Annotated in this window: 53 protein-coding genes, 4 tRNA genes, 1 pseudogene and 1 riboswitch; of the genes and pseudogenes, 32 read left to right on the top strand and 26 right to left on the bottom strand. The window is 61.2% G+C overall.

What is annotated here, in order from left to right; genetic code table 11:
* Window positions 1-121: 121 nt before the first annotated feature.
* Window positions 122-562, bottom strand: a complete 441-nt coding sequence (locus tag MRY17_RS17175) for a hotdog fold domain-containing protein (protein WP_243352562.1) — start codon at window positions 560-562, stop codon at window positions 122-124.
* Between the two features lie 135 nt (window positions 563-697).
* Here MRY17_RS17175 and MRY17_RS17170 point away from each other — a divergent pair, with 135 nt between their 5' ends.
* From MRY17_RS17170 to MRY17_RS17155, 4 genes are all read left to right on the top strand, one after another.
* Window positions 698-1,342 (top strand): TetR/AcrR family transcriptional regulator, encoded by a 645-nt coding sequence (locus tag MRY17_RS17170; protein WP_243352561.1) that lies wholly within the window; start codon window positions 698-700, stop codon window positions 1,340-1,342.
* Between the two features lie 52 nt (window positions 1,343-1,394).
* Window positions 1,395-2,606 carry a YeeE/YedE family protein gene (locus MRY17_RS17165; protein ID WP_243352560.1) on the top strand — a complete coding sequence of 404 codons (1,212 nt, stop codon included), beginning with the start codon at window positions 1,395-1,397 and terminating at the stop codon, window positions 2,604-2,606.
* 131 nt (window positions 2,607-2,737) lie between these two features.
* Complete coding sequence (locus MRY17_RS17160) at window positions 2,738-3,280, top strand: cysteine hydrolase family protein (RefSeq protein WP_191952058.1); 543 nt, start codon at window positions 2,738-2,740, stop codon at window positions 3,278-3,280.
* A 4-nt stretch (window positions 3,281-3,284) separates the two neighbouring features.
* Window positions 3,285-4,280, top strand: coding sequence for a GlxA family transcriptional regulator (locus MRY17_RS17155; RefSeq protein ID WP_243352559.1), 996 nt, complete (start codon window positions 3,285-3,287; stop codon window positions 4,278-4,280).
* Here the strand turns inward: MRY17_RS17155 and MRY17_RS17150 are convergent.
* The 5 genes from MRY17_RS17150 to MRY17_RS17130 all read right to left on the bottom strand — a co-directional run bounded on the left by MRY17_RS17150 (window position 4,252) and on the right by MRY17_RS17130 (window position 8,066).
* The gene (locus MRY17_RS17150) at window positions 4,252-4,422 is read right to left on the bottom strand and encodes a DUF2986 domain-containing protein (protein ID WP_124424384.1); all 171 of its coding nucleotides are present in this window, start codon (window positions 4,420-4,422) and stop codon (window positions 4,252-4,254) included. The genes MRY17_RS17155 and MRY17_RS17150 overlap by 29 nt on opposite strands.
* Window positions 4,423-4,509: 87 nt before the next feature.
* Window positions 4,510-5,538, bottom strand: a complete 1,029-nt coding sequence (locus tag MRY17_RS17145) for an alpha/beta hydrolase family protein (RefSeq protein ID WP_181284526.1) — start codon at window positions 5,536-5,538, stop codon at window positions 4,510-4,512.
* Window positions 5,539-5,655: 117 nt separating this feature from the next.
* Window positions 5,656-6,267, bottom strand: a complete 612-nt coding sequence (locus MRY17_RS17140) for a transferase (protein WP_243352558.1) — start codon at window positions 6,265-6,267, stop codon at window positions 5,656-5,658.
* Window positions 6,268-6,428: 161 nt separating this feature from the next.
* Window positions 6,429-6,725: a DUF6124 family protein gene (locus tag MRY17_RS17135; RefSeq protein WP_181284550.1), complete on the bottom strand. Its 297-nt coding sequence runs from the start codon at window positions 6,723-6,725 to the stop codon at window positions 6,429-6,431.
* Between the two features lie 375 nt (window positions 6,726-7,100).
* Window positions 7,101-8,066 carry a GlxA family transcriptional regulator gene (locus MRY17_RS17130; protein WP_181284524.1) on the bottom strand — a complete coding sequence of 322 codons (966 nt, stop codon included), beginning with the start codon at window positions 8,064-8,066 and terminating at the stop codon, window positions 7,101-7,103.
* Between the two features lie 125 nt (window positions 8,067-8,191).
* Here MRY17_RS17130 and MRY17_RS17125 point away from each other — a divergent pair, with 125 nt between their 5' ends.
* Window positions 8,192-9,073 (top strand): MBL fold metallo-hydrolase, encoded by an 882-nt coding sequence (locus tag MRY17_RS17125; protein ID WP_243352557.1) that lies wholly within the window; start codon window positions 8,192-8,194, stop codon window positions 9,071-9,073.
* Between the two features lie 319 nt (window positions 9,074-9,392).
* On the opposite strand, the gene gudD is transcribed toward MRY17_RS17125, so the two are convergent.
* A complete protein-coding gene (gene gudD, locus MRY17_RS17120; protein ID WP_243352556.1) occupies window positions 9,393-10,718 on the bottom strand; it encodes a glucarate dehydratase in 1,326 nt (441 codons plus the stop codon).
* A gap of 18 nt (window positions 10,719-10,736) precedes the next feature.
* Entirely contained in the window at window positions 10,737-12,098 is a 1,362-nt protein-coding gene (locus MRY17_RS17115; protein ID WP_243352555.1) for an MFS transporter, read from the bottom strand.
* 327 nt (window positions 12,099-12,425) lie between these two features.
* Here MRY17_RS17115 and MRY17_RS17110 point away from each other — a divergent pair, with 327 nt between their 5' ends.
* The 7 genes from MRY17_RS17110 (at window position 12,426) to MRY17_RS17080 (ending at window position 21,486) form a co-directional block, all read left to right on the top strand.
* Entirely contained in the window at window positions 12,426-13,136 is a 711-nt protein-coding gene (locus MRY17_RS17110) for a FadR/GntR family transcriptional regulator (protein WP_191955738.1), read from the top strand.
* A 13-nt stretch (window positions 13,137-13,149) separates the two neighbouring features.
* Window positions 13,150-13,845: a tRNA (adenine(22)-N(1))-methyltransferase gene (locus MRY17_RS17105; protein WP_243352554.1), complete on the top strand. Its 696-nt coding sequence runs from the start codon at window positions 13,150-13,152 to the stop codon at window positions 13,843-13,845.
* A gap of 261 nt (window positions 13,846-14,106) precedes the next feature.
* Complete coding sequence (locus tag MRY17_RS17100) at window positions 14,107-16,164, top strand: methyl-accepting chemotaxis protein (protein ID WP_243352553.1); 2,058 nt, start codon at window positions 14,107-14,109, stop codon at window positions 16,162-16,164.
* A gap of 67 nt (window positions 16,165-16,231) precedes the next feature.
* The gene (locus MRY17_RS17095) at window positions 16,232-16,858 is read left to right on the top strand and encodes a glutathione S-transferase family protein (protein WP_181285143.1); all 627 of its coding nucleotides are present in this window, start codon (window positions 16,232-16,234) and stop codon (window positions 16,856-16,858) included.
* Window positions 16,859-17,113: 255 nt separating this feature from the next.
* A complete protein-coding gene (locus tag MRY17_RS17090) occupies window positions 17,114-18,838 on the top strand; it encodes an OPT family oligopeptide transporter (protein ID WP_181285144.1) in 1,725 nt (574 codons plus the stop codon).
* Between the two features lie 133 nt (window positions 18,839-18,971).
* Window positions 18,972-20,378, top strand: coding sequence for a GABA permease (gene gabP, locus MRY17_RS17085; protein ID WP_181285145.1), 1,407 nt, complete (start codon window positions 18,972-18,974; stop codon window positions 20,376-20,378).
* A 22-nt stretch (window positions 20,379-20,400) separates the two neighbouring features.
* Window positions 20,401-21,486, top strand: coding sequence for a GlxA family transcriptional regulator (locus MRY17_RS17080; protein ID WP_243352552.1), 1,086 nt, complete (start codon window positions 20,401-20,403; stop codon window positions 21,484-21,486).
* A gap of 41 nt (window positions 21,487-21,527) precedes the next feature.
* On the opposite strand, the gene MRY17_RS17075 is transcribed toward MRY17_RS17080, so the two are convergent.
* Entirely contained in the window at window positions 21,528-23,294 is a 1,767-nt protein-coding gene (locus tag MRY17_RS17075) for a S8/S53 family peptidase (protein ID WP_181285147.1), read from the bottom strand.
* 131 nt (window positions 23,295-23,425) lie between these two features.
* On the opposite strand from MRY17_RS17075, the gene MRY17_RS17070 reads away from it, so the two are divergent.
* The 4 genes from MRY17_RS17070 (at window position 23,426) to MRY17_RS17055 (ending at window position 26,900) form a co-directional block, all read left to right on the top strand.
* Window positions 23,426-24,880, top strand: coding sequence for an MFS transporter (locus MRY17_RS17070; RefSeq protein WP_124424369.1), 1,455 nt, complete (start codon window positions 23,426-23,428; stop codon window positions 24,878-24,880).
* 102 nt (window positions 24,881-24,982) lie between these two features.
* Complete coding sequence (locus tag MRY17_RS17065; protein WP_243352551.1) at window positions 24,983-25,714, top strand: BPL-N domain-containing protein; 732 nt, start codon at window positions 24,983-24,985, stop codon at window positions 25,712-25,714.
* Between the two features lie 83 nt (window positions 25,715-25,797).
* Window positions 25,798-26,526 carry a hypothetical protein gene (locus MRY17_RS17060; RefSeq protein ID WP_243352550.1) on the top strand — a complete coding sequence of 243 codons (729 nt, stop codon included), beginning with the start codon at window positions 25,798-25,800 and terminating at the stop codon, window positions 26,524-26,526.
* A 140-nt stretch (window positions 26,527-26,666) separates the two neighbouring features.
* Window positions 26,667-26,900: a hypothetical protein gene (locus MRY17_RS17055; protein WP_243352549.1), complete on the top strand. Its 234-nt coding sequence runs from the start codon at window positions 26,667-26,669 to the stop codon at window positions 26,898-26,900.
* A 60-nt stretch (window positions 26,901-26,960) separates the two neighbouring features.
* On the opposite strand, the gene MRY17_RS17050 is transcribed toward MRY17_RS17055, so the two are convergent.
* The 6 genes and pseudogenes from MRY17_RS17050 to MRY17_RS26690 form a co-directional block, all read right to left on the bottom strand.
* Entirely contained in the window at window positions 26,961-27,683 is a 723-nt protein-coding gene (locus tag MRY17_RS17050) for a DUF1977 domain-containing protein (protein WP_243352548.1), read from the bottom strand.
* A gap of 207 nt (window positions 27,684-27,890) precedes the next feature.
* Complete coding sequence (locus tag MRY17_RS17045; RefSeq protein WP_057721497.1) at window positions 27,891-28,550, bottom strand: hypothetical protein; 660 nt, start codon at window positions 28,548-28,550, stop codon at window positions 27,891-27,893.
* A 135-nt stretch (window positions 28,551-28,685) separates the two neighbouring features.
* Window positions 28,686-29,654 carry a tetratricopeptide repeat protein gene (locus MRY17_RS17040; RefSeq protein WP_243352547.1) on the bottom strand — a complete coding sequence of 323 codons (969 nt, stop codon included), beginning with the start codon at window positions 29,652-29,654 and terminating at the stop codon, window positions 28,686-28,688.
* 158 nt (window positions 29,655-29,812) lie between these two features.
* Window positions 29,813-30,508, bottom strand: a complete 696-nt coding sequence (locus MRY17_RS17035) for a DUF1963 domain-containing protein (protein WP_243352546.1) — start codon at window positions 30,506-30,508, stop codon at window positions 29,813-29,815.
* Window positions 30,509-30,538: 30 nt separating this feature from the next.
* Window positions 30,539-31,243, bottom strand: coding sequence for a methyl-accepting chemotaxis protein (locus tag MRY17_RS26695; RefSeq protein WP_431768391.1), 705 nt, complete (start codon window positions 31,241-31,243; stop codon window positions 30,539-30,541).
* 228 nt (window positions 31,244-31,471) lie between these two features.
* Window positions 31,472-31,582, bottom strand: a pseudogene (locus tag MRY17_RS26690) (hypothetical protein); the annotation flags it as partial.
* 1,194 nt (window positions 31,583-32,776) lie between these two features.
* On the opposite strand from MRY17_RS26690, the gene MRY17_RS17025 reads away from it, so the two are divergent.
* The 3 genes from MRY17_RS17025 to MRY17_RS17015 all read left to right on the top strand — a co-directional run bounded on the left by MRY17_RS17025 (window position 32,777) and on the right by MRY17_RS17015 (window position 34,516).
* Window positions 32,777-33,244: a metallophosphoesterase family protein gene (locus tag MRY17_RS17025; RefSeq protein WP_124359143.1), complete on the top strand. Its 468-nt coding sequence runs from the start codon at window positions 32,777-32,779 to the stop codon at window positions 33,242-33,244.
* A 279-nt stretch (window positions 33,245-33,523) separates the two neighbouring features.
* The gene (locus tag MRY17_RS17020; protein WP_169374451.1) at window positions 33,524-33,763 is read left to right on the top strand and encodes a hypothetical protein; all 240 of its coding nucleotides are present in this window, start codon (window positions 33,524-33,526) and stop codon (window positions 33,761-33,763) included.
* Between the two features lie 186 nt (window positions 33,764-33,949).
* Complete coding sequence (locus tag MRY17_RS17015; protein ID WP_243352544.1) at window positions 33,950-34,516, top strand: DUF6630 family protein; 567 nt, start codon at window positions 33,950-33,952, stop codon at window positions 34,514-34,516.
* 295 nt (window positions 34,517-34,811) lie between these two features.
* On the opposite strand, the gene MRY17_RS17010 is transcribed toward MRY17_RS17015, so the two are convergent.
* The 3 genes from MRY17_RS17010 to MRY17_RS17000 all read right to left on the bottom strand — a co-directional run bounded on the left by MRY17_RS17010 (window position 34,812) and on the right by MRY17_RS17000 (window position 36,684).
* Window positions 34,812-35,417: a hypothetical protein gene (locus MRY17_RS17010; protein WP_191952040.1), complete on the bottom strand. Its 606-nt coding sequence runs from the start codon at window positions 35,415-35,417 to the stop codon at window positions 34,812-34,814.
* A gap of 329 nt (window positions 35,418-35,746) precedes the next feature.
* Window positions 35,747-35,977: a DUF6124 family protein gene (locus tag MRY17_RS17005; protein WP_243352543.1), complete on the bottom strand. Its 231-nt coding sequence runs from the start codon at window positions 35,975-35,977 to the stop codon at window positions 35,747-35,749.
* A gap of 350 nt (window positions 35,978-36,327) precedes the next feature.
* A complete protein-coding gene (locus tag MRY17_RS17000) occupies window positions 36,328-36,684 on the bottom strand; it encodes a hypothetical protein (RefSeq protein ID WP_181284930.1) in 357 nt (118 codons plus the stop codon).
* A 123-nt stretch (window positions 36,685-36,807) separates the two neighbouring features.
* Between MRY17_RS17000 and MRY17_RS16995 the strand changes: the two genes are divergently transcribed.
* Window positions 36,808-37,371, top strand: coding sequence for a nucleotidyltransferase family protein (locus MRY17_RS16995; RefSeq protein ID WP_243352542.1), 564 nt, complete (start codon window positions 36,808-36,810; stop codon window positions 37,369-37,371).
* Between the two features lie 90 nt (window positions 37,372-37,461).
* Here MRY17_RS16995 and chrA read toward each other — a convergent pair whose 3' ends face one another.
* Window positions 37,462-38,664: a chromate efflux transporter gene (gene chrA, locus MRY17_RS16990; RefSeq protein ID WP_191952038.1), complete on the bottom strand. Its 1,203-nt coding sequence runs from the start codon at window positions 38,662-38,664 to the stop codon at window positions 37,462-37,464.
* A 192-nt stretch (window positions 38,665-38,856) separates the two neighbouring features.
* Between chrA and tspO the strand changes: the two genes are divergently transcribed.
* The 3 genes from tspO to MRY17_RS16975 are packed head-to-tail and all read left to right on the top strand — an operon-like array spanning window position 38,857 to window position 40,505.
* Entirely contained in the window at window positions 38,857-39,297 is a 441-nt protein-coding gene (gene tspO, locus MRY17_RS16985) for a tryptophan-rich sensory protein TspO (RefSeq protein ID WP_124363626.1), read from the top strand.
* Window positions 39,297-40,250 carry an alpha/beta hydrolase gene (locus tag MRY17_RS16980; RefSeq protein WP_243352541.1) on the top strand — a complete coding sequence of 318 codons (954 nt, stop codon included), beginning with the start codon at window positions 39,297-39,299 and terminating at the stop codon, window positions 40,248-40,250. Before tspO ends, MRY17_RS16980 begins: the two co-directional genes overlap by 1 nt.
* A gap of 30 nt (window positions 40,251-40,280) precedes the next feature.
* Complete coding sequence (locus MRY17_RS16975; RefSeq protein WP_124433408.1) at window positions 40,281-40,505, top strand: hypothetical protein; 225 nt, start codon at window positions 40,281-40,283, stop codon at window positions 40,503-40,505.
* 360 nt (window positions 40,506-40,865) lie between these two features.
* Here MRY17_RS16975 and MRY17_RS16970 read toward each other — a convergent pair whose 3' ends face one another.
* The 4 genes from MRY17_RS16970 to MRY17_RS16955 form a co-directional block, all read right to left on the bottom strand.
* Window positions 40,866-41,630 (bottom strand): ABC transporter ATP-binding protein, encoded by a 765-nt coding sequence (locus tag MRY17_RS16970; RefSeq protein ID WP_181284926.1) that lies wholly within the window; start codon window positions 41,628-41,630, stop codon window positions 40,866-40,868.
* Window positions 41,627-42,631, bottom strand: a complete 1,005-nt coding sequence (locus tag MRY17_RS16965; protein WP_243352540.1) for a FecCD family ABC transporter permease — start codon at window positions 42,629-42,631, stop codon at window positions 41,627-41,629. The genes MRY17_RS16970 and MRY17_RS16965 overlap by 4 nt, the downstream gene beginning before the upstream one ends.
* Window positions 42,628-43,638: an ABC transporter substrate-binding protein gene (locus MRY17_RS16960; RefSeq protein ID WP_243352539.1), complete on the bottom strand. Its 1,011-nt coding sequence runs from the start codon at window positions 43,636-43,638 to the stop codon at window positions 42,628-42,630. The genes MRY17_RS16965 and MRY17_RS16960 overlap by 4 nt, the downstream gene beginning before the upstream one ends.
* Before the next feature lie 115 nt (window positions 43,639-43,753).
* A riboswitch (cobalamin riboswitch) is annotated at window positions 43,754-43,947 on the bottom strand.
* A gap of 121 nt (window positions 43,948-44,068) precedes the next feature.
* A complete protein-coding gene (locus tag MRY17_RS16955; protein ID WP_243352538.1) occupies window positions 44,069-44,998 on the bottom strand; it encodes a DNA/RNA non-specific endonuclease in 930 nt (309 codons plus the stop codon).
* A gap of 135 nt (window positions 44,999-45,133) precedes the next feature.
* Between MRY17_RS16955 and MRY17_RS16950 the strand changes: the two genes are divergently transcribed.
* Window positions 45,134-46,195 carry a M4 family metallopeptidase gene (locus MRY17_RS16950; protein WP_181284923.1) on the top strand — a complete coding sequence of 354 codons (1,062 nt, stop codon included), beginning with the start codon at window positions 45,134-45,136 and terminating at the stop codon, window positions 46,193-46,195.
* Window positions 46,196-46,223: 28 nt separating this feature from the next.
* Window positions 46,224-46,523 (top strand): protealysin inhibitor emfourin, encoded by a 300-nt coding sequence (locus MRY17_RS16945; protein ID WP_124433403.1) that lies wholly within the window; start codon window positions 46,224-46,226, stop codon window positions 46,521-46,523.
* A 514-nt stretch (window positions 46,524-47,037) separates the two neighbouring features.
* On the opposite strand, the gene MRY17_RS16940 is transcribed toward MRY17_RS16945, so the two are convergent.
* Window positions 47,038-48,429, bottom strand: coding sequence for an aldehyde dehydrogenase family protein (locus MRY17_RS16940; RefSeq protein WP_181284486.1), 1,392 nt, complete (start codon window positions 48,427-48,429; stop codon window positions 47,038-47,040).
* Between the two features lie 104 nt (window positions 48,430-48,533).
* On the opposite strand from MRY17_RS16940, the gene ptrR reads away from it, so the two are divergent.
* Window positions 48,534-49,406 (top strand): putrescine utilization regulator PtrR, encoded by an 873-nt coding sequence (ptrR, locus tag MRY17_RS16935; protein WP_243353951.1) that lies wholly within the window; start codon window positions 48,534-48,536, stop codon window positions 49,404-49,406.
* 169 nt (window positions 49,407-49,575) lie between these two features.
* Here the strand turns inward: ptrR and MRY17_RS16930 are convergent, their stop codons facing one another.
* On the bottom strand, window positions 49,576-49,785 hold the full coding sequence (locus MRY17_RS16930; RefSeq protein WP_191952029.1) for a hypothetical protein: 210 nt from the start codon (window positions 49,783-49,785) through the stop codon (window positions 49,576-49,578).
* Window positions 49,786-49,885: 100 nt separating this feature from the next.
* The gene (locus MRY17_RS16925; protein ID WP_191952028.1) at window positions 49,886-51,082 is read right to left on the bottom strand and encodes an amino acid aminotransferase; all 1,197 of its coding nucleotides are present in this window, start codon (window positions 51,080-51,082) and stop codon (window positions 49,886-49,888) included.
* 342 nt (window positions 51,083-51,424) lie between these two features.
* Between MRY17_RS16925 and uvrB the strand changes: the two genes are divergently transcribed.
* The 6 genes from uvrB (at window position 51,425) to MRY17_RS16895 (ending at window position 55,784) form a co-directional block, all read left to right on the top strand.
* Window positions 51,425-53,440, top strand: coding sequence for an excinuclease ABC subunit UvrB (gene uvrB / locus MRY17_RS16920; protein ID WP_191952027.1), 2,016 nt, complete (start codon window positions 51,425-51,427; stop codon window positions 53,438-53,440).
* 206 nt (window positions 53,441-53,646) lie between these two features.
* Window positions 53,647-55,128, top strand: coding sequence for a glutamate--tRNA ligase (gene gltX, locus MRY17_RS16915; protein ID WP_181284485.1), 1,482 nt, complete (start codon window positions 53,647-53,649; stop codon window positions 55,126-55,128).
* 147 nt (window positions 55,129-55,275) lie between these two features.
* A tRNA-Ala gene (locus MRY17_RS16910) sits at window positions 55,276-55,351 on the top strand.
* Between the two features lie 78 nt (window positions 55,352-55,429).
* Window positions 55,430-55,505, top strand: a tRNA-Glu gene (locus MRY17_RS16905).
* Between the two features lie 49 nt (window positions 55,506-55,554).
* A tRNA-Ala gene (locus MRY17_RS16900) sits at window positions 55,555-55,630 on the top strand.
* 78 nt (window positions 55,631-55,708) lie between these two features.
* Window positions 55,709-55,784, top strand: a tRNA-Glu gene (locus MRY17_RS16895).
* Window positions 55,785-55,931: the final 147 nt, after the last annotated feature.

The following is a 55,931-nucleotide window of genomic DNA, read 5'->3' as shown; positions in this document are numbered from 1 at the left end:
TTATGACCAGATACCCGCTGGGTTTCTCTATGACGCAGCGTTGCGGGGGGGGCGGTGCCGCCACCTTGCTGCAAACCGGGACGGCGGTCTGCCGATGGGCCTGCGGCGGTGGGGCACTGAGTTAAGCCAGTTTCACATTCATGGTGATGTGGGCGGTGAAGACCTTGATGCCGCCTTCATCGAACACCTCCACGGGTACAATCTTGTCCCCGGTGGTTTGCCAGTCGATGGCACTGCCATCGGCGATCGCGCGAATGTCTGTTTTTGCCTTGGCCAGATATTCCACGGTCATGCCTTTGGGAATCCAGCGTGCGCCAGGGGGAATGGACGCGTCGGTCATCATCCCGCCGGCCAGTTCTGCTGCGTTGCACAGCGCAATCGCGTGCACCGAAGCCAGATGGTTGGTGATTTCCTTGCGAAACGGCACGTTGACCACCGCGTGGTTGGGGCGCAACTCAGCGATCTCGGGCGTGATCGTGCTGAAGTACGGTGCCATTTGGCAGGCCAGGTTGCTGAACGCGGCAGGGCCTACGCTGTTGAACATGCTGAGTGCTTGGCTCATTGGGTGTCCTCATGGTTGGGATGCAGAATAATATTCTGTAACGGAACAATATTCCGTTAGTTTGCTGAGTGTCAAGCCAGCCTTTCTCTGCCGCCCGCAGAACCTATAGACTCTTTTCATTTGGCGTCCCTGTGCATGCATTCCATCGACCTTATCGAGCGCACCTTCCCGGGCAGGCGCAGCGACCTCAAGCGCACCATCCTGCGTGAGGCGCTGGCGTGCTTTAACGAGGCGGGCATCGAAGCGACCAATATCGAAACCATCCGCGCCCGGTGCGAGACCAGCGTGGGTGCCATCTACCACCACTTCGGCAATAAAGAGGGGTTGGTCGCGGCGCTGTTCTTCGCCGCGCTCGAGGACCAGGCCAGTCTGCGTGACCGCTATCTGCAAGCGGCGGATACCGCCCAGGCGGGGGTGACCGGGCTGGTGTACAGCTACGTCGAGTGGGTGACTGAACAGCCGGACTGGGCGCGGTTTGTGTTCCAGAGTGGCTTCGCCGTGTCCAATGGCCCATTCAAAGACGAGCTGGTTTCACGCAATAAACACCGCAACCAACAGTTGAAAGACTGGATGAGCGGTGCAGGGCGCAAGGAACATTTCAGCCATTTGCCCGCCGAACTGATTCCCTCGTTGATCATCGGCGCGGCAGAAAGCTACGCGCGCGCGTGGCTGTCGGCGAAGGTCAGGAAGAGTCCCTGGGAGTATCGTGAACTGCTGGCTGAGGCTGCGTGGAACTCGATCAACCCGGGCGACAGTCAGGCGGGCAATGTCAGCGCCTGACCGCAATCGCACCGGGTTTATACTGATTAACTTCAAACACGTTGAGATCCCCATGAGCACTTCTCTTTCCCTGACGCCGGCACGCAAGCCGGCCGCGCCCCTGCTGGCCTTTATCATCCTGATGGCAGGCGCCCTGTTCCTGCAGAATGCGGTGGGCATGCGCCAGGTATTGTTGCTGATCGTCGGCGCCGCCTTGGGCCTGACGCTGTACCACGCCGCCTTCGGGTTTACCTCGGCCTGGCGTGTGTTTATCAAGGATCGGCGCGGTGCCGGGTTGCGTGCGCAGATGGTGATGCTGGCGGTGGCGGTGGTGCTGTTCTTCCCGGCGCTGGGCGCGGGAACCTTGTTCGGCCAGCCGGTGGTCGGGCTGGTGGCGCCGGCCGGGGTGTCGGTGGTCTTCGGCGCGTTTATCTTCGGCATCGGCATGCAGTTGGGCGGCGGTTGCGCCTCGGGCACCTTATTCACCGTCGGCGGCGGTAATGCGCGCATGCTGGTGACCCTGTTGTTCTTTATCTGCGGTTCGTTGATTGCCACCCATCACGTCGACTGGTGGTTTGCCTTGCCATCGTTGCCGCCGATTTCAATCGTCAAAAGTTTTGGCGTACTGCCGGCGTTGCTTCTGAGTCTGGCGGTATTCGCATTCATTGCGTGGATGACTGTGCGTCTGGAGAAGGGCCGTCATGGCCAGCTTGAAGCAGGCGCGACCAGCGAACATCAGGGGCTGCGCCGCTTCCTGCGTGGGCCTTGGCCGTTGGTGTGGGGGGCAATTGGCCTGGCGCTGCTCAACTATGCCACGCTGGCCCTGGCCGGGCGGCCGTGGGGCATTACTTCAGCGTTCGCCCTGTGGGGCGCCAAGGTGGCAAGTGGGCTGGGTGTAGACGTAGGCAGTTGGGCGTTCTGGCAGATGCCGACCAACGCCAAGGCCCTGGCCGCACCCGTTTGGGAGGACATCACCAGCGTCATGGACATCGGCATCGTGCTTGGCGCGCTGTTGGCCGCGGGCCTTGCCGGGCGTTTTGCACCGAGCTTGAAAATTCCGGCGCGCTCGTTGATTGCGGCGGTCATCGGTGGCCTGTTGCTCGGCTATGGCTCTCGCCTGGCGTATGGCTGCAACATCGGCGCCTATTTCAGCGGCATCGCTTCGGGTAGCCTGCATGGCTGGCTGTGGCTGGTGGCTGCGTTTATCGGCAACAGCGTGGGCGTGCGGCTGCGACCGTTCTTCTTCGCGGACGAACGGCGTCAGGTGGCCTTGAGCGGCTGCTGAGCGAGCGATTGCAGGTTTCCTGGTATGTCCGAATCCGTCCTGAATCGGTCCGTCTCGCACCTGTTGCTGTCTTGCGGGGGGCTTTAGCATAGTTTGCAGATGCCCCCTATATCGGCCTTGAAGGACCCACCATGAGCCGCAGAGCCCTGATCGTAATCGACGCCCAACATTCATTCCTGCACGCACCTTACTGGTCCGAAAACGACCTGCCCAATTACCTGGAAAACCAGCAGGCCCTTATCGATGGCTGCGTTCAACAAGGTATCCCGGTGGTGCAGGTGTTTCATGTGGAAGACCAGGGCCACTTTTCGCTGGCATCGGGTAACGTCAGGGTATTGAGCGAGCTTGCGATCGATCCGCAGTTGGTCATCCATAAGCACTACCACAGCGCCTTCGCCGGTACGCCGCTGGCTGCGCGCCTCATCGAGATGGGCGTTACCAGTTTGATCATCAGCGGCATCCGTACCGAACAGTGCTGCGAGACCACCACGCGCCAGGCCTCGGACAGCGGTTTTGACGTCGACTTCGTCAGTGAGGCCACGCTGACCTTCCCGATGACCCACGCCCGCAGCGGCCGGGTGTACACGCCTGCCGAGATTCGCGAGCGTACCGAGTTGGTGCTGGAAGGTCGGTTTGCGCGCATCGTCACCGTCGCCCAAGCCTTGGCGGGGTGACTCAATGAGCGTGCCGGTGCTGTTCGTGCTATTGCCCAATGTGCTGATGCTGGATCTGGCCGGGCCTGCCGAAGTGCTGCGTCTGGCCGCGCAGGTGGATGATCCGGCGGCGGTGGATTTCGCGCTGCAGTACGTCAGTCCGGTGCGGTCCCTGCACACCTCTATCGGCCTGTCGTTAACCGGCCTGGCGCCTTTGCCGGCCTGCTTGGCGCCCGGCACCCTGGTGGTGCTGGTGGGTTCCAGCATGAAGGTAGACAAAGCGGGGCAACGCGCCTTCGAATCCGCCAGTGCCAGCCTGGTGCAGTGGCTGCAAACGGTGTTCGCGCCCTCCGGCGAGCGTTTGATATGCGTGTGCGCCGGCGCGCTGACGGCCGCTCGCGCGGGGCTGCTTGACGGGCGCCGGTGCACCACGCACCACGCGCTGTGTGCCACGCTCCAGGCCCTTGCGCCCAAGGCGCGAGTGCTGGAAAACCGCCTGTACGTCACCGATGGCCCGGTCAGTTGCAGCGCCGGCATCACAGCCGGTATCGATATGATGCTGCACCTGGTCGCCGAGCGCGCCGGGCCCAGGCTGGCATGCGCCGTCGCGCGGGATATGGTGGTGTACCTGCGCCGCAGCGGCACTGACCCGCAGTTATCGCCGTGGATCACCGGACGCAATCACCTGCACCCGGCCGTCCATCGCGTACAGGACGCCATTGCCGCCGCGCCTTGTGAAGCCTGGACCGTCACCCGCATGGCGAACCTGGCCTGCACCGGCAGCCGCCACCTGGCGCGCCTGTTCCACGAACATGTCGGCATCAGCCCGCTGGATTACCTGCACCGTCTGCGCCTGACCGTGGCCCGCGAGCTGCTGGCGGCGTCGAGCCTGGACATCGAAACCGTTGCCGAGCGCGCAGGCTTTGGCTCGGCGCGCCATCTGCGGCGTATCTGGGGCAAATATGAAGCGGGCACGCCGTCGGCGATGCGCCTTATTGAGCAGGCGTCTCGGCAGGCGTGATTGGGGCTTGAGCAGCCTCGGCGTCCAGCTTCAAACGGTCCGCCTTGCTGATGTATTTTTCTTTGCTTTTCGGCGCCAGTTTGGCGTTGGCCTTTTTGGCTTTCGCCTTGAAAAGCTGCTGGAGTTTTTTCTGGCGGTTCATGTGCGTTGGCCTGGCAGGTAAAGGCGCAAATGATACCAGCTAAAAAAAACCTGGATTGAAAGGTTTACCTGCCGAGGATGCCACCGATCAATGCGCGAGGAACGCGCTGATCAGCGTGATCACCTGTTGCTGAATCTGCGCCCGGGGCCGCCCGGCCTCGCTGTCTCGGCAAATCATGCTGTCACCGGGCATCTCCTCGTCGAGTATCGCCGCCGCGCCGGGTTTGCACTGCGCCATAAAGCTGAAGTGGCTCGCGTCGCTGATCTCCACGTATTGCGTGGATGCTTTCGGCAGCCGACTGGCCAAGTCGGCAGACTCCAGCCCCACAGCCATGTCCTCCGAGGGCACGCCTCCAGCAATCACCAGCGCCGGCACGGGCAGCGCGGCCAGGCTGGCATCGGTCATGCCTCGCGACAGGCCCAGGTCCAATGACACCACAGCGGCGACGCGCTTATCCCTCAAGTCAGCGGCCAGTTGGGCTTTGCCATCGACAGCGCCGGTGGGATTCATCTGCGCGTAGCCGATGCAACCACCCAACTTGGGATGGGCCAGGCAGTCCCGGGCGAACAGATCAGCATCGAAACGCGCACCGGCGTTTTCCAGCACCGTCCAGCCACCGAGAGAATGGCCCACCGCCGCAATCCGGTTTTGCGCCACCGCACCAAATTGCTTCGGCCGCGCAAGCACCGCATCGATGGCGCGGCTCAGGTCTCTGGGTCGCTGCCATAACTGCGCCGCCGCATCTGCACTGCGGTCCTTACTGGTAGTGCCCGGATGATTCACCGCCGCCACGATATAACCCCGCTGAGCCAGCGCACTCGCCAACCACAGCTGATTGCCCCAATTGCCGCCGTAGCCGTGGGAGAGCACCACCAGCGGGTGTTCACCACCGGCCGGCGGCGCATCGGGCACTGCCAGAGCGCCGAAGAATACCGCGTCGTCCCGGATCAACTGGGGAGTGGCCCTGGTTGCTGTGGGGTACCAGACCACCATTTCCAGCGCGCGCTGGTTGCGTGCGTCGGGCAGGTTGGTGGTGTTGAAACCGATGGGATTGTCGTTGGCGAATGCGGGAGTGATCATGCCAATCAGGAGCAAGGCGGCGAGGGTGGTTTTCACTGTTTTTATCGTCCTTGAAGTGAGAGGCGCAGCATGATCTGAAACCGGCAATTTGGGTAGTGCGCAAGTGGCGCAATCCCTGTTCCGCACCCGCACTGCAGATCGTGCTGACGCTGCTTAGTCGTAGGCGAGCTGATCAATCAACCCCAACCGCGCAACACGGCTGTTGGGCTGCAGGAACGCGCCGGGAGCGATGACGGCGTTTGCGCCAATTTTGCAGCCGTCGCCTACCAGGGCGCCGAATTTGTTCACGCCCGTCTCAATGACAGCATCGGCATAGCGGATCCTGATATCCGCGCCATCCAGTTCGTTACGATAGTTGGCGATGATTGCACCGGCCTCGATATTGACGCCTTCGCCGATCACCGAATCGCCGACAAAGTTGAAATGCGCCAGCTTGCTCGACCCAAGCATGAAGCTGCTTTTCAGTTCGCAGCTTGGGCCCACGATGCACTGTTTGCCCAGATAAACGCCGCCACGCAGGTAGGCGCCTGCGGCGACGAATGAGCCTTCACCGATGATGATCGGCCCCTTCAGCACAGCGCCTTCTTCGACCGTGGCGCTTTCATGAATGGCACAGTTTCCGTGGCGGCGGTAGCCTGCGCCGAGGCGTGAAAGCAACGCCAGGACGTGATTTTCGCAGTCCTGGGTCACCTGCCAGGCGGCGGCAGTGCCCAGGCCAAGGGAGGGCCATTGAGTGATGAATGTGCTGATCTGGGGAAGCTTCATCGAAAATTTCTCCGGTGCGTAAGAGGGCGTTTGGCGCCGTGCGGCGGTGCCCAGGCCCATCTTATAGTGGTCTGCCCCGGAGTTGGCTAATCGCAAGCAAGTCGCGGAATCGTCGTGACCTGGGTCGCAACGACTCCGCGATCTATCGAACTACTGGAGAGTCAGCTTCCCGCTCCAGCGCTCTCGCGCTCCATCAGCTTATCCACCAACAAAACCCCCAACTCACTCAGTTGGTGAATCGCCAGCGCCACGTCGCGCTGTTTGCCGGTCGGTTCATCCGACAGGTCGAGCAGCAAGGCGGTAACCGAGGTGAAGGTTTCATAGCTGTTGGCGATGAGCGTTTCGCTGCTGGCATTCTCAGCGACGCAGAACAGCGTGGACGATGGTGGTGCAGGCGCCTCGGCGCCAGCGTTGAGGTAGTGATCGATCGCACGATGCGCCGCTTGATTGAGTTTCAGGTCGGGATCGTTTGGAGGGTTTGGCGTGACTTTGAACCTGTGTGTTGTACCTGTTTTAAGGCCAACACCTTTTCGCTACTAAACGAAAGGGTGGCGGCTGTACGCAGGTTAGTAGACCGGGGAAACACACAAAGCCGGCGCGCCCGAGGGCGCCCTGCGCACAGCCACCATCAAGCACAGACAAGAACATCTGATCGATGAGGCTCATGCACTTTATGTTGTCACTCGGGCTACTAAACCCGATCACTGAGTTGTCAGCGACCGAGCCACCTTAGAGACGCCCATCCAAGCGCACAAGCCGGCGGATTCTGACGCAACTGTAGGCAACGGAGCAAGGCGCTGAAGCCCGCTGTAGGACATGTCGACAGGGTGTTGTCACTGTTCCACTCCCAGGCAAAACATCTTCCGATACTCCGAAGGCGACGTGCCCAGTTGCCTGCCAAAATGCTGTCTCAATGACAGTGCCGTGCCAAATCCCACTTCCCCTGCGATGCATTCAACCGCCAGATCGGTCGTCTCCAGCAGCGCCTGCGCCCTGGCCACGCGTTCGGCGCTCAACCATTTGGACACCGTGGTGCCGGTGGCCTCCTTGAACCGACGAGTAAAGGTGCGCCTGCTCATCCTGGCCCGGTCCGCCAGCACGTCCAGCGACAGGTCCTCGGCCAGGTGCGCGCGCGCCCATGCCAGCACCTGCGACAGGTGCGTCTCGCTGGATAGTTGCGGCACCGGGTGCTCCACGTATTGCGCCTGGCCGCCCTGGCGGTGGGGCGGGGTGACCAGCATCTTCGCAGTACGGTTCGCCACATCGGCGCCGAGGCGCTGGCGTACCAAGTGCAGGCAACAGTCGATGGCCGCTACGGTACCGGCGGAAGTGATGATGTTGCCGTCACATACATACAGAACCTCCGGCCGGAACCGAGCGTCGGGAAAGCGCCGCGCAAACTCGTCGCGGACGGCCCAGTGGGTGGTGGCTTCCTTGTTGTCCAGCAGGCCCGCATCGCCCAGCACGAATGCGCCCAGACACAAGCCCACCATCAGCTTGCCCTGTGCATCGGCCAGCTGCAGCGCGTTGATGAGCGTGGGGGACGCCGTCACCGACTGATCGCCCCAGGCGGGGATGATGATCACATCGGCCGTGTGCATCAGTTCCAGGCCGAGGCTCACGGACAGCCCGAGGCCTTGGTCACTGCTGACTATGCCGGGCTGCTCGGCACAGTAATCGACCTGGTAATGAGGCTCGTCGGGCCTGGAGTGGGCCGTTCCCAGCACCATTCCCGGCACGGAGAGATGAAACAGGCTGACGCCGTCGAAGGCGAGAACGGCTACACGTATGGGGGGCATCGGGGCAATCTCGGGAGCGCAGAGCGGTTGGCCCGATTATATCGCTATCTGTCATTCAGGCCACTGTTGGCCTTCAGCGGATTTGGCAAGAATGAACGCCTCGATACATCAACAGGATAAGACTCATGAAATTTACAACGCTACCCCTGGCCCTCGGCATTGCTTGCGGCGCCGCTGCCGTCCCCGCATTTGCAGGCTCGAGCACACCAGAAGCCGCCCACAAGGTGGACCTTCAACAAGTGCGTAACGCGACGGTGAAAATCACCTATGGCGGTACCACCTTTCTGATCGACCCGATGCTGGCTAAAAAGGGCACCTACCCAGGCTTTGAAAACACCTACCGCAGCGAGCTGCGCAACCCGCTGGTGGACTTGACCGAGTCCCCGGCCGAGGTTATTTCCGGCGTCGACGCTGTAATCGTTACACACACCCACCTTGACCACTGGGACGACGCCGCACAGCAAGCGCTGCCCAAGGACATCCCGTTGTTTGCCCAGCATGAAGAAGACGCGCAACTGATTCGTTCCCAAGGCTTCAAGAATGTGCGTGTGCTGACCGACGAGGCGCAGTTCGGCGGCGTCAAGATCACCAAGACCGGCGGCCAGCATGGCACCGACGAGATGTATGCCGTGCCGGCACTGGCCAAGCCGTTGGGCGAAGCCATGGGCGTGGTGTTTCAAGCGCCGGGCTATAAGACGCTGTACCTGGCCGGTGACACGGTGTGGCGCAAAGAGGTCGACCAGGCCATCGAGACGTTTCAGCCTGAGGTGATCGTGCTCAATGCCGGAAAGGCCATGATGGCAGGGTATAAAGGCTCGATCATCATGGGCGAGGAAGATGTGCTGCGCGCTGCCCAGACCGCAAAAAACGCGAAGATCGTGGCGGTGCATATGGACGCCATCAACCACATGTCCCTGACCCGCGAGGCGTTGCGCAGCTACGTCAAGCAGCACGGTATCGAGGGACGGGTGGATATTCCTGAAGACGGTGCATCATTGGCATTCTGACGCCAAGCGCAGGTCAAAATGTGGGAGGGGGCTTGCTCCCGATAGCGGCAGAACAACCAACATTTCAATAGCTGATACACCAGGCTTTTTGTAGGAGCGAGCTTGCTCGCGAAAAACTCACAGGCACCGCGTTCATTCAGAAAGCACGCGTTATCGTTGACGTTTTTCGCGAGCAAGAGCTAGGCGCCCCCCTCGCTCCTACAGACGGCGGTGTACGCTTAACTGACTGGCATTGCATCGGGAGCAAGCCCCCTCCCACATCGTGCGCGGGTGTGGATTAGATTCTTTCTTGCCGGGCCTGCCATTGGCAGGAGCGGTCTCACCGTACCAGGCAAGGCTGCTTGTTGTTGAAGCGCCAACCCGGCATCAGGAACTGCATCGCCACGCTGTCATCCCGCGCGCCCAGGCCCATATCCTTGTACAACTCGTGGGCCTTGGCCACGGCGTCCATGTCGATATCCACCCCCAGGCCAGGCTTGGCCGGCACCTTTACGTAGCCGCCTTCGATCTTCAGTGGCTCCCGGGTCAGGCGCTGTCCGTCCTGCCAGATCCAGTGGGTGTCGATAGCGGTGATCTCGCCCGGCGCGGCCGCCGCCACCTGGGTGAACATGGCCAGGGAAATATCGAAATGGTTGTTGGAGTGCGAGCCCCAGGTCAGGCCCCATTCATGGCACATTTGCGCCACGCGCACCGAGCCTTGCATCGTCCAGAAATGCGGGTCGGCGAGGGGGATGTCCACCGATTGCAACTGAATGGCGTGGCCCATTTCGCGCCAGTCGGTGGCGATCATGTTGGTGGCGGTTTTGAGGCCCGTGGCGCGGCGGAATTCGGCCATGACTTCGCGGCCCGAATAGCCGTTTTCCGCGCCGCAGGGGTCTTCGGCGTAGGCCAGGACGTGATGCTGGTCGCGGCACAGGCGGATGGCTTCCTTGAGCGACCAGGCGCCGTTCGGGTCAAGGGTGATGCGCGCATCCGGAAAGCGCTCGGCCAGGGCGGTGACCGCTTCGATCTCGGCATCGCCACTCAATACGCCGCCCTTGAGCTTGAAGTCGTTGAAACCGTATCGGGCCTTGGCGGCTTCGGCCAGGCGTACCACGGCGTCGGCAGTCAGGGCTTTTTCATGGCGCAGGCGCAACCAGTCGTCATCGGCGTCGGCCTCGTTGCGGTAGGCCAGGTCCGTGGCGGTGCGGTCACCGACGTAGAACAGGTAACCGAGCATTTTCACTGCGTCGCGTTGCTGGCCCTCGCCGAGCAGGGCGGCCACCGGCACCTCGAGGAACTGACCGAGCAAGTCGAGCAGCGCCGCCTCTATCGCCGTAACCGCGTGAATGGTGATACGCAGGTCAAAGGTTTGCAGCCCACGCCCGGCTGCGTCCCGAGAGGCAAAGGTGCTGCGCATCTGGTTGAGGATGCGCTGGTACTGACCGATCGGCTGGCCGATCACCAGGCTGCGCGCGTCCTCCAGGGTTTCACGGATGCGTTCGCCACCGGGCACTTCACCCACGCCGGTGTTGCCGCTGCTGTCCTTGATAATCACGATATTGCGCGTGAAGTAAGGACCGTGGGCGCCGCTGAGGTTCAGCAGCATGCTGTCGTGACCGGCGACCGGGATGACGTGCAAGTGGGTGATGACGGGAGTATTCATGGCAAGGTCCTTATACGCTCAAAGAGGTTTGCTGATGGCGTTGGCGGTGGGCGCAATGCTGGGAGACATTAGCCCGGCGGCAGGTGAGGTCCTGGCGAAAAACACCAGGATAGCCGCGAGCACCGAGGTGCCGGCCAGGCCGTAAAGCCCGCCCTGGATCGAGCCGGTGGTTTGTTCCAGAAAGCCGAAGGTGGTCGGTGCGACAAAGCCGCCCAGGTTGCCGATGGAGTTGATCAAGGCGATCACTGCGGCCGCGATGCGCACGTCGAGGTAGCCCTGGGGAATCGGCCAGAACAACGAAGACGCGGATTTGAACCCGATGGCCGCAAAGCAGATCGCCACGAAGGCGAAGATCGGCCCGCCGGTGGTGGACATGAACATCCCGGCCGCTGCGATCAACAAGGCTGCCGCGACCCACGCCTGCTGGAACTTGAACTTGCCTGACAGCGTTGCGAAGGCGTACATGGCGATGATCGAGATCAGCCAGGGAATCGAATTGAAGAAGCCGACTTGTACGTCGCTCAGGTCGCCCATCTTCTTGATGATGCTCGGCAGCCAGAACGTCGCTGCATAAATCGTCAGTTGGATGCAGAAATACAACACGCAGAACAGCAGGATCTGTCGGTCCTTGAGCAGCTTGCCGAGGGTTGGTTTGACCGTGGTCAGGGCTTCGCGGTCACGCTGTTCCTGATCGATGGCCGCAACCAGCGCGTCCTGTTCTTCGCGGCTCAGCCACTTGGCGTCATGGGGCTTGGAGTCCAGCCAGAACCACACAAAGAAGCCCAGCGCCACAGAGGCCAGGCCTTCGATGGCGAACATCCATTGCCAGCCGTGCAGTCCGAAGCCTTCGATCTGCAACAGCGCACCCGACAGCGGGCCGGAGATCAAGGACGCCACCGCCGAACCGCTGAGGAAGATCGCGATGGCTTTGCCGCGTTCAACCCCGGGCAACCAGCGCGTGAAGTAGTAGATCACCCCGGGAAAGAAGCCTGCTTCAGCCACACCCAGCAGGAACCGCAGAATGTAAAAGTGGGTTTCGTTCTGGATGAACGCCATCAACGTGGCGACGATGCCCCAGGTGAACATGATGCGCGTCAGCCAGATGCGCGCGCCGACTTTTTGCAGCAGCATGTTGGACGGCACTTCAAAGATCGCGTAGCCGATGAAGAACAGCCCGGCGCCGAAGCCATAGGCTGCCGCGCCGATGCCCAGGTCGTGCTCCATGTGCGTGCGCACGAAGCCGATATTGACCCGGTCGATGTAGTTGAGGATGAACATGATCACGAACAGTGGGAGCACATGGCCCTTCACTTTGCTCACGGCGCGGGTAAGCACCGAATCGGTTTGTGATGCAGCGGATGCATGGCTGGAATGGTTCACGATGGAAAACGCCCCCTGATTTGTTTTTATGCGGGTTTGGGTTTTGTTGCCAGACATCATACAAGTACATTTTTATAAACCGCAATGTGGCGTCGAGATTATTTTGTTCTTATAAAAGCGCTACCGAATCAGTTATTTTGGCTAATTACCGCATTTACAGGAGTTTTTTCGTTAGCGGGGCGCGCGCTGTACCGCAGAAAATCCTAGGGGCGACAACGCGTTATCAGATTAGTTGTCATACAAGTTGGTGGTTTCATGAATCAACTCGGCGCCGTCCGTGAACGGGGTGTTAAGCTCCCCTCAGCCCAACCCCGTGGACCCTCAGCGATGCCCAATGAAAACGCGCCCCCTGTGCGCAGACGCTCCACCAACCTGGCCCAAGGCGTGGTCGACGCGCTGACCCGGCGCATTCTGCTCGGGCAGCTCAAGCCGGGCGAAAAACTGCCGTCCGAATCCACCATCGTGATCGAGCATGGGGTGAGCCGTACGGTGGTGCGCGAAGCCATTTCCAAGCTGCAGGCGTCGGGTCTGGTGGAGACGCGCCACGGCATCGGCACGTTCGTCCTGGCGCAACACGCCCGGCAGGGCCTGCGCCTGCACGTCGACACCGTCGCCAGCGTGCGCAATATGCTGGAGCTGCGCCTGGGCCTGGAAGTACAGGCGGTGGCATTGGCCGCGTTGCGCCGTACCGACGTGCAACTGGCCCACATGCGCCAGGCGCTGGACGACTATCAGGCCTCCCTGGCCAGCAACGACAGCTGTGTGGAGGAGGACAAGCGCTTTCACCAACTGATCGCCGAAGCCACCGGCAATACGTTTTTCAGTGAAATCATGCAGCATCTGGGCACCGCGATGATCCCGCGCACCCAGGTCAAGGCTGACGAGCGTGGCGGGGCGGATTTTGCCAAGCTGGGTCAACTGGCGAGCCTGGAGCATGAGGCGATCTTCAATGCGCTCCAGCGTCAGGACCCGGACGCCGCGCGCGCGGCGATGGTGCTGCATTTGACCAACAGCCGTGATCGTTTTTCCGGCGAATGAAAAGGAACCCGCGTTGAATCCACACACATTGTCCCTGCGCCTGGAGCGCGTGGCCGCGCAGGTGCCGGCCGGCGCGCGCCTGGCCGACATCGGCTCGGACCACGGTTACTTGCCGGTGGCGCTGATGCGCCGTGGCGCCATTGCCGGCGCGGTGGCGGGGGAGGCTGCGAGCACGCCCTTTCAGGCGGCCCGGCGCACCGTGCGCAACAGCGGCCTTGAAGCCTATATCAGCGTGCGCCTGGCCGATGGGCTGGCGGCCATCGCGCCGGACGACGCCATCACCGCCATCAGCCTGTGCGGCATGGGCGGCGAGACGATTCGTGACATTCTCGACCAAGGCAAGGCACAGTTGAGCGGCCGGGAACGCTTGGTCCTGCAACCCAATGGCGGCGAGTATCCATTGCGCCACTGGTTGATGCACAACGACTATCGCATCGTGCACGAAGAGCTGCTGCACGAGAACCGCTTCTATTACGAAATCATCGTCGCCGAACGGACCGGGCCTGTGTCCTACACCGAAGAACAGCTGTATTTCGGACCGCTGCATTTGCTGGAGCGCAGTCCGGCGTTCGTGGCGAAGTGGCAGCGCTTGCTGCATCAGAAACAAAAGACCCTGGCCAGTTTCGAGAACGCCAGGCAGTCGGTGCCGGAAGAAAAAATCCACCGGACCGCCCGGCATATACAGTGGATGACTCAACTGCTGACCTGAAGAGCGTTCGGGGTTGCCAACGCTAGACCCTTCCCACGTTAGGGCGTGTCCCCGACGGTTACAGGCGCGTGCCCGGTAATGAGTGCTTTCGCCCCATTTTCGCGCACCGCTCGATGGTTTCTTAGCGCCGTGACACGTGCAGTCACGCCTTCACCTCACGGCCCAGATCTTGCTTGAGCCAGATTAATCAATGACATGGCATTTTGCCGTTAGTCATTCCCGGCTGTGAAGTATGGGGTTGTTCAGGGGAGTTTGTAGGGCATGCAAAGACTTTTATCACCCGGTATCCGTCTGCTGGGGCGGTTCGGTTTCGCGCGTAAGTTTCAGCTGCTGTTCCTACTGTTCATGCTGCCGCTCGCCGGCAGCCTGTGGATGATCGGCCAGGATTACCACGACAAACTCGCGGTGATTACCAGCGAACAGTCCGGCGTGCGCCAACTGTTGGCGCTGGACTCCCTCGATGCGCAACTGAGCGCCCAGCGCAACCTGGCCGCGCGCTGGAAAGCCCTGGATATTCTGCATGCCCCGACCCCTGCCGCCCAGGCTGCGATGGCCAGGGTGGATGCGGGCAGTCCGCTGATTCAACAAGGTCTGCAAACCCTGGGTGACACCCTCAAGACCCATCACGCCAGCGCCGCTACCCAGGCACGCTTCGACACGTTGCAGGCGGCGGTCAAGGGCATGGACACCCAGGCCCTGCGCACCGTCGGCTGGTGGCCGGATGGCTATGACCGTTTCACCGCCGCCCTGACCGCCATGCAATCGCTGCGCGAACAGATCACTCTGGACACCGGCCTGATCCTCGATCCCTGGCTGGAAACCTACCTGCTGATGCAGATTTCCAGCCAGCACACACCGGACCTGATCGAGCGTATCGGCCGCACGGCCAGCGTCGGCCAATCCTCGATTGCCTCGGGCCAGTTCACCCTGCAAAGCCGCTTGCAGATGCGTGACCTGCGCGGCCGCATCGGCGATGCGCGGGATCAGTTGGTCAAGGCCGCCACGGCGCTGAAGGCCAAGCAATACTCCGGCCTTGAACCCTGGACCGAGCAATACGACACCAGCCTGCAACGCCTGGACAGCGAACTCAAAACCCTGGACGACGGCGTGTTCGGCGGCACCATCAAGCTCGACAGCGCCGCGTTCGATCAAAGTGTCGACGCCATGCTCGCGGCGTTGGGCGCGTTGCGCAGCCAGTCGCTGCATTCGCTCGATGCACGCTTGAGTTACTACCGCGAGCGATCCTTGCAGCACTTCATCCCGGTGGCGGCGACGTTCAGCCTGCTGGCGCTGGCGGCGCTGTACCTGTTCATCTGCCTGCAAGCTTCGATCCGTCGCAGCGCGAGCGGCATTACCACCCTCGCCGAATCCCTGCGTGACGGTAACCTGCGCGTCGAAGTGGCGGTGCAGGGGCGTGATGAACTGGCCGCCATCAGCACGGCGCTCAACGTTGCCGTGGTGCAACTGCGTACCAGCCTGCTCGGGGTCAATCATGAAACCCAGCAACTGGGCGCCACCGTGCTCATCCTCAGCGCGCAATCGGGCAGCACCCTTACCGACGTCGAAGACCAGCGGCACCAGATCAGCCAGATCGCCGCCGCCGCCACCCAGTTGGCCGCTACCTCCCTGGGCGTCGCCAGAAGCTGCGAGCAGGCTGCTGACAGCGCCCAGCACACCCGGCGTATCGCCGAAGACAGCAGCCGCGACAGCCAGCGCACCACGGCCAGTATCCAGCAGCTCAACCAGCGCCTGACTGACACTGCCAATGCCCTGGAACAGGTCAGCCAGCAGGGCCAGCAGATTCAATCGGTGGTCGACACCATTCGCGGCATTGCCGAACAGACCAACCTGCTGGCCCTCAACGCCGCCATCGAAGCCGCCCGCGCCGGCGAGCAAGGCCGAGGCTTTGCGGTGGTCGCCGATGAAGTGCGCAGCCTGTCGCAACGCACCCAGGCCTCCACCGCACAGATCGCCGGCACGGTGGACAGCCTGCGCGCCACGGTCAGCCAGGCCGTCAGCCTGATGGGCGCCGCCTGCGAGCAGGCGCTCACCGATGCCGAATCCGTCACCGGCCTGGGTGCGCGCCTGGGGGAAATTGCCGGTGCCGTGCAGCACGTCACCGACACCCTGGCGCACATCGCCGCCGCCGTGGAGGAACAGGCAGCGACGGCGGACGAGGTGAGCGGCAATATCCAGCAGGTCGACCAGGCGGCCGGGCGCCTGCTCGACGGCGCCCGGGCGGTCAATCAGGCGGCTGACAGCCTCAGCCAGGGCAGCCGGGCGTTGAGCGATAACACGGCGCGGTTTCGATTGGGATGACGCGAATTTAGGGCACTCCATCGTCGTCGTGCAGTCTTCTCCTTAACCCCAACGGAGCTGCCCCCCTATGATTACCGTCCACCACCTCAACAACTCGCGCTCCCAGCGCATCCTCTGGCTGCTGGAAGAACTGGGCCTGCCTTACCAGATCAAGCGCTACCAGCGCGACCCGAAAACCAACCTCGCGCCACCCGAGCTCAAGGCGATTCATCCGTTGGGTAAATCGCCGGTGATCGAGGACGGGTCCCGCGTACTGATTGAGTCGGCTGCCATTATCGACTACCTGATTCGCCGCCACGGCAACGGCCGACTGCAACCCGATCCGGCCAGCGCCACCTATGATCAATACGTGCAATGGCTGCATTTTGCCGAGGGCTCGGCCATGCTGCCGCTGATGCTCAACCTCTACGTCGGTCGCCTGGGTGAAGCCGGCGCGCCGCTGCACCCGCGCATTGAATCGGAGCTGGCCAACTACCTTGGCTACCTCAATGACGTACTCGGGCAAACGCCGTACCTGGTGGGTGACGAGCTGACCGGTGCTGATATTCAGATGAGCTTTATCGGTGAGATAGCCAAGGCCCAGGGCAAGTTGCAGGCCTATACGAACCTCGCGGCGTGGGTGGACAAGCTCCAGCAGCGGCCGGCTTATCGCAAGGCGGTGGAGCAGGGCGGCGAGTACGCGTTCGCTAAATAGCCGTGCGGGAATGAACTGTTGAAGACTGGATGCAGATTCATTGTGGGAGGGGGCTTGCCCCCGAAGACGTCGGCCCAGCAAACAGTGATGTTGGTTGACCCACCGCTATCGGGGGCAAGCCCCCTCCCACATTTGACCTTCGCTGCTTCGAGCATTTCGTTCGCTTAACTGGCTGGCATCAGGGCTTCGATGAACCTTCGAGCCTTCCAGCGCTCACTTATGAGGTGGCACTGTTTTCCGTCGAAAGGAATCTGCATGCACCCCACCTCGGCAACCACCCCCGTACAACGTGAACTCAGCCTGCGAGCGGTCATCACCGGCATCCTGCTCGGTATCCTGCTCACACCGTCCAATGTGTACGCCGGCCTCAAGATCGGCTGGTCGTTCAACATGTCGATCATCGCGTTGTTGATCGGCTACGCGATCTGGCAGGGCCTGGCCAAACGCTCTGCAGCGCCCTTGCCGTGGACGCTGCATGAAAGCAATATCAACCAGACCGTCGCCTCGGCCGCCGCGTCGATCATTTCCGGCGGGCTGGTCGCGCCCATCCCGGCCTATACCTTGCTCACGGGCAACCAGCTGGAGGCGATCCCGATGATCGCCTGGGTGTTTTCCGTGAGCTTCCTGGGGATCTGGATCGCGTGGTACCTGCGGCCCTCATTGCTCAATGACAAGGCGCTGAAGTTTCCCGAAGGCATGGCGACCCTGGAAACCCTGCTGCACATCTACAACCACGGTCGCGAAGCGGCGACGCGCTTGAAAGTGCTGCTCGGCGCCGCGTTGCTGTCGGGTTGGGTCAAGTGGGTGGATACCTTCCTGTGGGCGTTCCCACGCTGGTCGCCGACGGCCCAGCTCGAACGCCTGACATTCACCACGGACCCCTCGCTGTTGCTGCTCGGTTTTGGCGGCATCATCGGCATCCGCGTGGGCCTGACACTGCTGCTTGGCGCTTTGCTGGCCTGGGGCGGGCTGGGGCCCTGGCTGTTGGCGCACGGGCTGGTAAATGTTGCCCCGGGCAGCAGCGGCCCGCAATTCGCCGCGCTGGTGGAATGGCTGTTGTGGCCGGGCGTAAGCCTGATGGTGTGTTCCACCCTGGCATCGTTGGCAATTCGCTTGTGGGCGTTGCACCGAACCACCCGGGCGGACGGAGGCACGCCCTGGACCCTGCCAAAGCCCGGCCCGGCGGCCGGGTTTGCCCTGGCGATCATCCTGGTCGTGAGCCTGCAGGCGTCGCTGTTCGGCATCAACCTGTGGATGGCACTGCTCACCATCCCCCTGGCCATCTGCCTGGCCGCCGTGGCCGCACGCGTGGTGGGCGCCACCGGCATTCCGCCGATTGGCGCGATCGGGCAATTGTCCCAACTGAGTTTCGGCATCGTCGCGCCGGGCCAGGTACCGATCAACCTGATGAGCGCCAACACCGCCGGCGGCTCGGCCGGGCAGTGCACGGACTTGATGAATGACTTCAAGGTCGGCAAGGCAATTGGCGCCACGCCCCACAAGCAAGTCATCGCGCAGATCCTGGGGATTTTTGTCGGCAGTATTGTCGGCGTATTCGCCTACCTGGCGCTGATTCCCGACCCACAGACCATGCTCCTCACCGAACAATGGCCGGCCCCGGCCGTCGCCACCTGGAAAGCCGTAGCGCAAACCCTGACCCACGGGCTGGACTCATTGTCACCGAGCATCCGCTGGGCCATCGGCATCGCGGGCTTGATCGGCGTGGTGCTGGGTGTGCTCGACAGCACCTTGCCTGCCCATCGCAGCCGCTACCTGCCAAGCGCCGCCGCCCTGGGGCTGGCGTTTGTATTACCGGCATCCATTTCGCTGATGATGGCCTTGGGCGCGGTGCTGACCTGGTGGGTCAGCTGTCGTTGGCCCAGTGTGACGGAGCGCTTCGCAATTACTGCAGCGGCCGGCTTGATTGCGGGGGAAAGCATCACCGGAGTAGGGGCGTCATTCTGGCAGATGGTCAATTAATCGGCGGCTAAACCCACACGGCCTGTAGGTGCAAATGTCGAGATCAGACATAGTCATGCCGCGCTCAGGCTACTTGGGCTTTGTCCTGCGCCCGTAAGGTGGGGGCATTGATCGCCCGAGAACAACAAAAACAATGAATAGCCTCAATTCCAACGATTCCAACGGTCAGCTGGCGCAGGGTTTCAAGCCGCGTCACGTCACCATGTTGTCCATCGCAGGCATTATCGGCGCGGGGTTGTTTGTCGGTTCCGGCCACGCCATCGCGGCGGCGGGGCCGGCGGTGTTGCTGGCGTATCTGTTCTCCGGCCTGCTGGTGGTGCTGGTGATGCGCATGCTCGGGGAAATGGCGGTAGCGCGCCCGGACACCGGTTCCTTTTCGACCTACGCCGACCAGGCCATCGGCCGCTGGGCGGGCTTTACCATCGGCTGGTTGTACTGGTGGTTCTGGGTGTTGGTGATTCCGATCGAGGCGCTGGCGGCAGGTCACGTGCTCCATCAGTGGTTTCCCCAGGTCGATGCGTGGCTGTTCGCTTTGTTGTCGATCATCCTGCTGGTGATCACCAACCTGTTCAGCGTAGCGAAGTACGGTGAATTCGAGTTCTGGTTCGCAATGGCCAAGGTCATCGCCATTATCGGCTTTATCGGCCTGGGTTTCGGCGTGCTGATGGGCTGGATGCCAGATCACGAAGCCAGTGGCTTGAGCCGGTTGATGGAAGAGCACGGCGGTTTTGCGCCCAACGGTCTGTCGGCGGTGGTCGGGGCGTTCATCACCATCATGTTCAGCTTTATCGGTACGGAGGCCGTGACCATCGCTGCGGCCGAATCGAGCAACCCGGCACAGAACATCGCCAGGGCCACGCGTTCGGTAATCTGGCGCATCGGCGTGTTCTACCTGTTGTCGATCTTTGTCGTCATTTCCGTGGTGCCCTGGAACGACCCGTTGCTGGCGTCCGTGGGCTCCTATCAACGCGCGCTGGAGCTGATGAACATCCCCAACGCCAAATTCATGGTCGACGTGGTGGTGTTGATCGCCGTCGCCAGTTGCATGAACTCCTCGATCTACATCTCTTCGCGCATGCTGTTCTCCCTGGGTAAACGCGGCGACGCGCCCCCTGCGCTTAAACGCACCTCTGCGGCGGGCGTGCCCAGGGCGGCGGTGATTGCCAGCACCATCATCGGCGCAGGGGTGACGCTACTGAGCTACTTCATGCCCGCCGGCCTGTTCCAGTTTCTGCTCGCCAGTTCCGGCGCCATCGCGTTGCTGGTGTACCTGGTCATCGCCATCTCGCAACTGCGCATGCGCCGGTTGCTGCTCAGGCAGAACGTCGAGCTGGCCTTTCGTATGTGGCTGTTCCCCTGGCTGACTTACCTAGTGATTGTGTTCATCTGCGCAGCGTTGGCCGTGATGATGGTGACGCCGGAACACCGCACCGAAGTGTCCTCGACGATTGGCCTGGCCCTGGTGATCTCCTTGATTGGCGTGGTCACGGCGCGTCAGCATGGGCCCTCGGCCAAGGCCGTTGTGGTTGAGCCCTCGTGATCACGCGCAGGGAGTACGGGTGATGGAAGCTGACGCGCCGGCCTGCAAGACCCTCGGCTTTCTGCTGCTGGACCAATTCACCCTGATATCGCTTTCCTGCGCGGTCGAACCCTTGCGCATGGCCAATCAATTGGCCGGCGAAGAACTCTATCGCTGGCGAACCCTCAGCCTTAACGGTGAGCCGGTGTGGGCGAGCGATGGCGTGTCGGTCACACCGGATGCGGTGGCGCATGAACAGCGTGACCTGGATGCCGTGATCGTGTGTGGCGGCGTGGGCATCCAGCAGGCCGCCACGCCTGCGCACATCACCTGGTTGCGCAACCAGGCGCGTCTGTACTGCAACCGCCTTGGCGCGGTGTGCACCGGCAGTTGGGCGCTGGCCAGGGGGGGCCTGCTCGATGGCTTCCAGTGCAGCGTGCATTGGGAACTGATGGCCTCCCTGCAGGAAGCCTTTCCCCGGGTCACGGTCAGCGCCAGCGTGTTCTGCCTCGATGGCAACCGCTTCACCAGTTCCGGCGGCACCGCGCCGTTGGACATGATGCTGCACCTGATCGGCCGCGATCACGGGCATGAACTGGCGGCGGCGATTTCCCAGATGTTCGTGTACGAGCGCATCCGCAATGAGCGCGACACCCAGCGCGTACCCCTCAAGCACCTGCTGGGTACGCAACAGCCCAAGCTGCAGGAAGTGGTGGCCCTGATGGAAGCCAACCTGGAAGAACCCATCGACCTCGATGAACTGGCCGCCTACGTACAGGTATCGCGGCGCCAGCTGGAGCGCATGTTCCAGCGCTATCTGTACTGCACGCCGTCGCGCTACTACCTCAAGCTGCGCCTGACCCGGGCGCGCCAGTTGCTCATGCAGACGCCGATATCGATGGTCGAACTCGCGGCGATCTGCGGCTTCGTGTCCACGCCGCACTTTTCCAAGTGCTATCGGGATTTCTTCGGCGTGGCGCCCAGTGACGAACGCTCGGACATGCGCCTGCGCCTGCCGATTACGCCGCGCCCGGTGACCAAACAGGGGGCTCCGGCCAAACCCAAGAACATGCTGGAGCAGGCACGGGAAGAATCGACGTTTGCCAGTGTGAAGATTCAGCGGCGTTGAGGTGCCTGGGGCATGCTGCGCGGTAGCCTTGGCTGCGAGCCTTACCGCACCCGCGAACGACTCTGCACTGCCAGGTCCAGCGCCTTTTGCATATCCAACCGCGCCGAACGCCCGACATCATTGTCATTGAGCTGGTAATTGCGCTCCGACGGCAGGATCGGTGCCGTGAGGTCCTGGGCGTCGCTGCGTTCGAAGTCATGGTTATCGCCGATCGCCAGGGCGCTGCGGCGCAACAGCATGCGCAGCTGTTCGGGCTGCAGCTGCGGGTTGATCGACAGCATCGCCGCCAGCAGGCCCGCGACCATCGGCGTGGCGTAGGAGGTGCCGCAATGCACGGCGCCTTCCTGGTCGGCGCCCGGCGTTGAAGCGTGCGCGCAGGCGGCGGCGGTGATGTCGACGCGCATGTCCACGTTCGAGGAGCTGCGCGTGACGGCGTAGGCTGGGTCATCGACGGCGACGTCGTCGCGCTCGTTGCGCTGGTGCCCACCCACCACCAGCAACTGCTCGGTGATGAACGAGGAGGGCAGGCGGTACTCGTCGCTGCCCGAGAAGGCCGAACCGTTACCGGCGGAGTTCACCACAATCACATCGGGGTGCTCCTTGCGCAGCCACAGGAAGAATTCTTCGAGCAGTTCTTCGTAGCCGCTCATGGCTATGCCTGAGCGCACCAGCGAGTCGACATCCTGGCCGTTGACGTCCTTGGTGCCGACGCGATGAATGCCCCAGCTCCAGTTGAGTACGCGCACGCCGTCCTCCACGAGGTTGACTGACGCGGCGATGTTTGCGGTAATTCCGGCATCGGAGTTGCGCTCGACGATCACATCAAAGCCTCCGCCGGCCTTGTCCAGGCCACGCAGAAAGCCGGTGTTGCCGCCGTTGTTCCAGCCTGCCGCGAGGATGCCGGCCACGGTGGTGCCATGGCTGTCCGCTGAACCTGTATCGCCAGCGTAGACGCACGTGCGCCGGGGCGCGCAGGCGCCCAGGTAGTCGGCGAAATCCGCCGTGTCGAAATCCACGCCGCGCTCGATCACCCCAATGCGCACTGGTTGCGCCACGATGGGCGTGTGCTGCCCCGGGATGCGCCGCTGGTAATAGGCCACCGCATCGAGAAAGCGGTTGGCGGCCCATTCATCGGAGTCCGGTGACGGCTTCTTCGGCGCTTCACGGCGAGGGGCGGCGTGCTCGGCTTCTTCGGCGGCGGACTCCTCGATGACCACCGCGTCCACGCCTGTCTCGCTGCCCAGGCGCAGCACCAGGGCGTCGCGCTGTATCAGGTCGGTGGCCGGCAGGCGCAGTTGAAAGACATTCAGCGGCGCAATACTGCCCACCACCTTCGCCCCGTACTTGCGCGCCAGGCGCTCGGCTTCCTGGCGGCCATCCTGGTCTTCTTCGATCAGCACGCTGACCAGATCCACATAAGTGGTCAGGCCGTCCATGTTCTTCGCCACTTCGCCGGGCCCGGCGGCCACCACCTGGCTATTGCGCAGGCTCAACCAGGCGGCGTTGCTGGTGCGCGGGCCGTCTTCGAGCCACAGCGGGCCGCTTTGGTAGCGGCGGCTATCGAGGCGCAGGCGCAGTTGATCGCCGTCGCGCTGCACGACGTCCTGCGCCAGCACCTTGCCGCCCAGTTTCACGTGCGCGGTGGCGTCGCCCATGCCGCGCACGCGCAGGCACCAGTCCTGCTGCTGGTTTTCCAGCAGGTCACCGCAGCGTTTCAGTTGCTCCAGGCGCAGCGGTTCCTGGGAGGCGAGCGCCGTACCGGCGGCCAGGGTCAACAGCATCGCGAAAGCAGCAGGGTTCAGGGGCATCAGTGGGTTCCTTGCCGGGGTCTGATAGTGCGACTGCGCCAACCGCCCCTTCGTTCAGCGCAACGGCGTTGAACTCCCTCTCAACAGATTCACTCATAACTGACGAGGCACTGCACATGACGGATGTGACAATGACCCAACCACACTCAAATACCCCTGGCGCGCTGTTCGAAACCGACCTGCCCGCACGCCTGGACCGATTGCCCTGGGGCCGCTTCCACACCTTGCTGGTGTTCGCCCTGGGTATCACCTGGCTGCTCGACGGCCTGGAAGTGACCCTGGCCGGTTCGGTGTCCGGCGCGCTGAAAAGCAGCACGGGCCTGAACTTCAGCAACGTCGACATCGGCCTCGCCGGTGGCGTCTACATCGCCGGCGCGGTGCTGGGTGCGCTGTTGTTCGGTTGGCTCACCGACCGCCTGGGCCGGCGCAAACTGTTCTTCATCACCCTGTGGCTCTATGTGGGCGCCACCGCCGCCACGGCGTTTTCCTTCAACCTGGAAAGCTTTCTGCTGTTCCGCTTCCTCACCGGCATGGGCATCGGCGGCGAATACACGGCGATCAACTCGACCATCCAGGAATTCACCCCGGCGCGTTATCGCGGCTGGGTCGACCTCACCATCAACGGCACCTTCTGGCTGGGCGCCGCCCTCGGTGCCGGCGGCGCCATTGTGCTGCTCGACCCGCAGATCGTCGGCGGCGACCTTGGCTGGCGCCTGTGCTTCGGCATCGGTGCCGCGTTGGGCCTGCTTATCCTGGTGATGCGCCTGTGGTTGCCGGAAAGCCCGCGCTGGTTGCTGATCCACGGCCGGCACGCCGAAGCACAGCGCATCGTCGACGGCATCGAAGCGCGCCTGCGCGCACAGGGCCATGCGCTGGCACCCGTCACCAGCCCGCCGCTGCGCCTGCACGCCCGCGACCACACGCCATTGGCCGAAATCTTCCACACCCTGTTCGTCAGCTTTCGCCGCCGCGCCCTGGTCGGCATGACCCTGCTCACCGCCCAGGCATTCTTCTACAACGCGATCTTTTTCACCTACGCGTTGGTGCTCACCGACTTCTATCAGGTACCCGCCGAGCGTGTCGGCTGGTACGTGCTGCCTCTGGCCCTCGGCAACTTCTGCGGGCCGCTGCTGCTCGGCCGCCTGTTCGACGTGATCGGCCGACGCGTGATGATCAGCTTTACCTACGCCACCTCCGGCGTATTGCTCGCGCTCAGCGGCTACGCTTTCCAGCAAGGCTGGTTCGATGTGACCCAGCAAGCCATCGCGTGGATGGTGATTTTCTTCTTCGCCTCGGCAGCGGCGAGCTCGGCGTACCTGACCGTGGCCGAGACGTTTCCCCTGGAGATACGCGCGCTGGCGATTGCGGTGTTCTACGCGTTCGGCACGGGGCTGGGCGGGATCATCGGGCCGACGTTGTTTGGCGAATTGATCCAGACGCAGCAGCGTAGCAGCCTGTTGATCGGTTACCTGATCGGCGCGGCGCTGATGCTCATCGCCGCGGTGGTGCAGGCGATCTGGGGCGTGGCGGCTGAGCGCAAGGCCCTGGAACAGGTGGCGCGGCCGTTGTCGCAGGCGGCTGGGTAAGGGGCCTTTCAACGGCGGTTGTTTACAACTGTTAACGGTTTTCGCGGGCTATTCGATTTAGGCTGTGGTACGCGAATCCCATCTGCTACAGAGCGCATTCCCATGAACCTGCACGCTATCACCGCCATGCTTCTGGTCTTCGCCGCCGCCCAGGCGCACGCCGCCACGCCGATTACCCATGTGGCGATCTATCGAGGCCCGGCAGGTTGTGCCGACTGTTCGCAAAACGTCAAGGCGGCGCTGCTGCGCCTGGACCCGCATTACCAGATCGATTTTGTCGGCGCCGATGAACCGGTCGACATCACCCCGCAAACCCTCGCACGCTACGACCTCTACGTTCAACCGGGGGGCGGCCAGGACATCCCGGCCGCGCTGGACAGCCTGGGCGATGCGCGCGCCGATGCCATCCGCGATTACGTCGCCAGGGGCGGGCGCTACCTGGGGTTGTGCATGGGCGCTTACCTGGCCGATGACAACAACCTCGGCTTGATTACCCAGGACCTCGACAGCGAAGCAGGCCGGCCAGGCTTTGAAGTGAGCGGCATCGAAGACGCCGCCGTGCGCGTCACCTGGGACGGCAAGCCGGATACGGTGTTTTACCAGGATGGCCCGTACTTCCCCAAAGCCACTTCGACCTCCGCGTATACCACCCTGGCGACCTACCAGAACGGCGACGTGGCGGCCGCGCGTTACACCTATAAAAAGGGCGTGGTGGTGCTCAGCGGTCCTCACCCGGAGGCAGGGCAGGCGTGGTTCGAGGATGCCGACATCCCCCTGGACAAAATGCCGCGTGGGAACCTGTTCGGCACGCTGATACGCAGTGTGCAAGAGTAAGGCTTGCGCGCCCGAGCGCGCCTAAAGATCGGGCCTTTCGCGTCGATAACCTCCATGAGCCCGCCAATCATGGACCGATAGAAATGGCATTTTCCGTCAGCGCTGCCCATATAGCTCCCGCCAACACGCGCCTTGCGCCTTCCGAGCAGACACTCACGCCCCAGACGCCGTCCGAGGCCGCCGGCCAGGCCTTGGCAAACGCCGGCCCGGCGGCCGTCTACCATCCGAGCGAAGCCGCCCAAACCCTGCGCGAACCCGTGCAGGTCATCGACACCTGGGTCGGCCGCTCCGAATCGCCTGAGTTTCCTCGCTTTGCCGAACGTTTCAATGGTGCACAAGCCGTGCTGAAAAGCGCCTTCACCACATTCGAATCATCGTTGGCCAGCACCGCCCCCGACCTGGCCGGAACCGATTACGGTTTTACCGTCGAAACCGACGGCCGCCTGAAAGTGCTCGACAAGGCCGGTCAGCTAAGCGAAGCGAATATTCAGCGCCTCACCGATCTGCTCAACGGCTCTGCCGACCTGAAATCCGCCGCCGTGACTTACCGCAACGCCACCATCGACATGATGGACGCCAGCTCGCCCTGGTCCGGCAGTGTCATGGGCTACTACAGCCTGACCAACGAAAACTTCGCCAACTCCATCGACCTGGCGCCGTTGCTCAGAACCTATGACCCGTCGGATCTGACGGACATCAAGGACCGGTTTTTGGTGACTCAGTTGGCGTACAAGGGGGAGCGGGCGACGGAGGAGACGGAGCGGGCGATGTTTGAGCGGCGTGGGGGGCAGGGGGTGAATGTGCAAGTCTGACGCGATGTGATTGCCCGTCGTGACACTTCGCTTGTGCATTGAAGGGGCCGAAAGCAGCCCCTTTCTTCGCCAGCCGGTTTACCATGCTCGCCCCGGCAGTGGTTATACGCGCTACCGACCTCATTCTTAAAGGTACCGCCATGTCCATCGACCAGATCTCCCTGCCCAAAGGCGTAGGCCCGCACGCCGTCAAACTCCTCGACGCCATCACCGGCGCGTCCACCCACGAAGAACTCAACCGCGCCGGCGGCAAGGCCGAAGGGTTCGTGCTGGGCCTGGAGTCCACCAGGGCCATCAAAAGCCAGATCGCCGAGTCGTTGTACGTGGCTTACGATGATGCGGCGAGCAATCGTGCCGGCGAGTTGAAGGGCTGAAAGTATGACGGCCCTGATGCCGTTTTTTTCCGCCATCAGGGCCCCAACTCAAGGCAACGCTCAAGTTGTTTGCCGATCCTTGCAGTCCACGGCCAGCTCGGTAAGGGCGATCATGCGCTCGTAGCGCACAATCATGAATTGCGCATAGCAGCACATGACGAAGAAAAAGGTATTGGTCGCCGCTAACGCCAATAACAACTCCGTACGCTCGGCAATGCCGACCCTGACCAATATATCGTTCAGGCTGGAAAGGGCGACGATGAGCGCCAACAAGCCCGGGAGAATGCCGACCTTCTCCAGCGCGCCCGTCACCATATGCGTGCGCTTTTCCAGGCTGTCGCGCTCGCTTTTCAGTTCCAGCGCACCCAGCTTCAGCGTCTCGCGCGAGAGGGTTGCCAGTTCCGGTAAATAACGGGCCTCTACCTGCATCATGGTTTTGACGTTCAAGTCCAGCAGATTGGCGAAGGGCGCGGTGAACACTTTTTTCAGCGAGTCGCGGTAGAGCAACACCCCCAGCAGCGGATAGAAAAACATTGCCAGGTAAGATAGCGCGATCAGTCCCGCGCTTACGTTGTACAGCCAGTACGCGTGGGTCCATTTGCCAATAATGGTCAGCGGTATGGCCAGAATTGACGGCCCGACCAGGGCGAACCAGAAGTAAGCCCTGTCCAGTCGCGCATCCTTGCCTGCTCGACTTTGTTCGCGTTTGCTGCGCAGCGCTTGTTTGTAGGTTCGCTCGATCTCGGCATTGATCTGCAGGTATTTTTCGATTTCGGCGGACATTGGTTTTCCTTCGTGTCTGCTTGGCGATAAGCGGTCGTGCTTCCGAATACCGGGGGCCGACTGTCATTATTCTGAGTGGTGGTGTGACCCCAATTTTACTCTTCGTCTTTGGCCGCTATCGTCCCAAACTGTCGTTCGTGAACTGCCGGGTTCAGTAAAAAGATAGTCTATTTGTAATTTCTGGAAGTTGGCAGTTTGATGTTCGCCTTATTTATAGGGTCTCGTGATGTTTAGAACCTCAGGTAAAAGTTGTATGTATATCAGGTTAAAAGCCTCATTGTATTCTAGGTCTAGGAGTGGGTGATTCACTCTCAAGGCTTTTTTTACCAGGTCTAGCATTGCGAGATAAACTTTAGGGATGTGCTCTGGAATGTTAAATGATTCATGTCTTTTATGAATAAAGGTGCGTAGCTCCCTATCATTTTCCATGGCGCACTCATCAACTAAAAATTTTGCAGATTCAGAAGTGTTCCTTTCTAGTTGACTTATGTTATGTTTGATAATATTAGCTAAGGCCCTGATAATTTGTAAGTCCTTAAGGTATATTACATCGTGATTGTTTTTTATGGGGTCGAACTTAAATTTTACGTATCTCTTCAGCTCAATGGTTATATCCTCGATAGCTTTGGATAGCGCCATAATAGAATTTTCATGTAGGGATTCGTAAAATTGATATGTTGCACTGCCGACCTCTTTCATTCGCTGCTTCAGTTCATATCTGTCCAGCTCGTTATTAGACCAATTCGTACTTGAAACCTCAGAGATTTTCTCCAGTGTGGCCAGATATGATAGGGCAATGCCGCCAAGTCTAGTGTTTATGCTGGTAAAGAAGGCGAGCGCTTCGATCTGGCTGTTAATATTGGTCATATTTAATGCTTGCTCATGGTTTGTAAGTTTGTTGTTGGCGTTAAGTGGGTTTGGAGTTGAATTCACTATTTCACGATTCTTACAAATCGGGAGGCGGAGTATCACTGTTCAAATGTCGTCCAGCCCCAGGTTTCACTAGCCTTTCAGTGTTCGCAGTTTTTCTTCGAAGTAGCGGATTTGCGCAACATCTTCGGGGTCGACCTGCCTGAGTATTTGCAGCGCTTTTGTATAGGCCTCGCGCGCCTTGGCGGTGTCACCTTCAGCCTCGTAGACTCTTGCCAGGTTGAAATAGCGCAAAATCACCTTGGGGTGGTTCTCCCCGAACGTTGCGCGGTCACTGTTCAGCGCTTTGGTCAGGAAGGCTAGCGCTTTGTCGTACTGACCCAGGCCGCGATAGGCGTCGCCGAGGTTGTTCCAGCGGATGGCGACCGTCGGATGCTGGGGACCGTGCAGGGCCATGTCGATGTCCAGTGCCTGTTGAAAAAGCGGCAGCGCGGCCTGGTGGTTGCCCTGGAGGTTATAGGCATTGCCCAGGTTGTTCAGTGACACGGCGACCGAAGCGTCGTGGTCTCCCACTATCCGCTTTCTCAGCGCGAGATTTTTGCGCAGGTTTTCGAAGGCCTCTTCATATCGGCCCAATTTGCTCTGCGCGGTACCGATGTTGTTATAGGTATCGGCAATCAGCAGGTCATCTGCGCCCAGAACGGCGAGGCGCATTTTCAAGGCTTTTTCATAGTAGACCAGGGCAATGTCCAGATTGCGTTGTCGTTCGTGCAAATAACCGAGGTTGTTCCAGTAGGTCGCCTGTTGTGCGATGGATACCTGGCCATTCTGTTTAGCCGCCTCCAGTGCCTGGGTAACCAGGCGGATCGCGGTGCGGTCATCACCCAGCGCGGAGACTGCCAGTGCCTTGATATTCAACAGCTCGGGGTTGGCCGGATCGGTTTGAAGCACGCGGTCCGCTTCCTCAATCGTCGCCTGGTATTGATGCGCCTCGAAAAGGCTTACCGCTTTGTCGCTCGCAGCCCCTGTGGCGGCTTCGGCGCAACACATCATGACGAGCAGTGACCACGGTAATAGAGCTTTCAGTCCATGAAGGTGCATGAGGGGCCTTTCAACGATCCGTTATTTGCAGTGATGCTAAGGCGCCCATGGTTTACAGACAAATTTAAATGTCTGGTTTTGGAACGGCGCAGCTGCATTGGGGAAATTGGGTCTGCTTCATGCGTGCGCGGGGACATGCGCTTGCGCCTCTTCAAGCCTCAGTAAAAATCATAATAAAACGCCCATTCCCCAGTCTCGACGTGCTTCCAGAACATCAGGCTCCCATTGTCGACCACATTCAGATTGATCTTCGCATCCGACGAAATCTGGAAGACAAACTCGAAGCCTTCGCCCGGATCCACCCCTGACTGGCAAAACGACGGATAGCCGCCGATTTTGTGCTCGTAGGTGTGCGTGACCAGGTCGTAGTAGCTCTGTAGTTCGCCTGCGCGTTGCAGTTCGAGTATCGCCTGCTCAACATCAGCCGGTACACCGCCACCATCCCACAGTGGAAAATCTTCCGGCACAACCTGGGCGTTCAGCGCGAAGGCTTTGAGGAACGCACCCTCCACCGGCAGCACCTTGCGCACCAACACATCCTGTGGCCCGTATTCGCGGATCACCCAGTTGTCGCCCATGGGCTCAAAAGGTTCGGGAAACGGGCTTGAAATAAAGACCGTCAGCACACGTACCCCCGTCAGTAACGGGCTGATGAAGGGCAGGGCGGGCAGGTAGAACTGGGCATAGGGCAGCAACGGCTGCCCGGCCTGATTGACCGGCACGCCTTCATCGGGACGGAACAGGAAGACGTTGCCTAGCCAGCTTTCTTCGTCAGTACCGAGAGGGCGGAAGCCCCCTGCGGTAAGTTTCAGTGTGGGGCGGGCCAGGTGGTGTTTGATTTGGTGGAGGTCCATGGGGAAGGCGTCCTTGCTGTCAGGTATTAGCTAGGCACTCAGGCGTGCCGTCACTTCGTTCAACTGCCCAGACAACCCATGAAGGTTGTGGCTCGCCGCTTCGGTGCGCCGCACGTTGTCCAGGTTGGTACTGGCAATCGAGGTGATTTCGGTGAGGTTGCGCGAGATATCTTCGGCCACAGAGGTCTGCTCTTCGGCGGCGGTGGCAATCTGACGGTTCATGTCGCGAATGGCTTCCACCGCATGGGTGATGCGCTCCAGCATAGCGCCGGCCTGATTCACTTGCGCGACACTTTCTTCACTGCGCGCCTGGCCGCTTTCAATCGCCTTGGCCGCGTCCTCCGCGCCGGTTTGCACGGTCTGGATAATCTGGTTGATCTCGATGATCGATGTCGCCGTACGCTGAGCCAGGCTGCGCACCTCGTCTGCGACTACCGCAAAACCGCGTCCTGCATCACCTGCACGGGCCGCTTCGATCGCCGCGTTCAATGCCAGCAAATTCGTCTGTTCGGCGATGCCGCGAATGACCTCCAGCACCTTGCTGATGCGGCCACTGTCGGTTTCCAGACGACGAATCACGGTGGCGGTGTTGACGATCTCGCCACGCATTTGGGTGATGGTGTGAATGGTGTTGCTCATGACCTTTTCGCCCTGCTGCGCGGACTGGTCGGCATCATCGGCCGCCCGTGCGGCATCGGCCGCATGACGTGCCACTTCCTGGGCGGTGGCGGACATTTCGTTCATCGCCGTCGCCACCTGATCGGTACGGTTGAACTGCTCGTTGGTGCCGCTGGCGATGAGGCCGGCGATGGCGCTTAACTCGCCACTGGCGCTGTCCAGGTCATTGGCGCTGCGCTGCAGGCGGTTGAAGGTTTCGGCGAGAAAATCGCGCAGGGTGTTGGCGGCCACGGCCAGTTTGCCTAACTCGTCTTCACGGGCGCTGGCCACGCGTTCGGCAAATTTTCCTCGGCTCAGTTGCTCCACGTAGTCGATCAGCTTGCGGATGGGGGCAACCAGGTTGCGGTTGATCAACCAAAGGCTCAACAGGCCGATCAACAGGCCCGAAGCGAGCATCACGACAGTGCCCACCATCACCGTGCGCTCGGCTGCGGCGCTGATCAGCATCGATTGCTCGGTGCCCTGCTTGCGCAGTTCGCTGACCAGTTCGCTCATCTGATCACTGGTGGCGCGATCCACACCTTTGACCGCGGCATCACCTGCGGCGGGGTCTGCCCCGGCGGCGATATAGGCATCGCGACCCTTCTGGTAACCGCTGCCCAACTGACGGTGTTCGTCACGCAGGCGTTCAATGCGAGCCTTGAGTTGGCCGTCCAGGCCTTTCTGGCCGGCCAGCTCGCCGAGGATCCCCTGCACGTCGTGCTGACGGTCTTCGAATTGCTTCCAGTACTTATCCAGATCTGCCGGCTGCTTGCCCCGCAGCAATACGTTTTTCCACTCCTGAACCTGCACCTTGAATTGCAGGTTGGCCTCATCGATCAATTGTGAAGTACGCAGCGGACCTTCGATCAGGTTGGCGTAGTTATGCACGCCGCTGGACAGGAAATGAAAGCAGGCCAAGGCAATCAGCAATATCGCCAGCAGGCTGGCGCTCAGCAGCGTGAGGATTTGGGCTCTCAGGGATTTTTGCAGCATGGGTTGATACTCATGACAGGATTGAGGTGCGCCGGGTTGGGCGTGAAAAAGACGTCCAAACTTCCCTGTCTGTGGTTTTGGTTGGCGGCTGTGGCCGCGCAAGCTATACCCGTGTCATCGGCGTGCTAGAGCGGTTCTTGAGTGGGGGTCGACCAGTGGTGTCGTGAGTTTGTTGTCTTCTTTTTGTAGATCTCCTGTGGTTTGGACTTGAGATGAAGGGCGGCTTGCGGCCATTTTCAGTCAGTCACGACAGGCAGAAATCGGCCAGAAGCAGCCGATAGGATTAGACTACATCGAAGTCCTGTCAGAGATTATTTGTATGCTGATTGAGTGCCAAAGGTGCAGCCAAGGTTACGTTCGAGCAATGCGGGTACGCTCCACAAATATTTTGCTGTGGGTGTGCGAAGAGTGTGAAGCAACGTGGACTAGCCAGGATGAGGTGAGTGCCAGTAATTTTGAAGACTACGGTACGTTAATGGCCGGCATTGGGCGCAGTTTTTTATGGTCAGAATTGGAGCCACAGTGAAAAATTCGTTACCGCTTACTTTTTGTCAAATGTCCGCCTTGGGTCGAAAACAGTCACTCCTACCCGAAACGTCCACGGAGAATTGGCCCATGAAAACCGCCCTAATATCCGACACTCACAATCTTCTCCGCTCCGAAGCCATCGGCGCGCTCCAAGGCTGTGACCTGATCATCCACGCCGGCGACATCGGCAACCCGGACATCCTCGTCCAGTTGTCCAAAATTGCTCCCGTCCACGCCGTGCGCGGCAACAATGATCTCACCAGTCCATGGGCCAAAGACCTCCCCGACCTTCTGACCTGCACTCTTAACGGCTGGCACACTCTCCTTATCCACGACATCGCCGACGTCCCCGCCGATCTAGATCCAGACATAAAGCTCATCATCACCGGCCATTCTCACAAGCCGCGCATAGAATGGCGCGGTGATCGTCTATACGTGAACCCTGGTAGCGCCGGCCCTCGGCGTTTCAAATTGCCGGTCACGCTGGCAATTCTCGAGATACAACCCGACAGCATCGAGCCGCGCCTGATTTCCCTGCTGGATCCCCCCGCCTGAAATCGCTACGGTTACCGCGATCCAGAACAGGGAATCCACGCATGATCTGCAGCGCCAACAGTTGCGGCTGCGTTTTGTAGGAGGCGGTGTTTAATCACCTGGCGCCACCCGGTTTCGAAGCGGTAAGGGGCACAAAAGGGAACTCATTTATTTCTCAGAGGAAATGAGCGTTGGCCGAAGCTGCTGGGTGACTGGCAGCTATCGGCCAGAAGCAGCCCTTCCGCAAATCTCCAAACGCGTTTACAAACCAGATACCGGAACAAGTTTAGGCGAGACGTGATGACACTTTCCAAAGGCAATATCATAAAGCTGATCGAGGTTGACCAAACAAAAGTAGTGCTCTCTGATTGGCTGAACTCCCGGGAGGCGGCTCCTGGAGATATCGCGGAGGTGGAAGCGATTTCGATGGGTGAGGCTGGATGTATCGTTCGCTTGCTGTGCGAGCCACATTCAGGATCTCCCGAATGGAGAGCTTCATATTTTGAGGCTGGATTGACCTATGAGGTGCTTCATAGCTAGCCCAATGATGTCCCCTCTTGAATGTCTGTTCAGGGCCGACTTCCACCTATCGCCACAGTCAGCTTGGGGTCGATTGCTGCCACACGTAGTCTGAGTAGATATCAACCCTGACCCTATTCGCCGTCATCGAACCGCTGGGGTAAGCTTCGCGCTAGAGGCTTCACCCACCAAGGAGAATAAACGGCGATGGGCTTGTTCAGTCGATTGTTCGGTGATCGCTTCACACAACCCCCACCCGATGAACCACGGTTGAGCGATGCCGCGATTATGCGTGAGCTTTATCCATTCGGTGCGCAACTGAAAACGTTCACCCAGGCCCTGTTGGCGCGGCTGCCTGAAAAGGAACGTGCGCGTCTCGTGAGAAGGGTGTCGCGCTATTACAACCTAGGTGAAGACCCGGTCACCGCGTTGGTCAGTGGGCTTTTGGACGCAGAGGAAGGCCAGTTACTCAATAATCTGGTTCTCATGGCCGTGGACGTGCACGGCTTCGATGATTTCAAGTACCTGGCACTGAAACTGGTTGAAGCCAGCGGTATTGACCAGGTTTATGCCTACAAGCTGGAAGAGACGACATCACTGATGCAAGTGCTGATCGATTTCGATCAATGGCTGACCGGGTTCGGGAAGCGCTTTCTGCATGTGGATACAGGCGGTGCCGATTATGTGGGTTGCATCATTGAGCAAGATTGCGTCGCAAACCTGATCGCGCTGGCTAAGCAGGCTGGCATCGACGCAAGGCTCGATCCCTTTTGAGACAAGTTGGCTGACCGCTATCGACCCAGAGCAGCCGGTGATGACATGCATAAAATAACCGAAAGTTACCAGCCAGTAGCTTATCCCGGTAGTAGCCAAGAATCCCTCCTCATCACATCTGCGATATGGACAGAGCCATCTTGCGGCCTGATGGTGAGCGCGGGATTCAATGTCTTGCGGCCTTTTTCATTGTGTCTGTCACTTCCGGCGCTCTACACGCCCGCCGCATCGAGCCTGCATTGAACTACTTGCGCTTCAACTGCTGCCGGGATTGTTTCATTCGAAAGGTCAGGACTCAGGATGCGGTTGAGCGATTCTTTCCCTGAGTGCACGGATTAAAAATCTCCCGAATACTCTCGCTTGTGCCTACATAGGCTTTGGTACCTGGTACCGCCACAGCCGAGTAATTCTTGCGATCGGTGACCCGAATAAAATTGCCTTGCGCAGCCGTGAAGCTCTCAGTGTCCGGCGGCACTAGCACGCTCAGGAACTGGGCTTTCTTGTCGAGGGCCAAGGCACCTCTTACGGTAATCGGCGCCAGCATGGCGGCCCAATGTTCACTGAACAGGTAGAAGGTATCGGCTGCGTCTCTGCCACTCTGCAGGTGGGCACACTGCACATCACTTGCTTTGATGACTTCAGCTTGCTGGTAAATACCGCCCTTATACAGGGCCAGCACCAGCTTGTTCTTCGTCAGCACACCCAAGCCTTGCGTGGCTCTACACACGTGCAAATCACCATAGGGAAATAAGCACCAGTTGGTTTCGGTGATAGTGACGATTTCGTCTGCGCTGAGCTTCAGGTCACGTTCAATATTGGCGCGGTCTTGCGGGGTTTCGTAAGGGATGGCGCATGCACTCAATAGCGCTGCGAAAGTCAGGGCGAGTAGTGGGGTTCTCATCAAGCGTCCTTTGCTGCTGGAAATTACATGTCAATGACGAATATTTTTACGGATATACAGATCGCGCTGAGTTTAAAGCGCTGTTGGAGAATCTGCTAAAACTCTTCGTTTGAATTTCTCGATACCTGGCGTGCGAATGAGGTCCTTTTTTTGCCAGATGCCACGTCATGCGTTGGCGTCAAAAAGCAGTTATCGTGAGAATTGCTCTCGGCCGAAAACTTCCGCAGTTGTGTCATTCGAACCAGCCATCAAAAGCAAATCGCCAAGTCGTCGTACGTGCGTACAACGACGCGGCGATTAAAGGGGCTTTCGCGTTGGGTGCTTGAAGATCAGCCAGCGCACGGCACTTCGCGGTCAAGCAGTCTGGCAGTGAGCAGTACGCCCAGTTCGCTCAGTTGGTGGATCGCGAGCGCGATGTCGCGGTGTTTGCCGCTTAGGTCTTCGGACAGGTCGAGCAGCAGGGTGCTGACGCTGGTGAAGGTTTCGTAGCTGTTGGTGATGAGGGTTTCGTGGGTTGCGTCGGCAGTGACGCTGAAGAGGGTGGTTGAAGCAGTAGCCATTGTTAAGTTCCTTGCTTCGGCCACGACCTCATCGCTACTAAACAATAAGGCGGTAGCTGTACGCAGGTTAGTAGACCGGTGGAACCTAACAAAACCGGCGCGCCCTGGGGCGCCCTACGCACAGCCACCATCAAGCACAGACGGGACGTCTGCTGGATAGAGCGTGTGCACTTGTTAGGTTAAACCGTGGGCTACTAAACCCGATCGCCGAGACATTCAGCGACCGAGCCACCTTAATCACGGCCACCCCAGCGCACAAGCCGGCGGATTCTGACCCATGCGTAGGCAAGGGAGCAAGGCGTTGCAGGGGGTTGGGATTTTTCCTGCGGGCTTCGGCGTATCAGGTCGAGTCAGTGGCGCGCCAGCCGCGCACGCCAGTCGCCCGCGTGTTGCAGGCGGCAGTCTTCTTCGCAATCAAAGTGCACGCAGCGCTCTATCGGCAAGGGCGGCACGTCCGCTTCGTGCAGCGCCTTGGCAGTCAGTTCGCGCATGCGCTGGTCGGCACCGCAGCTGAGGGCGAGTGCCTTGTTGGCGCGGGTGTCGAATACCCAGGTCACGCGCAGGCTTTGCGGGAAGGCGCTGTAGTCGACGGTGTGGGTCAGCCAGTCGAAGCCTAAGATTTCGGCTTTGGCGGTTTCGCAGGCGTCGGTGAGGGCGGAGGTCAGTTGGCGTTCGAGGCGGGCGCAGTCGCGTTTGGTCAGCGGCATCGGGGCTCCGGTTGTGCGTGGGGGCTGGCGTGCATCATACCGGCAGTCGCGTTGCGAACGATGTCACCGTTCACCGTGCTGTTGTAGAGTCGAGCGCACCGCACTGATTACCCAGGGATCTTCATGACATTGCCCGTCAATACCTTCCTCGACCTGGCCATGGCCAACCCCGTCAACGTTGAGATCACCGCGCGCTTGCCGGCCTTGGAGGTGGCGCAGTGCATGCTGACGGCGGGCTGTCTGTTCCAGGCGGTGTGGAATCATCAGGCGCAGCGGCCGGCGGAGGCGGGGGTGAAGGACTATGACGTGTTTTACTTCGATGAGGACCTGTCCTACGAAGCGGAGGATGCGGTGATTCGAAGGGCCGAGGCGTTGTTCAAGGACCTGGGCGTCAGCGTGGAGGTCAAGAACCAGGCGCGCGTTCACCTCTGGTATGGGCAGCGCTTTGGCCGGCCATACCCGCAGTTGCAGTCGGCCCGGCAGGGGGTGGACCGGTATCTGGTGGCAGGCACGTGTATCGCTTTGGACATTGCCACCGGTGAGGTGTATGCGCCCTATGGGTTGGCGGATGTGGAGCAGGGGCTGCTGCGGATCAATCCGCTGCATCCGGAGCCGCAATTGTTTGCTGAAAAGGCCAGAAGTTATCAGGTGCGCTGGCCTTGGCTCAGGATTGTGGAGCCGGACTGAGACCAGGGCGATGCGCGGGCTGCGGTTTGACGGGCGACCGAGGCGATCCCATCGCAGCCTCGCTGGGGCTCGACAGCTCCCACCTTGATCTCAGGCGCCGGCCAGGTTGAGCAGGTATCCGATGGCGGCACTTGCTGCGACTACCAGCCACGGCGGCAGCTTCCAGACCATCAACGCCGCCAGGGCGAGCAGGGCGAAGGCAAGGTCGTAGACGTTGAAAATCGCGCTCGTCCACACCGGTTGATACAGCGCCGCCAGTAGCAGGCCCACCACCGCTGCGTTCACGCCGACCAGTGCGGCTTGCGTGCGCGGGCTGCTGCGCAGGCTGGCCCAGAAGGGCAGTGCGCCGAAGATCAGCAGAAACGACGGTGCGAAGATCGCCAGCAGGGCGATCAGGCCGCCCAGCCAGCCGTTCGGGGTGTGGCTCATCGAGGCGCCGAGAAAGGCGGCGAAGGTGAACAGCGGGCCGGGCACGGCTTGTGTGGCGCCGTAGCCGGCGAGGAACAGGTCGTTGCTTACCCAATGCGTGGGCACCACCTGGGCTTGCAGCAACGGCAGCACCACGTGACCGCCGCCGAAGACCAGTGAGCCGGTGCGGTAGAAAGCATCGACCAGGGCGAGCGTGGGGTGGGTGACCCAGTCGGCAAGGATCGGCAAGCCCACCAGCAACAGCAGGAACAGCGCCAGCCACAGCGTTGCGGTGCGGCGGCTGATGGCGATGGGCAGCGCGTCGGGCTCGGCGTGAGTCTCGGGCTTGAACAGCAGCAGGCCGACCACGCCCGCCATGGCGATGACTCCGACCTGGCTCCACGCGGACGGTTCCAGCAGCACCAGGGCGGCAGCGCCCAGCATCAGGGTTATGCGTGCCCAGCCGCGACACAGGTTGCGCGCCATGCCCCACACGGCCTGGGCCACCACCGCCACGGCGACCACTTTAAGGCCATGCAGCACGCCATTCGGAAGGGCGGCACCATACCGCGACAGGCCCAGGGCAAACAGGATCAGGGCGATGGCCGACGGCAAGGTGAACCCGGCCCAGGCTGCCGCCGCGCCGGCATATCCTGCGCGCGACAGGCCCAGGGCAATGCCGACCTGGCTGCTGGCCGGGCCGGGCAGGAACTGGCACAGGCCGACCAGTTCGGCGTAGCTGCGCTCGCTGAGCCAACGCCTGCGGGTGACGAACTCCTCGCGAAAATAGCCCAGGTGCGCAATCGGCCCGCCAAAGGAGGTGAGGCCCAGGCGCAGGAAGATCAGGAACACGGACCAGGGCGTGCTGCGGTGATTGGAAGCCAAGAGGGGGCGCTCTGATGGGGTGGTCGAAACTGGGCAACGTGCGGTGGTTTGGCCACCTTACCCATTTTTCATGACGCGTAGAAGAGATGGCCTGGCTGTCATTTTTGCCGCGTATAGGGAATTTATGCGCGCCCGTTCGAGTCACTGAAAAACACAGTGTTGCTTTCCACCATTGCCCCTCAAGGACCGATCATGACCTTTTTCATCTTCCTGCTCGCCTGCGCCGCCGCCGCCAGTACCGGTGTGATCTTCAAACCCGGCGCCTGGTACGAATCCCTGGTCAAGCCCAGTTTCACTCCGCCCAATTGGCTGTTCCCGGTGGCGTGGACCATTATCTATCTGCTGCTGGCCTGGGCCGGTTACCGCTTGAGCCTGATCCCCGGCAGCGAAATGGTGTTGGCCCTGTGGGCGGCGCAGATTGCGTTGAATACGCTGTGGACGCCGGTGTTCTTCGGCGCGCACCGCTTGCTCGCCGGGATGGTGATCATTGTGTTGCTGTGGCTGACCGTGGCGGCGATGGTGGTGTTGGCGGTGCGACTGGATCTGATTACCGGCTTGATCCTGTTCCCTTACCTCGCCTGGCTGTGCGTGGCGGCGGCGTTGAATTTCTCGATCCTGCGGAATAATCGCTGATGGCTTACCAACTCTGGCCCGCCAGCGAGGCCGAACTGGCCCAGATGCGCCGTTTCAATCAGAAGCTGTCGTGGATGCCGCGCTTTAAAATCCGCAACCGCTTCACCCCGCGTGTGATCCAGGCGCTGCTGCGCACCGGTCAGCGGTTCAAGAAGGCCCCCGTGGTGGAATGCAGGCTGGTCGGCGGCGTGCCGGTGCGCATCATGCGGCCCGACGGGGCGCCCAAAGGCGTGGTGCTGGATATCCATGGCGGCGGCTGGGTGATCGGCAATGCGCAGATGAACGACGACCTCAACCTGGGCATGGTGCGTGCCTGCCGCGTGGCGGTGGTGTCGGTGGACTACCGGTTGGCGGTCAACACCCCGGTCGAAGGCCTGCTGGAAGACTGCCTGAGCGCTGCGCGCTGGCTGTTGGCCGACTGCACGGAGTTTGCCGGGTTGCCGGTGTTTTTTGTCGGCGAGTCGGCCGGCGGGCACCTGGCAGCGGCGACCTTGCTGGCGTTGAAGCAATGGCCGGCGTTGCTCGAACGCGTCGCTGGCGCGGTGTTGTACTACGGTGTCTACGACTTGACCGGCACGCCAAGCGTGCGCGCGGCCGGGCCGCAGACGCTGCTGCTGGACGGGCCGGGGATGGTCGCGGCGCTGCGCTTGCTCACGCCAGGCATCAGCGACGAAGCGCGTCGACAGCCGCCGCTGTCACCCTTGTATGGCGATTTTTCCGGCCTGCCGCCGGCGTTAATGTTTGTGGGCGAGTTGGACCCGCTCAAGGACGACACGCTGCTGATCGCCGAACGCTGGGAAGGGGTAGAAGCGCATCTGCTGCCGGAGTCGGCCCATGGGTTCATTCATTTTCCGCTGGCGATGGCGGATAGCGTGTTGGCGTACAGTCGCGCCTGGATAACGCAGCACTTGCATCGAGTGGGAACTAAAAAGCTGATCGCTGAGTCAGGTTAATCAGTTGTTTCCCATTAGAAGGATGCCCGCATGCCTGTTTACACCTTGAACTACCGGTTCAATGACGAACCGCGCACTCACACCTTCGACCTCAAGCAGTCCGGGTTGCCTGTGCATGAAGCGGCGATGCACCTGCTGCAGTTGCACTTTGGTGATGCGGAAAACGGTTTGATCCTGCCGGCTGCGGATGCGAGCCCGGCGGACATCCTGGAGCAGGCGCAGGTGATGGGAATCACTCGGATCAAGGTGCAATAAGCCTTAAAGCCCGGTTCGGCAGACGACCCCTATGCACTGGCGTGTGATGACCCAACTGCGGGATGGCGCTTGCCCCCGATGAGGGCGTGTCAGCAGCCTATTTTTCAGCTGACCCACCGCCATCGGGGGCAAGCCCCCTCCCACATTTAACGGTATTGCCTTCCCCAGCGTCGAACGCCGTCAGTCTTGCATCTCAACCGCCGCCGCCGAATCCAGGCATTGAAAACGCGAACAATGTGGGAGGGGGCTTGCCCCCGATGGCGGTGGGTCAGTTACTGATGCTTTTGCTGACACGCCCTCATCGGGGGCAAGCCCCTCCCACAGTTGGATCACTGCCAGCTGTGCCGCCGTCACAGCGTTTCAGTTGCAGCGCAGGCGCAGGATGTGCGCGCCGTCGAACGGGTCCGTCAGGTAGTGCCCCTGCACCCCGAATGTCTCGTGTAACCGCTGAGGCGTCAGTACCTGCAGCGGCGTGCCCAGCGCCACCAGGCGCCCACGGTCCAGCACGGCCAGGCGATCACAGGTCAGCGCCTGGTTCAGGTCATGCAGGGCGATCAAGGTGGTGACCGGCAAACCCTGCACACCTTTGAGGATCGTCAGTTGATGCTGGATATCCAGGTGATTGGTCGGTTCATCCAGCAACAGGATTTGGGGCCGTTGGGCCAACGCGCGGGCGATGTGCACCCGCTGGCGTTCGCCGCCGGAGAGGCTGCGCCAGGCGCGGTGGCTCAGGTGGGTGGCGTCCACGTCGTGCAGGGCCTGGCGCACGATGCGGTCGTCTTCATCCGACCACGGGCTCAGCGCCGACAGCCACGGCGTGCGGCCCAACGCCACGGCATCGAACACGCGAATGGCGTCGTCGGTGTCGGCCTGTTGTTCCACCACGGCCAACTGTTGCGCGATGGCGCGGCGTGACAGCTCACCCAGGCGCTTGCCGCCCAGGCGCACCTCGCCGCTGGCCGGGGGGCGCAAACCGGCGAGCAACTTGAGCAGGGTGGATTTGCCCGAACCGTTCGGTCCGACAATACCCAGGGTTTCGCCCTGCTGCACATCCAGGTGAATATCGCGCAGCAATTCGGCGTCACGCACCTTGAAGCCCAGGCCGGTGCAGCTCAGTACAGTCATCGTGCATTTCTCCGGCCGATCAGGATCAGCGCAAACACCGGCGCACCCACCAGTGCCGTGACCACGCCCACCGGTATCACCTGACCCTTGATCAAGGTACGCGACAGCACATCTGCCGCGATCAGGAACAAGGCGCCACCCAGGGCGCTGGCCGGCAGCAGGCGCGAGTGCCCGGAGCCGAGCATCAAGCGTACGGCATGGGGGATCACCAGCCCGACAAACCCGATGGAGCCGACAATCGACACCATCACCGCCGTCACCACCGCCGCGCAGCCCACCAGCACGACCTGCACGCGACGCACTGGAATGCCCAGCGAGGCCGCCGAATCGGTGCCGAAGGTAAATGCATCCAGCGCACGTCGGTGCCACAGGCACACCATCAGCCCGCCGACCGCCACCGGCACCGCCAGCCACACCGACGGCCAGCGCACGCCGCTGAGGTTGCCCAACAGCCAGAACATGATGCCGCGCGCCTGTTCGGAGCTGGCCGACTTGGTAATCAGGAACGCGGTAAGCGCATTGAACAACTGCGAACCGGCAATGCCGGCGAGGATGATCTGGCCAGTGCCGCTGGACGATCCGCTGGCCCGCGCCAGCAGGATCACCAGTGCGAACGCGGCCATGGCGCCGACAAAGGCGCCCGCCGACAACGAAATCAAACCGCCGCCCACCCCGAGCAAGGCAATCAGCACCGCACCGGTCGAGGCGCCGGCGCTGATGCCGAGCAAATACGGGTCGGCCAGCGGATTGCGCAGCAACGACTGCAGGATCACTCCACAGGTCGCCAGGCCCGCGCCACAGGCACCGGCGACCAGGGCGCGGGTCAGGCGGTAGTTCCACACCACGCCTTCGTCGATGGGGTCGAGCACGTAGCTGGCCGCCCACAGTTTGTTGGCGAGCACCTGGAGCACCACCTGCGGCGAGATAGCGGTTTCGCCGATGGCCACGCCGGCAAGCAGGGCGATCAGCAGCAGCGTGAGGGCGAGCAGGGTTCGTATCATTGCGGCAGGTCGTAGCCGTCGATGGCGGCGGCCAGTTGTTCCAGGCCGTCGAAGGTGCGCAGGCTGGCCTGCAGTGCCAGGGCGTCGAGGATGATGATGCGGTTGTGTTTCACCGCGTCCATGTTGCGCGTTACCGGGTCACTGCGCAGGAAGGCCAGCTTCTTTTCATAGTCGTCGGCGGGGTAGCGGCGGCGGTCCATGCGCGCGATCACCAGGAAGGTGGGGTTGGCCTTGGCGATGGTCTCCCAGCCGACGGCGGGCCACTCTTCATCGGACTGCACCACGTTGCGCAGGCCGAGGGTTTGCAGCATGAATTGGGGAACACCTTTGTGGCCGGCCACGTAAGGGTCGCTGGCCATTTCGGCACTGGAGAACCATACCAGCGCGCTGGCCTGCTTCAAGCCTTTGCCCTGCGCGGTGGCGATCGATTTGGCCAGGCGCGTCTTGAGTTCGTCGGTCAGTTGCTGGCCGCGCGCTTGCACGTCGAAGATCTCGGCCAGTTGGCTGAGGCCTTTGTAGATCGTCTCGATGCGAAACGGCTCCAGCCGCGTGCCATCGGCGCCCACCAGGTTGTCCTTGCCTTCGCAGTCGGAGGGCAGCAGGTACGTGGGGATATTCAGTTCATGGAACTGTTCGCGGGTGCCCACCACGCCTTGGGGGCCGACCACCCATTCCAGCTCGGCGGCCACCAGTTGCGGGCGCTTGGCGATCACCGCCTCGAAGCTCGGCTCGTTATTGGCCAGACGCTCGATGCTGTCGTTCTGCGCCTTGTACTGCGCCAGTACATCGTTGAACCACAGCGACGTGCCGACCACTTTATCGCCCACGCCCAGCGCATACAGCATCTCGGTGGCGGCCTGGCCGATGGTCACGCTGCGCGCGGGGGCTTGCGCAAAGGTGATGGGGCTGCCGCAGTTTTCCACGGTCAGCGGGTAGTGGGTCGGCGCGGCTTGGGCCAGGGCGCAGACACCCAGGCCGATGATCAGGGCCGTAACGCGTGGCAGCATGGGGCAGTCTCCGTTTGAACCGTCGGTGAAGCAGGGCAGGGACGGTTCGGAAATACACCCACGCGCGCCGCCGGCCGGGCAGCGCAAGGATGGCCTTCCCGGACACCCCGCCGGTTAGTGAGTCACTTGGCCGGCAGGTCTCCTGACTGATGCGTCGTCGCCAGGCTCCGGCCTTCCCGGACGACGTCCAGTGGCAGTGGGGAGCAGGCTCGGCACCTACAGTTGCGGGGGCAGTTTCGATTGACGTCGCGGGCGGCGTTTCGAATTCCCTATTAGTCCCGTGTGGGAACCGGCGGCGCTATGGTAGTCGATCACGGCCTGTAGGAGCGAGCTTGCTCGCGAAGGACGTTAACGATAACGCGGTCAACCGGATGCCTCGCGGTGCTCGAAGGTGCTTGGCGAGCAAGCTCGCTCCTACAGTGGGCCGTGCTCAGAGTCGGATATCCTGCGGCCCCCGGATCAGCGCTTCGATCCGCGTTCCGGTGGCGCGCTCTTCGTTGCTGAAACCGTCGTAGTCGGCCAGGTTGCCGAAGCGGATCCCGGTCAGTTGTTCGATCTGCAACACGCTGCGCCGGTAGGTTTTGAGCGGGCCGAAGACCAGGTCCAGTTGATCCAGCTCGCGGCGCTGATCAATCATGTACGCGCTGGCGGAGGGTTTGCCGTCGTCGCTGAGGTAGGCCACGACTTTCCAGAACGCCTGGGGGATTTTCACGCCACGGTACAGGCGGTCGTCGTCGGCGAACACCGGCCCGCTGAAGATACTGGCGCGGGCTTTCCAGCGCTGGGTGTTGTCGAGGATATAGTCCTCCAGTTCCAGCCAGGTCTTCTGGTTGAAGCCGCTCATCTGCGGCGAGCAGTTGGTGAAGTGGAAGGTGTCGAGGTTGGCGGTGTTCGCCTCGTCGCCCCAGTTCGGGTCCTGGCGCCGCACCAGATGACCACGGTCCAGGCCGTTGCCGGCGTAGAGGTCGTCGCCCACCTGGGCGTCGAGGGGCAGGCGGCCGTCGTAGGCCCAGGTGTCGTTGCTGCGCACGATATCCACGTGCTTGCCGCCGTCGATGTTGACGCCGACATAGAGTGCCAGGCGGCGGGCGCGCGACATGCTGATGGAAAAGTGCGTGTAGTCCAGGCGCCCGGGCTGGGCGTCGCCTGCCACGGTCGGTTCCAGCGTGGGCCAGGGCACCGCGAAGCTGCCGAGAAAATCCTCGGCGTAGCCGCGCCGATCCTGCAGGTCCTTGGCTGCGGTGACACGCGGCGTCGCGGCCCTGGCCTCCAGCAAGGATGGACTGGGCGTGAGCAGTGGGCGAAGGTCGGCAAGCCTTGGGCGATAGGACAGGTCAGTTTTGACGTGGCGTGCGGGCATGGGGTATTCCTTATGGGGCCTCGGATAAACACGACTGCAACATGATTTCATGACAATTTGGCCCAGGCGGCAAACCCGCGTCTATCCTGAAGTCGTCAACCGGCCGTTCACCACACGCCAAAAAGGAGCCAGCTTATGTGTGTTCGCCACCCGCGAAATCCGATTTTCTGCCTGATCCCGCCGTACATGCTCGACCAGATCGCGCGCCACGGTGACAAAGCCCAACGCGAGGTTGCGCTGCGTACGCGCGCCAAGGACAGCACGTTCCGCTCGTTGCGCATGCTCGCCGTGCCCGCCAAAGGCCCGGCCCGCATGGCGCTGGCGGCGGGCGCCGAGAAACAGCGCTCGATCTACAGCGCCGACAACACCGACAGCCTGCCCGGCAAGCTGATCCGTGGCGAAGGGCAACCCGCCAGCGGTGATGCCGCGGTGGACGAGGCCTACGACGGCCTGGGCGCGACCTTCGATTTTTTCGACCAGGTGTTCGACCGCAATTCCATCGACGATGCCGGCATGGCGCTGGATGCCACCGTGCACTTTGGCCAGGACTACAACAATGCGTTCTGGAACTCGACCCAGATGGTCTTTGGTGATGGCGACCAGCAGTTGTTCAACCGCTTCACCGTGGCCCTCGACGTGATTGGTCATGAACTCGCCCACGGCGTCACCGAGGATGAAGCCAAGCTGATGTACTTCAACCAGTCCGGTGCGTTGAACGAGTCAATGTCGGATGTGTTCGGGTCGCTGATCAAGCAATACGCGTTAAAGCAGAAGGCCGAGGACGCCGATTGGCTGATCGGCAAAGGGTTGTTTACCAAAAAGATCAAAGGCACTGCATTGCGCTCGATGAAAGCCCCCGGCACCGCATTTGATGACAAATTGCTGGGCAAGGACCCGCAGCCGGGGCATATGGATGACTTTGTGCAAACCTATGACGACAACGGTGGCGTGCACATTAATTCCGGCATTCCCAACCATGCGTTCTATCAGGTTGCCACCCGGATTGGCGGGTTCGCCTGGGAGCGTGCCGGGCGTATCTGGTATGACGCCCTGCGTGATTCGCGGTTGCGGCCGAACTCCGGTTTTTTGCGTTTTGCGCGCATCACCCACGATATTGCCGGCCAGCTTTATGGCGTGAACAAGGATGAGCAGAAGGCGGTCAAGGACGGTTGGAAAGCGGTCGGTATCAACGTCTGACACGCCGCCAGGGCGGTGAGGAACAGCCATGCGAATCTCGATCAAGGAAAACGGCGGCCCGGCGTTCTTTCCGGGCTTGGCCAAACCTCGCAGTGTCGAGCTCGATGCACTGCCCGAGCAGGATCAGCAAGAGTTGCGGCAACTGATCGAGCAGTCGAAGTTTTTCCAGTTGCCGCAAAGTACTCGACCGTCCGGCAATCCGGGGCAGGTGCATTACACGCTCACCGTGACCGAGGGCGAGCGTGAACACACGGTGTGTGTGTTGGCGCCGGTGAAGTCGCAGGCACTGGATGGGTTGGTGCAGTGCGTGCGGCGGCATATTCGCTGATTGCTTAAAAGTCGGATACGACCCCCTCCAGGGTTGCCTAGGTCCAAATGTGGGAGGGGGCTTGCCCCCGATAGCCATGGGTATCTACATAACTCTGTAGTGGTCGACGGTAATCACGATGCGAAGCGAGCTGCTCTTGATCTTGATCTGCTTTTGATCTTAGGCGCCCCGTTAAACCACGCTGGCCGGAATTCGACAGTGATTTGGGGGGTAAACCGGCAGGGATGCCGGTTTAGCCGCCCCGCGCCATGGATGGCGTGTGGCGGCGGCCCCCCAAATCAATGGCGGATTACGGGCACACCGAGCCTAAGCGAGGTGCCGAGTGGTGGGGCAAGAGCGTTTTGCTTACTTTTGCGCTTTTCAAAAGTGAGCCGCTGTAAAAGCGGAACCCATAGCAGCCTTTACCGCAGAAACGGATATGTACTCGGTCCAATCCAACACCTTGGTCGGCCCAGAGGCCGCCATCGGGGGCAAGCCCCCTCCCACATTTGATGTGTGTTGAAGCTATAGCTGTTTATTGACGGTCAAGCCACACCGTCTGTGCATTACAGAACTCGCGCACGCCGAAGTGCGACAGTTCGCGTCCGAATCCGCTTTTCTTCACGCCACCGAATGCGACGCGCGGATCGGAGACGCTGTAGGCGTTGACGAAGATCCCACCGGTTTCCAGCCGGTCGGCGATGTTCCGCGCTTTGGCCGGGTCGGCGGTGAAGATACTGGCGGTCAGGCCGAATTCGCTGTCGTTGGCCAGTGCCACCGCATGGTCGGCGTCGCGGGCGGTGATGATGGACGCGACGGGGCCGAACAGTTCCTGTTTGAACGAGGTCATCTGGTCGGTGACGTCAGCCAGTACGGTCGGCTCGTAATAGTTGCCTGCGTCAGCCACCTTGTTGCCGCCCAGCAGCAGGGTTGCGCCTTCTTCGAGGGTGGCCTGGACCTGGCCGTGCAGCTCATCGCGCAGATCGAAGCGTGCCATGGGGCCGATGTAGGTGGCAGGCGAGGTCGGGTCGCCCATCACCAGGTTGCGGCTGGCTTCGACGAATCTGGCGGTAAAGGCTTCAACCACACCTTCCTCGATGATCAGGCGCTTGGCGGCGGCGCAGACCTGGCCGCTGTTCTGAAAGCGACCGATCAGCGCGGCCTGTACGGCGGCGTCGAGGTCGGCGTCGTTGAGCACGATGAACGGGTCGGAGCCGCCCAGTTCCAGCACGCACTTCTTCAATGCCGCACCGGCCTGGGAGCCGATGGCGATACCGGCGCGCACGCTGCCGGTGAGGGTGACGGCGGCGATGCGTGAGTCGGCGATGGCGCTGGACACACCCTCTGTGGTGACGTTGATGACCTCGAACAGGCCTTCAGCAAAGCCGGCCTTCTGGAACGCCTGCTGGATCAGGTAGGCGCTGCCCATCACGTTCGGCGCGTGTTTAAGCACATAGGTGTTGCCGGCGAGCATCGTTGGTACGGCGCCGCGCAGCACTTGCCACACCGGGAAGTTCCACGGCATCACGGCGAGGATCGGCCCCAGCGGGCGATATTCGATCCGCGCGTTGCCGTTGTCCACCAGCGTCGGCTCCGGCGCGAGCATGGCGGGGCCGTGCTGCGCATACCACTCACTGAGCTGGGCGCATTTCTCGATTTCGGCACGGGCCTGGGCGATGGGTTTGCCCATTTCCAGGGTAATCATCTGCGCCATGGCTTCGGCCTGGTCACGCAGGGCGCTGGCCAGTGCCGACAGCAACTCGGCGCGCTGCCCTACGGGCTGGCGGCGCCAGGTGCGGAAGGCAGCGGTGGAGCGGTTGAGCGCGGCATCCAGCTGCGATTGGCTTTCATACGCGTAGCTGCCAACGGTTTCGCCATTGGCCGGGTTGATCGACAAGGCGTGGGTCTGATGAGCAATAGCGTTCATGGCACCGTCCTGCTGGGGTGATGGGATGGAGGCCAGCGTACGGTGCTGGATCTTTTCTGGAAACTGAATAATATTAAGCAATACATTCACGAATGGAGAACGAATTGGATTTGGTGCAGTTGGAAATCTTTAAGGCCGTTGCCGAACAAGGCAGCATCAGCGCCGCTGCGCAGTTGATTCACCGGGTGCCGTCGAACCTGACCACCCGGATCAAACAACTCGAGCGGGATCTGGGCGTGGAGTTGTTTATCCGCGAGAAAAGCCGCCTGCGCCTGTCACCGGCCGGGTGGAATTTCCTTGGCTATGCGCGGCGTATTCTCGATCTGGTCCAGGAAGCCCGCGCCACGGTGGCGGGGGAGGAGCCTCAGGGCGCCTTTGCCCTCGGCTCGCTGGAAAGTACGGCGGCGGTGCGTATTCCCGCGTTGCTGGCAGCGTATAACCAGCAGTACACCAAGGTGGAGCTGGACCTGAGCACGGGACCGTCGGGCACGATGATCGAAGGCGTGTTGTCCGGGCGGTTGACGGCGGCCTTTGTCGATGGCCCGGTGCTGCATTCCACGCTGGAGGGCGTGGCGGTGTTTGAAGAGGAGATGGTGGTGATCGCGCCGCTGCACCATGGGCCGATCACGCGCGGGCAGGATGTGTCTGGCGAGAATATCTATACCTTTCGCTCCAACTGCTCGTATCGGCATCACTTCGAGCGCTGGTTTTCACAGGACGGTGCGGTGCCGGGCAGGATCTTCGAAATCGAGTCCTACCACGGCATGCTGGCGTGCGTCAGTGCCGGGGCAGGGCTGGCCTTGATGCCGCGCAGTATGCTGGAAAGCATGCCGGGGGCTGCGGCGGTGAGCGTGTGGCCGTTGAGCGATACGTTTCGGATTCTGCATACCTGGCTGATCTGGCGCCGAGGCACGGTGTCGCAGAGCTTGAACAGCTTCGTAAAACTGCTGGAAGAACGCGGGCTTGCAGCAGCCTGAATCGAATGTGGGAGGGGACTTGCCCTAATCTTGTAGGAGCGAGCTTGCTCGCGAAAAACGTCAACGATAACGCGTAATTCCTGGATAAACGCGGTGGCTGTGAGTTTTTCGCGAGCAAGCTCGCTCCTACAACATCGGGGGCAAGCCCCCTACCACATTTCGCTCTTGATCAGCCGCCGAACTGGAAGGTGCCCATGGCCAGCTTGGCCATGATCGCCGTGGCGCCCAGTTGCACCAGCCACAACGCCAGGCCACCGATAAACACCCCCAGCGCCACTTGCAGCACCAGGCTTTTCTGGCGCTTGGCTTGCGGCGCGCGTGGAGCATAGTCGTGCAGTTCGTCGCGGTCGGCGCGCAGGTCCAGATCGTCGTTTCTCATAGGGCTCTCACAGCAAAGGGGCAGTCGGTATGCAGTCTAGTGGGTTCGCCAACAAAAAGGGGGAAGCCCTTGGCTTCCCCCTCGTTCAACGCTGGCAGGTTTACAGCACCTGAACGATTGCCTGTGTGACCGCGGCAATGTTCGACTGGTTCAGCGCCGCCACACAGATACGCCCGGTGTCCAGTGCATAGATGCCAAACTCGCTGCGCAGGCGGGTCACTTGCTCAACCGTCAGCCCGGAGTAGGAGAACATCCCACGCTGGCGACCGACGAAGCTGAAATCGTGGCCGGGAGCAGCCTTGGTCAACTGCGCCACCATCTGCTCGCGCATGCCGCGAATGCGCAGGCGCATTTCGGCCAGTTCGGCTTCCCACTGGGCGCGCAGTTCGGGGTTGTTCAGTACCGCTGCAACGATCGCTGCGCCGTGGGTCGGCGGGTTGGAGTAGTTGGTACGGATCACACGCTTGACCTGGGACAGGATGCGCGCGCTTTCTTCCCTGGAGTCGCCGACGATGGACAAGGCGCCCACGCGTTCGCCGTACAGGGAGAACGACTTGGAGAACGAGCTGGACACAAAGAAGGTCAGGCCCGACTCCGCGAACAGGCGCACCGCGGCGGCGTCTTCGTGGATGCCGTCGCCGAAGCCCTGGTAGGCCATATCAAGGAATGGCACCAGGTTTTTGGCCTTGATCACGTCCAGTACGTTCTGCCAGTCCGCCGGGCTCAGGTCGACGCCGGTCGGGTTGTGGCAGCAGGCGTGCAACACCACGATGGACTGTGGCGGCAGGGCGTTGAGGTCGTCGAGCAGGCCGCTACGGTTTACGTCGTGGGTGGCGGCGTCGTAGTAGCGGTAGTTCTGCACCGGGAAACCAGCGGTTTCGAACAGTGCGCGGTGGTTTTCCCAGCTTGGGTCGCTGATGGCAACCACGGCGTCGGGCAGCAACTGCTTGAGGAAGTCGGCGCCGAGTTTCAGCGCGCCCGTGCCACCCACGGCCTGCACGGTCACCACACGGCCGGCTTCGAGCAGCGGCGACTGATCACCGAACAGCAGGGTTTGCACGGCCTTGTCGTAGGCCGCGATGCCGTCAATCGGCAAGTAGCCACGGGCGGCGTGTTGCGCCACGCGAATGGCTTCCGCTTCGGCAACGGCACGCAAGAGCGGAATCTTCCCCTCCTCGTTGCAGTAAACGCCCACGCCAAGGTTGACCTTGGTGGTTCGAGTATCGGCGTTGAATGCTTCGTTGAGGCCCAGGATTGGATCGCGTGGTGCCATTTCGACAGCGGAGAACAGGCTCATTTTTGCGGCAGCTCTATGGGGGAAGGGAGGGACGTGTCGCGCTCCAGCCGGTTGCACTAGAGCGGTGCACAAACGGGGAGCTAGTATAGAGGCCATCACGGCTGAGGGCGACAGCGGAAACGGCTTTTCGACCAAGTTTTTCGGTTTAATGGCCGACCGTTAGTCTTATTGCAGATTGATCCCGGACGGCAGGTAGGACGATTGCCTTGAAACCCGACACCTTCGTCACCACTACTACGGCTATCATGGTTTTTTCCTGCAACCTGCGATGATTATTCGTGGGTTGCTGAGCTATTTCGTCCCTGGCGGTGTTGAGTCTGGGGTGACTACACGAGGTACGTTATGTCGGATTTCCAGCTCGTCACCCGTTTTGAACCCGCCGGCGACCAACCGGAAGCGATTCGCCAGATGGTCGAAGGCATTGAGGCCGGCCTGGCGCATCAGACGCTGCTCGGGGTGACCGGTTCGGGCAAGACGTTCAGCATCGCCAACGTGATCGCGCAGATCAATCGCCCGACCCTGGTGCTGGCACCGAACAAAACCCTGGCCGCGCAGCTGTACGGCGAGTTCAAGGCGTTCTTCCCGAACAACGCGGTGGAGTATTTCGTTTCCTATTACGACTACTACCAGCCCGAAGCCTATGTGCCGTCCTCCGATACCTTTATCGAGAAGGATGCGTCGATCAACGACCATATCGAGCAGATGCGGCTGTCGGCGACCAAGGCCCTGCTGGAACGCAAGGACGCGATCATCGTGACCACGGTGTCGTGCATCTACGGTCTGGGCAGCCCGGAAACCTATTTGAAAATGGTGCTGCACGTTGACCGGGGCGACAAACTCGACCAGCGCGAACTGCTGCGGCGCCTGACCAGCTTGCAGTACACCCGCAACGACATGGACTTTGCCCGTGCCACGTTCCGCGTGCGCGGCGATGTGATCGATATCTATCCGGCCGAATCCGACCTGGAAGCGATCCGCATCGAGCTGTTCGACGATGAAGTCGAAAGCCTGTCGGCCTTCGACCCGTTGACGGGCGAGGTGATCCGCAAACTGCCGCGCTTCACCTTCTACCCGAAAAGCCACTATGTGACCCCGCGTGAAACCCTGATGGGCGCGATCGAGGGTATCAAGGTCGAATTGGCCGAGCGCCTGGAATACCTGCGCGCCAACAACAAGCTGGTGGAAGCCCAGCGCCTGGAGCAGCGCACCCGCTTCGACCTGGAGATGATCCTGGAGCTGGGCTACTGCAACGGCATCGAAAACTACTCGCGCTACCTGTCGGGCCGCGAGTCCGGGGCGCCGCCACCGACCCTCTACGACTACCTCCCGCCGGATGCCTTGCTGGTGATCGACGAGTCCCACGTCAGCGTGCCGCAAGTGGGCGCGATGTATAAGGGTGACCGTTCGCGCAAGGAAACCCTGGTGGAGTACGGCTTCCGCCTGCCATCGGCGCTGGACAACCGACCGATGCGTTTCGACGAATGGGAGGCCATCAGCCCGCAGACCATCTTTGTCTCCGCCACGCCCGGCAACTACGAGGCCGAACACGCCGGTCGGGTGATCGAGCAGTTGGTGCGACCGACCGGCCTGGTGGACCCGCAGATAGAAATCCGCCCGGCGCTGACCCAGGTCGACGACCTGCTGTCGGAGATCAACAAGCGCGTGGCCCTGGAAGAGCGGGTGCTGGTCACCACCCTCACCAAGCGCATGTCCGAAGACTTGACCGATTACCTGGCCGACCACGGCGTGCGCGTGCGCTACCTGCACTCGGACATCGACACCGTGGAGCGCGTGGAAATCATTCGCGATCTGCGCCTGGGCACCTTTGATGTGCTGGTGGGCATCAACCTGCTGCGTGAAGGCCTGGACATGCCCGAGGTATCGCTGGTGGCGATCCTGGATGCGGACAAGGAGGGCTTCCTGCGCTCCGAGCGTTCGCTGATCCAGACCATCGGCCGCGCGGCGCGAAACCTCAACGGCCGGGCGATCCTGTATGCGGACCGCATCACCGGCTCGATGGAGCGGGCGATCGGCGAGACCGAGCGTCGTCGTGAGAAGCAGATTGCGTTCAACCTGGAACACGGCATCACCCCCAAGGGCGTGTTCAAGGATGTGGCCGACATCATGGAAGGCGCCACCGTGCCCGGCTCGCGCAGCAAAAAGCGCAAAGGCATGGCCAAGGCGGCCGAGGAAAGCGCCAAGTACGAGAACGAACTGCGCTCGCCGAGTGAGATCACCAAGCGCATTCGCCAGTTGGAAGAGAAGATGTACCAGTTGGCGCGGGATCTGGAGTTCGAGGCGGCGGCGCAGACGCGCGATGAGATTGGCAAGTTGCGCGAGCGCCTGCTGACTGTTTGATTTGCGGTGTCTTCATCGGCCTCATCGGGGGCAAGCCCCCTCCCACATTTGACTGTATTCACACATTCAGATGTGTGAACCCCATTCAGTGTGGGAGGGGGCTTGCCCCCGATGGCCGCGCCTCGGTCTCCCGGAATCACCCAAGCTGGTGTTACCATTCGCCCCTTGTTTCAATTTTCAGTTTCATCGCCCATTCGAGACCTGCCATGACCACCGTCCGCACGCGCATTGCGCCATCGCCTACTGGGGATCCCCACGTCGGCACTGCTTACATCGCCTTGTTCAACTACTGCTTTGCCAAGCAGCACGGCGGTGAATTCATCCTGCGGATCGAAGACACCGATCAACTGCGCTCGACCCGTGAGTCGGAACAGCAGATTTTCGATGCCCTGCGCTGGCTGGGCATCACCTGGGCGGAAGGCCCGGACGTCGGCGGCCCCCACGGCCCGTATCGCCAGAGCGAGCGCAGCGATATCTATAAGCAGTACACCCAGCAACTGGTGGACATGGGTCATGCGTTCCCGTGCTTCTGCACCGCCGAAGAGCTGGACCAGATGCGTGCCGAGCAACAGGCCCGTGGCGAGACACCGCGCTACGATGGCCGCGCGCTGCTGCTGTCCAAGGAAGAAGTGGCCGCGCGCCTGGCTGCCGGCGAACCCCATGTGATCCGCATGAAGGTGCCGAGCGAAGGCGTGTGCGTGGTGCCGGACATGCTGCGCGGTGATGTCGAGATTCCGTGGGACCGCATGGACATGCAGGTGCTGATGAAGACCGACGGCCTGCCGACGTACTTCCTGGCCAACGTGGTCGACGACCACCTGATGGGTATCACCCATGTGCTGCGTGGCGAAGAGTGGCTGCCGTCAGCGCCCAAGCTGATCCTGCTCTACGAATACTTTGGCTGGGAACAGCCGCAGCTGTGCTACATGCCGCTGCTGCGTAACCCGGACAAGAGCAAGCTGTCCAAGCGCAAGAACCCGACGTCGGTGACCTTCTACGAGCGCATGGGCTTCATGCCCGAAGCGATGCTCAATTACCTGGGCCGCATGGGCTGGTCGATGCCTGACGAGCGCGAGAAGTTCTCGCTGCAGGAAATGGTCGATCACTTCGACCTGTCCCGCGTTTCCCTGGGCGGGCCGATTTTCGATATCGAGAAGCTGTCGTGGCTCAACGGCCAGTGGCTGCGTGATTTGCCGGTCGAAGAGTTCGCCAGCCGTGTGCAGCAGTGGGCACTCAACCCCGAGTACATGATGAAGATTGCGCCACTGGTGCAGGGCAGGGTGGAGACGTTCAGTCAGGTCGCACCGCTGGCCAGCTTCTTCTTCGCCGGTGGCGTGAATCCGGATCCCAAGCTGTTTGAGTCCAAGAAGCTTTCCGGTGATCAGGTGCGCCAGCTGATGCAGTTGATCCTGTGGAAGCTCGAAAGCCTGCGTCAGTGGGAAAAGGATGCGATCACGGCGACCATCCAGGCGGTGGTGGAGTCCCTGGAGCTCAAGCTGCGTGACGCCATGCCCTTGATGTTTGCCGCGATCACCGGGCAGGCCAGTTCGGTGTCGGTGCTCGATGCGATGGAAATCCTCGGCCCGGACCTCACGCGTTTCCGTCTGCGCCAAGCCCTTGATTTGCTTGGTGGTGTCTCAAAGAAAGAAAACAAAGAGTGGGAAAAGCTGCTGGGCGCTATCGCTTGAGCGAACGGCTGTAACGACCAAACCCCGGTTTTCCGGGGTTTGATCGGTAAGTGATTGTTATCCCGGCAAAAAATTTTGAAAATTGTTGAAAATAAATTTGACACGTTTCGAAACCGCCATTAAGATTCGCCCCGTCCTCACCGATGAGGGGCTATAGCTCAGCTGGGAGAGCGCTTGCATGGCATGCAAGAGGTCAACGGTTCGATCCCGTTTAGCTCCACCAATTTACAGGTTCAAGGTCTGGCCACACCGTCCTTGAATCGATCGGCACTCAGCGCCGATCAGTTGTACAGAAGGTTTTGTCCCCTTCGTCTAGTGGCCTAGGACACCGCCCTTTCACGGCGGTAACAGGGGTTCGAGTCCCCTAGGGGACGCCAGTTTCAACAAGCAGTTCGAAAGGGCTGCTGCGCCGCCAGGCGAAAAATCGGGGCTATAGCTCAGCTGGGAGAGCGCTTGCATGGCATGCAAGAGGTCAACGGTTCGATCCCGTTTAGCTCCACCAATTTACAGGTTCAAGGTTGCGGCCACTCCGTCCTTGAATCGATCGGTCTTTGCACCGATCACTGTACAGAAGGTTTGTGTCCCCTTCGTCTAGTGGCCTAGGACACCGCCCTTTCACGGCGGTAACAGGGGTTCGAGTCCCCTAGGGGACGCCACGATTACCCGCTCTGCGGGATTTTTAAGGGTCATTCAATTATTGAATGGCCCTTTTGTTTGTCTGGCGTTTGGCCAATTCTTTTTCCACTTCCTTTCTTCTGTTCTGACCAATGGTCGTGCTTGTCGCTTGCGCAATATTATTATGG

Source organism: Pseudomonas orientalis (assembly GCF_022807995.1).
Classification (GTDB): Bacteria; Pseudomonadota; Gammaproteobacteria; order Pseudomonadales; family Pseudomonadaceae; genus Aquipseudomonas; species Aquipseudomonas orientalis_B.
The sequence above is the reverse complement of the archived record's forward strand: the minus strand, read 5'-3'. Positions and strand labels throughout refer to the sequence as shown.

Bases quoted from the DNA above. Each gene is read 5' to 3' on its own strand.
- MRY17_RS17175 (WP_243352562.1), bottom strand. From the start codon at position 562: ATGAGCCAAGCACTCAGCATGTTCAACAGCGTAGGCCCTGCCGCGTTC.
- MRY17_RS17170 (WP_243352561.1), top strand. From the start codon at position 698: ATGCATTCCATCGACCTTATCGAGCGCACCTTCCCGGGCAGGCGCAGC.
- MRY17_RS17165 (WP_243352560.1), top strand. From the start codon at position 1,395: ATGAGCACTTCTCTTTCCCTGACGCCGGCACGCAAGCCGGCCGCGCCC.
- MRY17_RS17160 (WP_191952058.1), top strand. From the start codon at position 2,738: ATGAGCCGCAGAGCCCTGATCGTAATCGACGCCCAACATTCATTCCTG.
- MRY17_RS17155 (WP_243352559.1), top strand. From the start codon at position 3,285: ATGAGCGTGCCGGTGCTGTTCGTGCTATTGCCCAATGTGCTGATGCTG.
- MRY17_RS17150 (WP_124424384.1), bottom strand. From the start codon at position 4,422: ATGAACCGCCAGAAAAAACTCCAGCAGCTTTTCAAGGCGAAAGCCAAA.
- MRY17_RS17140 (WP_243352558.1), bottom strand. From the start codon at position 6,267: ATGAAGCTTCCCCAGATCAGCACATTCATCACTCAATGGCCCTCCCTT.
- MRY17_RS17130 (WP_181284524.1), bottom strand. From the start codon at position 8,066: ATGCCCCCCATACGTGTAGCCGTTCTCGCCTTCGACGGCGTCAGCCTG.
- MRY17_RS17125 (WP_243352557.1), top strand. From the start codon at position 8,192: ATGAAATTTACAACGCTACCCCTGGCCCTCGGCATTGCTTGCGGCGCC.
- gudD (WP_243352556.1), bottom strand. From the start codon at position 10,718: ATGAATACTCCCGTCATCACCCACTTGCACGTCATCCCGGTCGCCGGT.
- MRY17_RS17110 (WP_191955738.1), top strand. From the start codon at position 12,426: ATGCCCAATGAAAACGCGCCCCCTGTGCGCAGACGCTCCACCAACCTG.
- MRY17_RS17100 (WP_243352553.1), top strand. From the start codon at position 14,107: ATGCAAAGACTTTTATCACCCGGTATCCGTCTGCTGGGGCGGTTCGGT.
- MRY17_RS17095 (WP_181285143.1), top strand. From the start codon at position 16,232: ATGATTACCGTCCACCACCTCAACAACTCGCGCTCCCAGCGCATCCTC.
- MRY17_RS17090 (WP_181285144.1), top strand. From the start codon at position 17,114: ATGCACCCCACCTCGGCAACCACCCCCGTACAACGTGAACTCAGCCTG.
- gabP (WP_181285145.1), top strand. From the start codon at position 18,972: ATGAATAGCCTCAATTCCAACGATTCCAACGGTCAGCTGGCGCAGGGT.
- MRY17_RS17080 (WP_243352552.1), top strand. From the start codon at position 20,401: ATGGAAGCTGACGCGCCGGCCTGCAAGACCCTCGGCTTTCTGCTGCTG.
- MRY17_RS17075 (WP_181285147.1), bottom strand. From the start codon at position 23,294: ATGCCCCTGAACCCTGCTGCTTTCGCGATGCTGTTGACCCTGGCCGCC.
- MRY17_RS17070 (WP_124424369.1), top strand. From the start codon at position 23,426: ATGACCCAACCACACTCAAATACCCCTGGCGCGCTGTTCGAAACCGAC.
- MRY17_RS17065 (WP_243352551.1), top strand. From the start codon at position 24,983: ATGAACCTGCACGCTATCACCGCCATGCTTCTGGTCTTCGCCGCCGCC.
- MRY17_RS17060 (WP_243352550.1), top strand. From the start codon at position 25,798: ATGGCATTTTCCGTCAGCGCTGCCCATATAGCTCCCGCCAACACGCGC.
- MRY17_RS17055 (WP_243352549.1), top strand. From the start codon at position 26,667: ATGTCCATCGACCAGATCTCCCTGCCCAAAGGCGTAGGCCCGCACGCC.
- MRY17_RS17050 (WP_243352548.1), bottom strand. From the start codon at position 27,683: ATGTCCGCCGAAATCGAAAAATACCTGCAGATCAATGCCGAGATCGAG.
- MRY17_RS17045 (WP_057721497.1), bottom strand. From the start codon at position 28,550: ATGACCAATATTAACAGCCAGATCGAAGCGCTCGCCTTCTTTACCAGC.
- MRY17_RS17040 (WP_243352547.1), bottom strand. From the start codon at position 29,654: ATGCACCTTCATGGACTGAAAGCTCTATTACCGTGGTCACTGCTCGTC.
- MRY17_RS17035 (WP_243352546.1), bottom strand. From the start codon at position 30,508: ATGGACCTCCACCAAATCAAACACCACCTGGCCCGCCCCACACTGAAA.
- MRY17_RS26695 (WP_431768391.1), bottom strand. From the start codon at position 31,243: ATGTCCGCCACCGCCCAGGAAGTGGCACGTCATGCGGCCGATGCCGCA.
- MRY17_RS17025 (WP_124359143.1), top strand. From the start codon at position 32,777: ATGAAAACCGCCCTAATATCCGACACTCACAATCTTCTCCGCTCCGAA.
- MRY17_RS17020 (WP_169374451.1), top strand. From the start codon at position 33,524: ATGACACTTTCCAAAGGCAATATCATAAAGCTGATCGAGGTTGACCAA.
- MRY17_RS17015 (WP_243352544.1), top strand. From the start codon at position 33,950: ATGGGCTTGTTCAGTCGATTGTTCGGTGATCGCTTCACACAACCCCCA.
- MRY17_RS17010 (WP_191952040.1), bottom strand. From the start codon at position 35,417: ATGAGAACCCCACTACTCGCCCTGACTTTCGCAGCGCTATTGAGTGCA.
- MRY17_RS17005 (WP_243352543.1), bottom strand. From the start codon at position 35,977: ATGGCTACTGCTTCAACCACCCTCTTCAGCGTCACTGCCGACGCAACC.
- MRY17_RS17000 (WP_181284930.1), bottom strand. From the start codon at position 36,684: ATGCCGCTGACCAAACGCGACTGCGCCCGCCTCGAACGCCAACTGACC.
- MRY17_RS16995 (WP_243352542.1), top strand. From the start codon at position 36,808: ATGACATTGCCCGTCAATACCTTCCTCGACCTGGCCATGGCCAACCCC.
- tspO (WP_124363626.1), top strand. From the start codon at position 38,857: ATGACCTTTTTCATCTTCCTGCTCGCCTGCGCCGCCGCCGCCAGTACC.
- MRY17_RS16980 (WP_243352541.1), top strand. From the start codon at position 39,297: ATGGCTTACCAACTCTGGCCCGCCAGCGAGGCCGAACTGGCCCAGATG.
- MRY17_RS16975 (WP_124433408.1), top strand. From the start codon at position 40,281: ATGCCTGTTTACACCTTGAACTACCGGTTCAATGACGAACCGCGCACT.
- MRY17_RS16970 (WP_181284926.1), bottom strand. From the start codon at position 41,630: ATGACTGTACTGAGCTGCACCGGCCTGGGCTTCAAGGTGCGTGACGCC.
- MRY17_RS16965 (WP_243352540.1), bottom strand. From the start codon at position 42,631: ATGATACGAACCCTGCTCGCCCTCACGCTGCTGCTGATCGCCCTGCTT.
- MRY17_RS16960 (WP_243352539.1), bottom strand. From the start codon at position 43,638: ATGCTGCCACGCGTTACGGCCCTGATCATCGGCCTGGGTGTCTGCGCC.
- MRY17_RS16955 (WP_243352538.1), bottom strand. From the start codon at position 44,998: ATGCCCGCACGCCACGTCAAAACTGACCTGTCCTATCGCCCAAGGCTT.
- MRY17_RS16950 (WP_181284923.1), top strand. From the start codon at position 45,134: ATGTGTGTTCGCCACCCGCGAAATCCGATTTTCTGCCTGATCCCGCCG.
- MRY17_RS16945 (WP_124433403.1), top strand. From the start codon at position 46,224: ATGCGAATCTCGATCAAGGAAAACGGCGGCCCGGCGTTCTTTCCGGGC.
- MRY17_RS16940 (WP_181284486.1), bottom strand. From the start codon at position 48,429: ATGAACGCTATTGCTCATCAGACCCACGCCTTGTCGATCAACCCGGCC.
- MRY17_RS16930 (WP_191952029.1), bottom strand. From the start codon at position 49,785: ATGAGAAACGACGATCTGGACCTGCGCGCCGACCGCGACGAACTGCAC.
- MRY17_RS16925 (WP_191952028.1), bottom strand. From the start codon at position 51,082: ATGAGCCTGTTCTCCGCTGTCGAAATGGCACCACGCGATCCAATCCTG.
- uvrB (WP_191952027.1), top strand. From the start codon at position 51,425: ATGTCGGATTTCCAGCTCGTCACCCGTTTTGAACCCGCCGGCGACCAA.
- gltX (WP_181284485.1), top strand. From the start codon at position 53,647: ATGACCACCGTCCGCACGCGCATTGCGCCATCGCCTACTGGGGATCCC.